Consider the following 57,671-nt stretch of genomic DNA (forward strand, 5'->3'; position numbering starts at 1 on the left):
AGCGGCACACCGTCCTCGAGGAACTCGACTCCTCGCGCGGGGGCGGAGCATTCCGCGACGACGACGGCACCCTGCGCTCGCCGTCCACCGGCTCGCGCAACGACCGGTACCGCGAACTCGCCCCGCCGCTGTTCGTCGCCGCCGCCCGCGACGCCGTCGAACGTGCCGGCCTCGAACCCAGCGCCGTCACGCACCTGGTGACCGTGTCGTGCACCGGGTTCACGCAGCCCGGACCCGACATCGACGTCGTCGAGCAGCTCGGACTCCCCGGTGGCGTCTTCCGGCACCACATCGGCTTCATGGGGTGCTGCGCCGCGTTCCCCGCGCTCCGGATCGCCGCGGCGTTCGTCGACCAGGACCCGGACGCCGTCGTGCTCGTGGTCTGCGGCGAACTCTGCACCCTGCACGTCCGCGCCTCGAACGACCCCGACCAGATCGTCGCGAACAGCGTGTTCGGCGACGGTGCGGCCGCCGCGGTCGTCGCCCGTGACGGAGCCGGTCTGCGCTTCGACGACTTCACGACTGCCGTGGTGCCCGAGGGTGCGTCCGAGATGGCGTGGAACATCGGGGACGAGGGCTTCGAGATGGTCCTGTCGACCGCCGTGCCGAAGCTCGTCGGGCTGCACGTCCCGAGCGCCGTGCAACCGCTGCTGGCGGGCGGCGCAGCCTCGGACGTGCCGGTGTGGGCGGTGCACCCGGGCGGCCGGGCCATCCTCGACCGCACGCAGGAGTCGCTCGGCCTGCCCGACAGCGCGATGGAGTCGAGCCGGCGGGTGCTGCGCGAACACGGCAACATGTCGAGCGCCACCGTGCTCTTCGTGCTCCGCGACGCCGTCGACGCCGGCCTCGAGGACGGCAGCCCCGTCGTCGCGCTGGCCTTCGGCCCCGGCCTCACGGTGGAGAGCGCCCGGCTCACCGCCGTCCGGACCGAGGCGTCGCCGGCCGTCGAACCCGCGCGCGTGCCGGTCGCGACCACGGGCGTGGCGTGAGCCGTCGCACGGGAGACGACCCGGGCCTCCCGGCCGTCGACCTGCGCACCCGCGCGCTCGACCTGACCGAACTGATGGACGACCCGGACTGCGACCCGCGCGCGCTCGCCCGCACGTTCCGGCGTTTCGCGGTCGTGAACGCGCTCGTGAGCGGCTGGCGTGCAGCCTGGCGCTCGCACGTCGTGCCCGCGTTGCCCGCGAACGGCCGCGGCCGGGTGCTGGACCTGGGATGCGGCGGAGGCGACCTGGCCCGCTCGCTGGTGCGGTGGGCGGCGGGCGACGGCTTCGACCTCGAGGTCGTCGGGGTCGACCCCGACGAGCGCGCCATCTCCGCGGCACGGCGATCGTCCCCGGCGGGCGTGACGTTCCGGCAGCAGTCGAGCGGTGATCTGGTCTCGGCGGGCGAGCGGTTCGACGTCGTCGTGTCGAACCACGTGCTCCACCACCTCGGCGACGACGAGCGGCGGGGGTTCCTGGCCGACTCGGAGCAGCTCGCGAGCGGACGCAGCCTGCACTCCGACATCCGGCGGTCGCCGGCGGCCTACCGGGCGTACGCGGCGGCGTCACCGCTGGTGGCACCGGGGACGTTCATCCGCGTCGACGGTCTGCGGTCGATCCGCCGGAGCTTCACCGTGCCGGAGCTCCGCGACGTGCTGCCCGACGGGTGGCGGGCCGAGGCGGCTGCGCCGCACCGCGTGCTGGCGATCCACGACGCCTGAGCGGGCGACGGCTGACCGACACGACCAGACGACGGACGGGAGGCCCGTGGCGACGCCGCCACGGGCCTCCCGTCCGTCTGTCGGTGCGTCCACGACGCGCGCCGCTACGGGCGCAGCAGCACCTTGATGGCCCGACGCTCGTCCATCGCGCGGTAGGCCTCGGCGGCCTGGTCAAGCGGCAGCTCCAGGTCGAAGACGCGACCGGGGTCGATCGCGCCGGACAGCACGTCGGGCAGCAGCTCGGGGATGTACTTCCGGGCCGGGGCCATGCCGCCCGCGATCGCGATGTTCGTGTCGAACAGGTAGCGGGTGCCGATCGTCGGCACCCCGTGCGGGACCCCGACGAAGCCGACGTTGCCGCCGGGGCGGACGGAGTGCAGCGCCTGGTCCATGCTCTCCTCGGTGCCGACGGCCTCGACGGCGCAGTCGGCCAGGTCACCGTCCATGAGCTCCCGTACGGCGGCGACGCCCTCGGCGCCACGGGCGGCCACGATGTCGGTCGCGCCGAACTCGCGGGCGAGCGCCTGGCGGTCGGCGTGCCGGCTCATCGCGATGATGCGGTCCGCGCCGAGCCGCTTCGAGGCGAGCACGGCGGACAGGCCGACCGCGCCGTCGCCCACCACGACCACGGTCTTGCCTGGGCCGACCGCTGCCGACACGGCGGCGTGGTGCCCGGTCGAGAAGACGTCGGACAGGGTGAGCAGCGACGGCACCAGGGCCGGGTCGACCGGGCCGGGCACCGCGACGAGCGTGGCGTCGGCGTCCGGGATCCGGACGTACTCGGCCTGTGCACCGCCGACGGGGTCGCCGTAGGCGTCCGTGCTGCCGAAGCCGGACAGGTGGTCGCAGCCGGTGGTCATGCCGTTGCGGCAGGCCTGGCAGGTGCCGTCGTTCATGGTGAAGGGGGAGATGACGAAGTCACCCTCGTGCAGGCCGGTGACGTCGTCACCGACGGCGACGACCTCGCCGACGAGCTCGTGGCCGATCGGCCGCGGCTGCTTCGTCTCGGTCACACCGCGGTAGGGCCAGAGGTCCGACCCGCACACACAGGCCGCGAGGACCTTGACGACGACGTCCTTGCCGGAGACGAGTCCGGGACGGTCGCGCTCCTCGACGCGGATGTCGTTCGGGGCGTGGATGATCGCTGCGCGCACGGGCGGGGCCTTCCGTCGAGATGATGGGGAACCGGCGCGGTCGACGTCGTCCGGGCCGTCGTCGACAGTACCCTCGTGCGGGTGGACGACGACCGGTACGGCGGCGATGTGCTCTCGGGGGACTGGCGCTCGCGCGGGGTGAAGAAGGTGCGGCAGGTGCCGCTCGAACGCGACATGGTGCTCGAGGACCCGGACTCCGGGTGGGCCGGTGCCGTGGTGGGGCTCGAGGCGGGCAACATCGCGCTCGAGGACTGGAAGGGCCGCACGCGCTCCTTCCCCTTCACCGGGCAGTTCCTGCTCGAGGGTGAGCTGGTGACGCTGGGGCGGCCGTCGGCGCCGGTCGGGCGGTCGGCCGGGGGCGCTGCTGGGGCTGGTGCTGCTGGTTCCGCTGGCCGTGCTGGCGCTGCTGGTTCCGTCGGTGCCGTGCACGCTGGCTGGAGGCCCGGGGGTGCGCCCGCCGTGCGGCAGGCGTCCGACGGTGGTCGCCTCCGCACCGCGTCCGGATCGTTCGCCGTCGAGTCGCAGCGTGCTCGGGTCGCGCTCCCCAGCCGCATCATGGTCGAGGGCAAGCACGACGCGGAACTCGTCGAGAAGGTCTGGGGCGCCGACCTGCGCGTCGAGGGCGTCGTGGTCGAGGAACTCTCCGGCGTCGACAACCTGGCTGCGGTGCTCGACGAGTTCCAGCCGACGCGGGAGCGCCGGGTCGGGGTGCTCGTCGACCACCTGGTGCCCGGGTCGAAGGAGTCCCGCTTCGCCGACGCCGTGATGCGTGGCAAGTGGGGAGCGCACGTACTCGTCGTCGGGCACCCGTTCGTCGACGTCTGGCAGTCGGTCAAGCCGGCGCGCGTCGGGCTGCAGGCGTGGCCGACGATCCCGCGCTCGATCGAGTGGAAGGCGGGCATCTGCCAGGCACTCGGCTGGCCGCACGCCGAGCAGGCCGACATCGCCCGGGCGTGGCAGCGGATCCTCGGGCAGGTGCGCACGTTCGCCGACCTCGAGCCGGAGCTGCTCGGCCGTGTCGAGGAGCTGATCGACTTCGTGACGGAACCACAGGCCTGAGAACCGGCGGATTACCGGACCGGCGCGGTGTGCCGGGGGTGATCCGCGCCTCCAGGCCTACTGTTGAGGGATGGACGGCATCGACGGTCGCGTGCGGGGCGCGGTCGACCTGTGGCTGCGCTGGCTGCCGCGCTGGCAGATCGGGACCGCCCGCCCGCGCACGCGGATCTGCCGGAAGTGCACCGGGTCCCCGATCGCCGCGGCCGCGGAGTTCGGACCGGATGTGCCGCACGCCGTCCAGCACGCGCTGATCGGGCGGATCTCGACCATCGTCGAGGACGCCGTCGACGACTACACGGCGAAGAACCTGCCGCTGCTGCAGCGTGAGCTCGAGCGGGCGGCGGCCCGGAAGCGGCACGCGGGGTACCAGCCGGCCGAGGGGTTGTCGCCGGAGTTCCAGGGCCTCGACGTGGACCCCGAGCCGTCGCCGGGGTCGCCGTTCCTGTTCACGCTCGGCGAGCTGGCCGGCACCGGCGCGGGGGAGCAGACGCCGCGCGAGCCGTTGTCCGACGAGGCGAAGGCTGCGCTCCGGCACGAGATCGCGCTGTCCGACGAGTGTGCGCGGTCGACCGGTACCGCGGTGTGCCTGGCCCTCATCGACCACCGGCCGCGGATCGCCGAGGCCGTCGAACGGCTCGTGGAGCCGCAGATCGAGGCGCTGGTGTCGGACATGTTCCGCGGGTTCGACGGGCCGGACGAAGGCCCGCGCAGCGGGTTGTTCTAGGCGCGGGCGGTGCGCGGGTGCGGTGCGCGGGCGCGGCTGCCGTGGGTCGAAGCCGCACGGTGCTGTCTGTGCCGGCCCGTGCGAGGTTGTCCGCTCGGTGCACGCTTGTAGCGCCGCACAGAGCCGCCAGGGTGGCACCGCTTGACGAACCTCGCACCGTGCGTGCTTCTCGAGCCTCGCACCGCACCTCGAATCGTGCGCGGTCTGAGCGACCTCGCACCGTGCGCGAGGCCCGGAGCCTGCACGGGTTGAGTCGACTCGCACCGTGCGAGGTCAGCTGGACGTCCTCAGTGGCGGAGCAGGGTGCGGCCGGGGATCACGGTGCCGCGCAGTGAGCGGTGCTCGACCGGGCGCGTGGGGTCGTCGATGCGGCCGATGACGAGGTCGATCGCCTCGCGGCCGATGCGTTCGATCGGTTGCTCGAGCGTCGTGAAGCCGATCCAGTCGCTCGCCAGCGGGTAGACGCCGTCGAACCCGGTGACGGAGAGGTCGCGCGGGACCTCCACACCGCGGCGGGCCAGCGCCTCGCACACGTCGAGCATCAGCCGGTCGGTCGGACACATCACCGCGGTCACGCCCGACTCCTGCACGGCGTCCACCAGGTCGGCGGCGAGGTCGTCGGGTGGCCGCACGAAGCTCGCGTCGATGTCGATCACCCGGACGCCACGTGCTCGGAGCCGCTCGAGCATCGCCGACGATCGCGCGTGCTGCGTGATCGCGTTGTCGAGCGGGACGGTGAGGACAACGGCGGTGGTGTGGCCGGCATCGGCGACGGCGTCCGCGATGGAAGCGCCGCCGTCTGCCTCGTCGCAGTAGACGCTCGAGAGCGCCGGGTGCAGCTCCGGCCGACCGGCGACGACGGTGGCGATGCGGGGCGCGAACTCGGCGATGTCGGCGGACGGCATCAGGCCACTGCACACGACGAGCCCGTCGACGCGCATCGACACGAGCGCGGCGAGGGCGGACTTCTCGTCCTCGACCCGGCCCACGCCCGTCGTGGTGACGACGCGGTAGCCGAGCTCCGATGCGCGGCGCTCCATCACGGCGTGCAGTGCGGTGTAGACCATCGACGATGCATCACGGACGAGCATCCCGATCGTGTTCGTGCGCCCGCTGACCAGCCCGCGAGCCATCGCGTTCGCGACGTACCCGAGCTCGGCTGCCGCTCGTTCGACGCGCTCGCGGGTCTCGTCCGAGAACCGTCCGGTCCCGGAGAGCACACGGCTCACCGCCGACTTCGAGACCCCCGCACGTGCGGCGACGTCGAGGATCGTCGGCTGGGAACCGCGGCTGCCGTTCACGCGTCGGACGCTGCGGCGTCCTGCCGCGACCGCGCCCCGGTGAACCGGATCACCCCGCGGGCGATCGCGCGCCAGCCGAGCAGGAACACCCCGAGCACGATCGTCGCGACGATGACGAACGAGATCGGCAGCGGGTTGCCGTCGACGTCACCCTGGCCGGTGGCGACGCGGATGGCCAGACCGACGAAGACCGTGAGGACCCAGACCACGACGCCGGTCGGCCAGAAGCGCAGCGGTCGAGCCCAGGCGCCGCTCGTCACGTACCCGATCGCCCAACCGGCCAGGAACGGGTACGCGGTGGTCCAGAGCGCCAGGGCCGTGTTGGCCTCACCGTGCGACGAGCGCCCGATGAGCGCGAAGACGACGATGAGGACGACGTCGATGACGGCTGCGAGCCAACCCCAGGTGCGTGCGTTCACCCGCTCATTCTCGCAGGCTCCGGGCTGCTCGCTCATTCCTCCACAAGGTGCTCGGCGCGGCTGGTCCTCCACAGCACTCCCACGCGGTGCTGCTTCGAAGGCGGAGGATCCGGAGCATCGCGAGTATGTCGATGAACCTCAAGCTCGCACCGGTCCCCGAAGTCCTCACGTTCCGAACCTCCGCCCAGCGCCCCGACGAGTCCGACGTCATCAGACGTCGGGCCGCAGCGGGGGAGCTCACACGGGTAGCACGCGGACTGTACGCGGAGTCTGCGGGATGGGCCGCACTCCGCCCCACTGAGCAGCACAACGTCCGGCTGCGCTCGTTCGCCGACCGGGTCCGGGCCGGAGACCTGATCTCACACGTCTCTGCCGCCGTCGTCTTCGGTGTGCCCCTGCTCACCCCACCCCCGACACGGATCCACGTGACCTCACGCGGTGCCGACCGGCGCACCACGAACGCGACCTTCGTGGTGCACGCCGACCTCGACGCTCAACGGAACGAGCGTCCGGTCGCCACGCCCGACGGGTTGCTGTTGTGCGGACTCGATCGGCTGGCGACCGACCTCGCACTCACACTGCCGTTCACCGACGCAGTCGTGTCCCTCGATGCGCTCCTCCGTCGCGAGGTCGAGCGCGAAGACGTCCGGTCGGCGATCGAGCGGCGCGGGCAGAAAGGACGACGTCGCGCCCTCCGGGCGATCCGGTTCGCCGATGCCGCATCGGACTCACCGGGGGAGTCGTACGCACGAGCGCGGTTCGAGCAGTTCGGGACACCACCACCGGTCCTCCAGCACCGCTTCCGAGCGCTCGGCGAGCCGGACATCGTCGTGGACTTCTGGTTCCCGGATGCCGGGGTCGTGGTCGAGTTCGACGGAGCCGTGAAGTACCGGAGCAGTGCGTACCTGCGGGGACGGACGCCGGAGGAAGCGCTGTTCGACGAGAAGATCCGGGAAGACCGGCTCCGCGCGTTCCCCGAGGTGCGAACCGTGGTGCGGCTCACCTGGTCGGACCTGCGCAACGAGTGGGTCCTCCGCGCGAAGCTCCGCCAGGCCGGAGTCCGCATGTCGCGCTGAGAGGTATCAGTAGTGCACCGTGCGAGATTGTTCGGCCTCTTGCCAATGCGCACGGTGCGCGGTTCGTCGCCCAGCGCGGACCCGGCTGCTCGGTGCGGGGTCGTCGGCAGCGAACGGTGACGCGCACCGTGCATCCTTCGCCGGTCGGGGGCGAGCGGCCCGCTCGGTGCAGGGTTGTAGCCGGACACGAAGCCGTCAACCTCGCACGGGTCGGCGGAACTCGCACCGTGCGCCGTCACTGCATCAGACGCGCAGCACCGCGCCAGCGCCCGCGCACGCCGCCCGCGCACCGCATCGCATCGCACCCGGAGTTCACCCGGCGGCGACGCCGGAGGCACCCGGAGTTCACCCGGCAGCGCCACACTCGACCCCGACGCGGGAACGTTCCCACACGGCCCGTCCGCACGACGTCCGCACGCCCGCAAGCGTGCACGACCCCGCAAGCCACCACCCCACGCACCACGGAACAGGGAGAACCCACGTGAAGACCCGAGTCCTCGCCGGCCTCGCCATCGCGGCAGCCGCGACCGTCGCACTCTCCGGCTGCGTCCAGAGCGCCAACGCCTCGAACGCCTCCGACACCGACGGCACCACCGACCTCACCGTGTTCATCAGCGGCGACACCAACGTCCAGGACCTCTGGGACAAGTCGCTCATCCCCGCCTTCGAGAAGGCGAACCCGAAGATCCACGTCAGCACGAGCATCGACCTGCACGGCGAGCACGACGCCCAGACCCAGGCAAACCTCGCCACCGCGGTCAAGGCCGGCAAGTCCGTCGCGTACGACCTCGTCGACGCCGGCTTCGTCACCACCGCCGGCAAGGCCGGGCTGATGGCACCGGTCAGCGACAGCACGATCCCGAACCTGAAGGACGTCCCGGACGCCACGAAGCAGCAGGGCGGCGACAGCGCCATCCCGTACCGCGCCTCGAGCGTGCTGCTGGCGTACGACGCGAAGAAGGTCACGGACCCGCCGAAGACCCTCGACGACCTGCTCGCCTGGATCAAGGCCAACCCGGGCGAGTTCGCCTACAACTCCCCGTCGTCCGGCGGTTCGGGTGGCTCGTTCGTGGCCACGGTGCTCGCGAAGTACCTGACGCCCGCCGAGCAGGAGACGATGCAGACGAAGTACGACAAGTCCCTCGAGTCGAAGTGGGACAAGGGCTTCGCGGCCCTGAAGGACCTCGGCCCGTCGACGTACCAGAAGGGCGTCTACCCGAACGGCAACGACCAGGTCGTGCAGCTGCTCGGCAGTGGCCAGATCGCGATGGCCCCGGTCTGGAGCGACCAGTTCATCACCTCGCAGAAGACCGGCATCATCCCGAAGACCGTCAAGGCCGTGCAGATCGACGACCCGTCGTTCACCGGCAGCGCGAGCTTCCTCGGCATCCCCAAGACCGAGCCGAAGGCCAAGAAGGCGGCAGCCGAGAAGCTCGCCGACTTCGTGCTGAGCTCGAAGGGGCAGCAGCTCGTCGCGAGCGCCGTCTCCGGCTACCCGGTGATCCCGCTCGACAGCCTGCCGGCGTCGGTCGCCGAGCAGTTCGCCGACGCGAACCCCTCGCAGCTCCGCCTCGGGTTCCAGAGCGACTTCGCCGCCGACATGAACGCGGCGTGGGACGCGAAGGTCCCGCAGTGACCCAGACCGTCCAGGACGGCCCGGCAACCGGCCGGGAGGCCCGTGGCGACTCCGCCACGGGCCTCCCGCCCGTCCCGCCCCACGCCCAGGGCCCGGCGCACCCCGCCAGCGGGCGCACGGTGCAGGAGCGGCTGGCCCGCCGCCGGCGGTGGCAGGGCCTCGCCCTCGTCGCCGCCCCGGTGCTGGTCGTCGTCCTGTTCGTCGGCGTCCCGGTGGTGAACGCCGCCCTGTTCAGCCTCGGGTTCACGGGCGGCCTGAACCAGGCGCTCGCCGACATCGGCGGCGACACCGTGCGCGGCTTCTCGTTCGCGGTCTACGCGACCCTGCTCGGCAACCCCACGTTCCTGCGCGACCTGGTCGCGACGCTCGGGGTGACTGCACTGTCGACCGGCCTGACGGTGGGGCTCGCCGTCGTCGTCGCGGTGATCCTGCGGCTCCGCGGAGGCTTTCTCGGCAAGACCCTCAGCGTCCTCGCCGTGGTGCCGATCTTCGTGCCGGTGGTCATCGCGAGCTGGTCGATCCTGACCTTCACCGACGCGCAGGGGTTCCTCCGCAGCCTCGGTGCGCAGTTCGGCCTCGACGTCCCGGTGTGGGGCTACACCCTCGTCGCCGTGGTGTTCGGCAGCGTCTGGACCAGCCTGCCGTTCGCGGTGCTCATGATCGCCGGGGCGCTGCAGGGCACCCCGGACGCCCTGGTCGAGGCCGCGAAGGACGCCGGGGCGAGCACCTGGCGCGTCGTCTGGCAGGTGCTCCTGCCGATGGCCGCGACCCCGCTCGTCATCGCGACGACGTTCACCGTGATCGGGGTGCTCGGTTCGTTCACCGTGCCGTACTTCACCGGTCCGAACGCGCCGACGATGCTCGGCGTCGACATCTCGAAGTACTTCCAGGCCTACAACCGTCCGCAGCAGTCGACGGCGATGGCGTTCATCGTGTTCGCGTTCGCTGCGGCCGCGAGCGTCTTCTACCTCCGCTCGACGGTCCGCTCGAACGCGGGCGAGCTCGACGAGAAGCGTCAGGAGCAGCAGTGATCAAGCGTCTGACCGGCAACGCCCTCGTCTGGGCGACGGCGATCGTGCTGGCCGTGTTCATCCTCGGGCCGCTCGTCTGGCTGGCGGCCCGGGCCTTCGCCACGACGTGGACCTACCCGAACCTGCTGCCCGACGGCTGGACCCTGCAGTGGTGGGGCACCGTGTTCGAGGACCGCAGCCTGGCCGTCGCGGTGCAGAACTCGCTCGTCCTCGCCCCGCTCACGGTCCTCATCGCCGCGGTGGTCTGCTTGCCCGCCGCGTGGGCGATCAGCCGCATCGAGTTCCCGGGGCGGCGGCTCGTGCTCGTCGGACTGTTCGCCACGAACGCGTTCCCGAAGATGGGCCTCTTCGTCACGATGTCGGCGATGTTCACCGCGCTGAACCTCATGAACACGGTCACCGGCATCCTGATCGTCCACGTCCTGGGCTGCGTCGTGTTCATGACGTGGCTGCCCGCCGCTGCCTTCTCGGCCGTGCCGCGGTCCCTCGAGGAAGCCGCCCGCGACGCCGGGGCCAGCCGCTGGCGCACTTTCTGGAAGGTGACGTTCCCGATCGCCTGGCCCGGGATCCTCGTCGCGATGGTGATGTCGTTCCTGGCGTCCTTCGACGAGGCGCAGGGCACGTACCTGGTCGGCGCCCCGACGTACATGACGATGCCGACGGCGATGTACTCGCTCGTCCTGAACTCCCCACGCCAGGTCTCGGCGGTGTTCGCGATCGCGCTGAGCATCCCGTCCGTGGTCCTGCTGCTGCTCGCCCGGAAGCACATCATGGGCGGCCGCCTGGCGGACGGCTTCCAGATCCGATGACCCGGCTGCCACCGACCGGGCCGACACCCGGACCGACACCCGGACCGACACCCGGGCCGACACCGATGACCCACACCAGCACGAAAGGCGACCAGATGACGGACAAGGCGCTCGTCGCGGAACGCGCACCGGGCCTCCAGGCCGACGGCAGCACGACGGACCGGACCCGATCCGGCGGCCTCACCATCCGCGGACTGCGCAAGACGCTCGGCGGGCGCGACGTCGTCGCCGGCATCGACCTCGACGTCGCGAAGGGCGAGCTCGTCTCGCTCCTGGGGCCGTCCGGCTGCGGCAAGACCACGACGCTCCGCATGGTGGCGGGGTTCCTGCCCGCCGACGGCGGCGTCGTGACCATGGGGGACCGCGACGTCACGTCGCTCGGCCCGGAGCGCCGGCCGAGCGCGATGGTGTTCCAGAACTACGCGCTCTGGCCGCACATGACGGTGACGCAGAACGTCGCGTTCCCGCTGCGGACCCGACGGGTGCCGAAGCAGCGGGTCGCCGAGCGGGTGCGCGACGCGCTCGAGCTCGTCGGCCTCAGCCACCACGCCGGCTCGAAGCCGACCGCGATCTCGGGCGGTGAGCAGCAGCGCGTGGCCCTGGCCCGCGCCATCGTGCAGGAGCCGGACGTCCTGCTCCTCGACGAGCCGCTGTCGAACCTCGACGCGAAGCTCCGCGTGAGCGTCCGCGACGAGATCCGCCGCATCCAGCAGCGGCTCGGCATCACGACCGTGATCGTGACCCACGACCAGGACGAAGCGCTCAGCATCTCCGACCGGATCGCCGTGATGCACGACGGCCGCATCGAGCAGATCGCGACCCCGACCGAGCTCTACGCCCGCCCCGCCACGAGCTTCGTCGCGTCGTTCATCGGGTCGACGAGCGTCGTCACCGGCCGGTTCCTCGCCGGCACCTCGGTCAGCCCGACGGCGGCCGACACGGTGCTGGTCCGCCCCGAGCAGGTCGCGCTCACCGACGACTCGCCGATCCGCGCGACGGTCGCGCGGGTGCTCATGCGCGGGCACTTCGCCGAGGTCGTGCTCAGCACCGACGGCGCGGAGCTCCGCGCCTACGTCACCGGGCCACCACCGGCGGTCGGCACCGAGACCGGGGTGCGCCTGGGCGAGGTGCTCGTCCACCGCGACGGCGTGCTGCTCGAGGTCGCCCGATGAGCGCCGGGGTCCCGACGTCGACGGTCTCCGCTGCGGCTGCGGTCGACCGTGTGGTCTCGACCAGCGCGGACGCCAGGCCCGGCGTGCGTCCGCCACGCCTCGTCGCCCACCGCGGTGCGCCGCGCGTCCGGCGTGAGAACACCCTGCCCGCCATCGCGGTCGCCGAGGCGCTCGGCGCCGAGGTGATCGAGGTCGACGTCCGTCGCACCGCCGACGGCGTCGCCGTCCTGCTGCACGACGAGACCCTCGGCCGGATGTGGGGCGACGCCCGCCGGGTGTCCGACGTCGACTGGTGCGACGTCGCCCGGCTCGGCAACGGCCTCGACCGGATCCCGCGGCTCGATGGTGTGCTCGAACGGCTCGACGGCTGCCGATCGACCCTGCTCGTCGACCTGACCGAGGCCGAGGACGCCCTGGTCGCCGCCCGCACCGTCGCGGGCTTCACCGGCTCCACCGCGGTGGCCTGGTGCGGGGCGCCGGCGGCGATGGCGGCCGTCCGCTCCGTGCTGCCCGATGCCGACGTCTGGCTGGCGTGGGAGTCGCTCGATCAGCCCGTCGCCGCGGACCTCGAGGCGCTCGAGCCGTCGACGCTCAACCTCGACGTCGCGTTCCTCACCCCGCGCACCGTCGAGGTCGCGCACGCCCTGGGCCTGCGCGTCGCCGTCTGGACCATCGACGACGTCGAGCCCGCCATTTGGGCAGCCCGGCTCGGTGTCGACTCGATCACCACGAACGACGTCGGGTCCATCGGGGCAGCCCTGTCGGCGGCCGAGCGCGACGGCTGGCCCGAGCGCGACCGCGAGCCCACCGAGACCGAGGTCGCCTCGCGCGCCCAGGCCCTGGCGCACCGGATCGCCCACGAGGTCATCGCCTACACGCGCGAACACCCGGTCAGCGAGGTCCACACCAAGGCGAACCCCGCCGACCTGGTCACCGACGTCGACCGCCTGGTGGAGCAGCACGTCCGCTCCCGTGTGCGGATGGTGTTCCCGACGCACGGGTTCACCGGCGAGGAGTACGGCGAGGCCCCCGGCGACCGGCACCGCTGGTTCCTCGACCCCGTCGACGGCACCACCAACCTGGCCAACGGCGTGCCCTGGACCTCGATGTCGCTCTGCCTGACCCGTGGCGGTCGGCCGCTCGTCGGGGTCGTCGCGGACCCCTGGCGCGGCGAGGTGCTCGAGGCCCGACGTGGCCGCGGCGCCACCCTGCGCGACCGCCAGCTCCGGCTCGACGACACACCCCGGCCGCTCGCCGGTGCCGTCGTCGGCACCGAGCTCGACGGACACCGCCCGTGGCCGGGGTTCGGGGCGTTCCTCGACGCCCTGGCCGACCGGTCGTGCACGCTCCGGGTGCAGGGATCGGGCACGTTGACGATCGCCCAGGTCGCGGCCGGACGGGGGATCGGCGGCTGCGTCTCGGCGTTCAACCCGGTCGACCACGGTGCCGCGGTGCTGCTCGTGCACGAAGCCGGCGGCGTCGTGCTGACGCGGTCCGGCCCCGTCGAGGGCTTCCCGCCCGTGGGGGAGCCGTTCCTCGTGGCGCACCCGGGGGCCGCGGACGAGCTGCAGGCGGTGTGGACGGCGGCGCTCGCCGCGGGGTGAGCACGGTGCGGTGGGTGGCGTGCACGGTGCGGGGTCTGCGATCCGGTGCGGGGTTGGCTGCCGCGTGCGGTGTTGCAAGCGCGCACGGGGCTGGGAACCGTGCACGGGGTGCGCAGGTGCGCACGGTGCGGACTGGAGGCACGGTGCCAGGCCGGCACGCGCCTCCCGGCCGGTGGGTGGCGCGCACGGTGCGGGGTCTGCGATTCCGTGCGGGTCTGGCTGCCGGGTGTGATGCTGCAAGTGCGCACGGGGCTGTAAACCGCGCACGGGGTGTGCAGGTGCGCACGGTGCGGACGGGAGGCGCGGTGCCAGCCCGGCACGCGCCTCCCGGCCGACTCTGAGCGGGCGCTCAGTCATCCGACGCCGGGGGTTCGTAGTGTTGCAGTCCACGACGGGTCCGACCGGACCCACCGTGCACCCGAAGGAGCATCGACCATGGGATTCCTCGACCGCCTGCTCGGACGTCCGGAGCGTGACCGATCCGCTGACGCACAGCAGAACCAGTGGGGGCAGCCGCCGCAGCAGCAGGGCTACCGGTACGGCCAGCAGTCCTACCAGCAGCCGGCACCGTCCGCACCGCAGGGCGGCCAGTACGGCGTCCCCCGGTGGGGCGGTGCACCGACGCAGCAGCAGGGTGCGACGACCGACGACGAGCGTGCGGTCGAGCGCTACCGCTACCTGCTCCGCACGGCACCCCCGGAGCGCATCGAAGAGGTACACGCCGAGGCCTTCGCGAAGCTGACCGACGAGCAGCGCCGGATGGTCTACGACGAGTTCACCCGGACGGCGCCTCCCGGTGAGGCGCCCCGGGGTGACGACCCACGCTCGCTCGCCCAGTCGGCGACCCGCTCCGAGATCCGGCAGCCGGGCTTCATGGAGCGCTCGCTCGGCGGTGTCGGTGGTGGCGGCGGACGCTTCGGCGGTCAGCGCGGTGGGCCGTCGTTCGGCAGCATGATCGGCGCCTCGATCCTCGGGACGGTGGCCGGCTACGTCATCGGTTCGGCGATCATGAGCGCCTTCCTGCCCGACCCCGGATCGTTCGATGGCGGTACCGACGCTGCGGGTGACGGTGGTTCGGAGGACACTGGTGCTGATTCCGGTGATGCCGGTGCGTCCGACGGTGGCGCATCCGACGGCGGCGGGTTCGACAGTGCGGGCTGGGGCGACAGCGGATCCGACTTCGGCGGTGGCTTCAGCGACTTCGGTGGTGGTGACTTCGACGTCTGAGTGACGGCCGTCCCTCCACCGACCTACTGATATTCTCCGTGGTCGACAAAGGAGCGACATGGCCATCATCGAAGCCTCCGGGCTGACCAAGACCTACAAGTCGAAGTCCGGGCCGGTGCACGCACTGGCCGGACTCGACCTGTCGGTGCCGCAGGGCACCGTGAAGGCGCTGCTCGGGCCGAACGGTGCGGGCAAGACCACGGTGGTGAAGGTGTTGACCACCCTCATCACCCCCGACTCCGGCACCGCGACGATCGACGGCATCGACGTGATCGCCGACCCGCAGGCCACCCGGCGGTCCATCGGGGTGTCCGGGCAGTACGCGGCGGTCGACGAGAACCTGACCGGGTTCGAGAACCTCGAGATGATCGGGCGGCTCTACCACCTGGGCCGCAGGACAGCGCGTGATCGTGCCCGGGAGCTCATCGACGTCTTCGACCTGTCCGAGGCGGGGGACCGTCCGGTGAAGGGGTTCTCCGGCGGCATGCGGCGGCGCATCGACCTCGCCGGGGCACTGGTGATGAACCCGCGCGTGCTGTTCCTCGACGAGCCGACGACGGGCCTCGACCCCCGCAGCCGGCTGGCGCTCTGGGGCATCATCGAGGACCTCGTGGCCGAGGGCGCGACGGTCCTGCTCACCACCCAGTACCTGGAAGAGGCCGACCGACTCGCCGACGACATCGCGGTCATCGACGACGGGGCGGTCATCGCCGAGGGAACCGCGGACCAGCTCAAGGCGCAGGTCGGCGGGCACCGGGTGGTCGTGACCCTGGTCGACGAGGCCGACGGCGACGCGGCGACCACGGTGCTGCGCCGCTACGGGGTGGGCGAGGTCGAGACCTCGGGCGACGGCCGCACCCGTGCCATCGCGGTGGAGGCCGGTCCGGCAGCCCTGCAGCGCGTCCTCGCCGACCTCGGCGAGGCCGGCATCGAACTCCACGACGCCGGCATGCGCCGCCCGACCCTCGACGACGTCTTCCTCCGCCTGACCGGGCACGCCGCCACGGACGACGATGCCGACGAACCCGCGGCCACCAAGCAGAAGGAGACGGCACGATGACCGCCACGACCCTGGCACCGGGCCGCCAGCTGCCCGTCGTCGTCACCTCGCCGCTCGCCGTCTGGGTCGAGGACGGCTGGACCGTCACCAAACGGAACCTCATCAAGCTCAAGCGGTCCCCGGACATGCTCGTCTTCGCGGTGCTGCAGCCGATCATGTTCGTGCTGCTGTTCAGCCAGGTCTACGGCGGTGCCATCCAGGTGCAGGGGACCGACTACACGCAGTTCCTGATGGCGGGGATCTTCGCGCAGACCGTGGTATTCGGGGCGACGTTCTCCGGATCGGCGATGGCGCAGGACCTGAAGGAAGGGCTCATCGACCGCTTCCGCACGCTGCCGATGTCGGCGTCCGCGGTGCTCGTCGGACGCACCAACTCCGACCTCGTCCTGAACTCGATCTCGATGGCGATCATGATGCTCACCGGCCTGGCGGTCGGGTGGCGGGTGAACTCGTCACCACTCGAGTTCCTGGCCGGCATCGCCCTGCTGCTGCTGTTCAGCTACGCGTTCAGCTGGGTGATGGCGTTGCTCGGCATGAGCGTCAAGACACCCGAGGTCATCAACAACGCGTCGTTCATGATCCTGTTCCCGCTGACGTTCATCTCGAACGCGTTCGTGCCGAGCGACACCCTGCCGCTGGTGCTGCGCGTGTTCGCGGAGTGGAACCCGGTGTCGTCGCTCGTGCAGGCCGCGCGCGAGCTGTTCGGCAACGTCGGGTCCGCGCCGGTGCCGGACATCTGGACGATGCAGCACCCCGTGCTGACGGTGCTGATCGGGATCGCCGTGATGCTCGTGGTGTTCGTGCCGTGGGCGGTGAACAAGTACACCCGCATCAGCGCGAAGTGAGACAGACCGGATCCATGTGGGCGCTCAGAGCAGCTTGCGCTGCAGCGCCCAGGCGGTCAGCTCGTGCCGGTTCGACAGCTGGAGCTTCCGCAGGACCTTCGACACGTGCGTCTCGACGGTCTTCACCGAGATGAACAGCTCCGTCGCGACCTCCTTGTAGGCGTACCCGCGTGCGATGAGTCGCATGACCTCCTGCTCGCGGGCGGACAGGCGGTCCAGCTCCGCGTCGTGCTGGGCCGTCTCGCCGCTGACCGCCCCGAACGCGTCGAGCACGAAACCGGCGAGGCGCGGCGAGAACACCGCGTCCCCGTCCGCCACACGCGCCACGGCCTCGGCGACCTCGGCGCTCGACGAGCTCTTCGTGATGTAGCCGCGGGCCCCGGCCCGGATGACCCGCACGACGTCGTCGGCGGCGTCCGACACGCTCAACGCGAGGAACCGGGTGTCCGGGTTGCCGGGTCCGGACCGCGTGATCACCTCGGCCCCGCCGCCGCCGGTGCCGCCCGGCAGGTGCACGTCGAGCAGGACGACGCGCGGGCGCGTGGCGGCGACGAGCGTCACGGCCTCGTCGACGGTCGCCGCCTCACCCACGACCTGGAGGCCCGGTGGCAGCCCGGCGCGCACGCCGGCTCGGAAGATGGAGTGGTCGTCGACGATCGCGACCGTCAACGGGTCGGGCTCGGTCATGCGTGCTCCTCGTCGTGGCTGTCGGGTGCGAGCGGCAGGGTCAGTCGGACCTCGGTGCCGGTGCGGCCCGGCCCCGGCGCGATGGTCGCCTGGCCGCCGAGGCGCTGCATCCGGCCGATGATCGACTCGCGGACGCCGTACCGGCCCTCGGGCACCGTGTCGACGTCGAACCCCGGGCCGCGGTCGCGGATGCTGAGCTCGACCCGGTCCACGGCGGTCTCGGCGTACACGCTCACGGTCCCACCGGCGTGCCGGGCGGCGTTGAGCATCGCCTCGCGAGCGGCGGCGACGAGCCCGTCCGGCAGGTCGGTACGGGCGGGTCCGACCGCGATGACCTCGATGCGGGCGGGGTACTCGGACTCGATGTCGACGGCGGCGTCCCGCAGCTGCACGCCCAGGTCGCGCGCCGGATCCGCTTGCTCTGCGAAGAGCCAGGACCGCAGCTCGCGTTCCTGCGCCCGCGCCAGCCGCGCCGCGTCCGAACCCGGCTCGGCCTTCTGCTGGATGAGGGCGAGGGTCTGCAGCACCGAGTCGTGCAGGTGCGCCGCGAACTCGGCCCGCTCGAGGTCGCGGACGCGGGCGGCGCGTTCCTCGGCGAGGTCGCGGACGAGCCGGACCACCCACGGGGCGACGACGACGGCGACCCCGACCAGGACGGCCACCGCGGCGGTGAGGACGGTCCAGACGTTCGGGCGACTGCTCGTCGTGAAGAACAGCAGGATGCCCAGCACGACGAGCACCAGGGCTCCGAGCGCCCGGACGACCAGGGCGGAGGAACCGGCGGTGCGGACGTTGCGGAGCGCATCGAACTGCCGCCAGGCGAGTGCGGTGCCGGTGACGACCACGACACCGGGCACGACGATCTCGAGGGGGACCGCCGCGCCCATCCGTGCCGCGACGACGGCGCCGGCGGCCGCGAGCAGGGCCACGCCGAGCAGGATCTCGACGACCGGGGCGCGTCGGGAGGACACGGGGTCCTCGTCCTGGCCGACGTCGGCGGCGGGAGTCAGCACGGACTTGAGCGGCGTGCTCCCGGCGGCTGCCCCGGCGGCCGCGCTCGGGACGGTCGCCCAGAGCCAGGCGTAGAGCAGCAGCCCCGCGCCGCCGCAGACCACGAGGACGGCGGTGGCGAACCGGACGGCCCCGACCGGCAGACCCGTGCGCGCCGCGAACCCGCTGCAGACCCCGCCGACGACCCTGGGGGTCGGGCGCGTCATCGTCGCGGTGGCCATGGGGCAATCCTGGCACCCGGACGGCGGTCGCAGCAGGGTCCGGGGCCGGGATCAGGGACCGGTCAGGGGGAACCCCGATGGTGTCGGCGCAGCACTGCCGGGATGCTGGTGGCCATGACCGATCACCAGCACGACTCCGCTCCCGGCACCGCCGCCGGCAGCGCCGACTCGACGACCCGGTTCTTCGACTGGGTCCGCGGCCTCGGCATCGCGCGCACCGACGACCGCTGGCTCGCCGGCGTGTGCGGTGCCGTCGCCCGCCGCACCGGGCTCGACCCCCTCGTGGTCCGCGGCGTGACGATCGTCGTCGCGCTGCTGGGCGGGCCGGTCTTCATCGCCTACGCCGTCGGCTGGGCGCTGCTGCCCGACACCGCCGGGCGCATCCACGTCGAACGGATGATCCGCGGGGTCCTCGACCCGGCGCTCATCGCGATCGGCGCGCTCGTGGCACTGACCTTCGTGCCCGCGGCCCGGGGTCTCTGGTGGCAGGGGGTCCCGGACGCCTGGGGGATGCCCGGGTGGCTCGAGGTGACCCTGGCCACGGCTTGGAGCATCGTGCTCGTCGGCGGGATCGTGTGGCTCATCGTGGTCCTGGCCCGCCGCGGGGTGGACGGTGATCGGACAGCGGGCTCGGGTACGGGCACCGGCACCGACCCGACCGCCGCACCGCGGGGCGACTTCTGGACCAGCCCCGACCAGCCGCGCCCGGCCCGGAACGCGTGGACCGCGGAGGCGACCGGCGCGCCGGACGCCGGTCGGGCCTCCTGGCAGTGGGGTGCACCCGTGAGTCCCGAGGACCGGCGACGGCAGCACGAGGAGCGGCTGCGCGCGGAACGCGAGCGGACCGCCGAACGGCGGGCGGAGCGGGCCGAGCGGCGCCCCGGGGCGGCGTACGTCGCCGTGTCCCTCGGACTCGCGCTCGTCGCCGGAGCCGGGGTCGCGTTCTGGGCGCAGCAGGCCGGGTGGTCCGTCCCGGTCCTCGGGATCGCTGCCGCGCTCGCGGTGCTGGCCATCGCCACGATCGTCGCCGGGGTCCGCGGCCGTGACGACGACGTGCTCGGACTGTTCTCGACGGTCGCCGCGGTGGCCCTCGTGGTCACCGGGGTCCTGCCCGCCGGCACCCAGGTCTCGCTCATCGGCGGCACCACGTGGCAGGTCGAACGCGCCGCCTCGGGGACCGAACGGGACTTCGCGATGCTCGCCGGCGGCCCCACCCTGGACCTCCGCGGACTCGAGTCGTCGGCGGTCGGGGGTGACGTGCACCTGTGGCTGGGCGCCGGCGGGGCCGAGGTGCTGCTGCCGACCGACCTGCCTGTGCGGGTCGAGGTGAGCGGTGTCGGCTACGGGATCGACACCGGCGGGGGCGACGACGACGGCACCGGTGGGGTGCTCCGGACCACCACGCTCGAGAACCGCGCGGCACGCACGGCCGACGCGGACGAGACGACGACGGTGCACCTGTGGATCCTCGGCGGTGGCGTCGAGGTGCCGCGGGCGATCACGGTCGGCGAGTGAGGAACGGGACGATGACGAACGACGGCACGACGAACGACGACACGACGAACGACGACACGACTGCGCCGGTGACCTCGCCGGCTGCTCCGGAGGGTCGCGCCTGTCGGCCCCGACGCGGTGGCGCGCGGTTCGGCACGATCCTCTGGGGCGTCCTGCTCCTGGTCTTCGCCGGAGCGATGGCCGTGAGTGCGCTGCCGATGTTCTCAGTGGACACCACAACCTTGCTGTTGGCGGCCTGCATCGCAGCAGGAGTGCTGCTGGTCGTGGCGGGGATCGTGGCGGCCCTGTCCCGCACACGGCGCTAGTCGGACCGCCCCGTCCACAGGGCTGTCCGGGTGTGCACGGGGGGCACCCGGACGGCTTAGCATCATCCACGTGACCGCGACAGACGCCGAGCGGGCCGCCCAGCGCGACGCCACCGAGCAGCCCCTCGACCGCAGCACCCGCCTGCGCCGGTGGATGCTGCACGGTGCCGACCAGGGTGCCTCCCACCAGGGCCCGCACCAGGTCGAGGTCGAGAAGACCCACCCGTGGTGGCGGGTCATGTGCCTGACCGGCGTCGACTACTTCTCCACCCTCGGGTACCAGCCCGCCATCGCCGCGCTCGCCGCGGGCCTGCTGTCGCCGATCGCGACGATCGTCCTCGTGCTCGTCACGCTGTTCGGGGCGCTGCCGGTCTACCGCCGGATCGCCCACGACAGCTTCCGGGGCGCCGGATCGATCATGATGCTCGAGAAGCTCCTGCCGTGGTGGGCGGGCAAGCTCCTGGTGCTAGTGCTGCTCGGGTTCGCCGTGACGGACTTCATGATCACGATGACCCTTTCGGCGGCCGACGCCACGGCGCACATCGCCGAGAACCCGTACACGCCGCACTGGTTCACCGAGATCCCGGTGCCGCTCACCCTGGCGCTGCTGCTCCTGCTCGGCCTCGTGTTCCTGCGCGGGTTCAAGGAAGCCATCGGCATCGCGGTCGGGCTCGTCGCCGTGTTCCTCGCCCTGAACGCGGTCGTCATCATCGTCTCGCTCTGGCACGTGTTCGAGAACCCGATGGTGGCGAGCGACTGGTGGTCCGGGCTGACGGCACAGCACAGCAACCCGCTCGTGATGGTCGGCATCGCCCTGATCGTCTTCCCGAAGCTCGCGCTCGGGCTCTCCGGCTTCGAGACCGGCGTCGCGGTGATGCCGCAGGTCCACGGTGACGCCGCCGACGACACCAGCGACCGACCCGAAGGCCGGATCCGCGGAACCAAGCGGCTGCTCACCGTCGCGGCGCTCATCATGAGCTCGTTCCTCATCACCTCGTCGATCGTGACGACGTTCCTCATCCCGCAGCACGAGTTCCAGCCGGGCGGCGGTGCGAACGGGCGCGCCCTGGCGTACCTGGCGCACGAGTACATGGGCGGGGTGTTCGGGTCGGTCTACGATTTCTCGACGGTCGCCATCCTGTGGTTCGCCGGTGCGAGCGCGATGGCCGGGCTCCTCAACCTGGTGCCGCGGTTCCTGCCCCGCTACGGCATGGCACCCCAGTGGGCGCGCGCGGTGCGTCCCCTCGTGATCATCTTCACGCTCATCGCGTTCGTGATCACGATCATCTTCCAGGCTGACGTCGACGCCCAGGGCGGCGCCTACGCCACCGGCGTGCTGGTGCTCATCACGAGTGCCGCCGTCGCGGTGACGCTGTCCGCGCGCCGCAAGCAGCAGCGCAAGCGCACCGTCGCCTTCGGTGTGATCTCGGTCGTGTTCGTCTACACCACGGTCGCCAACGTCATCGAGCGGCCCGACGGCGTCCGGATCGCCGCGATCTTCATCATCGCGATCGTCGTGGTGTCGCTCGTCTCGCGCGTGCGCCGGTCGTTCGAACTCCGGGCGTCGTCGATCGAGCTCGACGCGACCGCCCGGCAGTTCGTCGAGGCCGATGCCGACCAGTTCAGCTCGGTCTGCATCATCGCGAACGAGCCCGGTGCCGGCACGGCCGAGGCGTACCGGGCGAAGGGGCGCGAGGAACGCCGCGACTCCGGCATCCCGGCCCGCGTGCCGACGATGTTCCTCGAGGTCCTGCCAGCCGACTCCTCCGACTTCGAAGAGGACCTGGTGGTCGAAGGCCACGTCATCCACGGGTTCCGCGTGCTCAAGGTCCGTTCCGGCAACGTCCCGAACACCATCGCGTCGACGCTCCTCGCCATCCGCGACCTCGCCGGGGTGGTGCCGAGCATCTACTTCGAGTGGAACGAGGGCAGTCCGATCCGGAACGCCCTGCGCTTCGTGTTCACCGGCGCCGGCGACGTCGCCCCCGTGACGCGCGAGGTCCTGCGCGAAGCGGAACCCGAGGTCAACCGACGGCCGAGCGTCCACGTCTCGTGAGCCGCACACCGGAGGCGGGGCGTGCCTCCAGGCCCGTCGGCGGCCTGGCGGCGATCGCGGTCGCCGCGGCGGTGTGGGGCACCACCGGGACCGCGACGCACTTCGCACCCGGCGTGCCGGCGTTCGTGTTCGGTGCGGTCACGTTCGGACTCGGCGGCCTCGTGCTCGCCGTGACCGCTGGCCGGGGCACCCTGCGTGCCGTCGCCCAGCGCCGGACCCGCGGCTGGGCCCTGCTCGGCGCCGCGTCGCTCGTGGTCTACGCGGTCGCGTTCTACGCGGCCCTGGCCGATGCCGGGGTCGCGCTCGGCACGACCCTGGCCATCGGGTCGTCGCCCGTCTTCGCCGGACTGGTCGAGTGGCTCGCCGACCGAAGGCGCGTCACACGCCGGTGGGTCGTCGCCACCCTGGTGAGCGTGGTCGGCATGGTCGTCGTCACCCTCGCGCGTTCCGAGCACGACGGCGGCGGGCGGTCACTCGCGGTCGGCGTCGGCAGCTCCCTGGTCGCCGGTCTGACGTACGCGCTGTACTCGTGGGCGGTGGCGCGGGGGATGCACGCCGCGACGAGCCGGATGCCGATCGCCGTCGGTCGCGCGGAGACCGACGGCATGCGCGTCGGCGGGGACGTCGGGGTGGCAGCCGCTCGGGCTGCCCGTGGGCCGAACGAACGAGGACTCGTCGGCGCGGTGTTCGGGCTGGCCGCGGTTCCGCTCGTCGTGCTCGCCGTGGTGGCCGGCAGCCCGTACCTGGCCGATCCCGGCAACTGGCCGGTGTTCCTGTACCTGGCGCTGGTGCCGACGGTGATCGGCCACTCGCTGTACGCAGCCGGGCTCCGGACGGTCACGGCATCGGTCGCGACGCTGCTGTCCCTGCTCGAGCCCGTCGTCGCGGCGGTGCTGGCCGTCCTCGTGGTGGGGGAACGCCTCGGGCTCGGTGGGTGGGCCGGCATCGTGCTGGTGGTGGTCGGGCTGTCCGTGCTGGCGCTGCCCGCTCGCCGCGGTCGCTGAGCGGGGCCCCACGTCAGGCGGACCGGCGCCGGACCGGCACCGGAGCGGCGCCGCTCGTCAGCCGTCCAGGATCTGGTCCCGCACCTTCCGCCGCAGCACCTTGCCGATCATCGAACGCGGCAGGTCCTCGACCACGACGACCCGGCGCGGCACCTTGTACGCCGCCAGGTGCTCGCGCGACCAGGCCCGGAGCGCCGCCCCGTCGAACGTCGCGGGGTCCTTGGGCACGACCGCGGCGACGACCTGCTCGTTGCCGCCCTGCGTGATGCCGACGACCGCGACCTCCTTGACGCTGGGGTGCTTCAGCAGCGTGTCCTCGACCTCGGACGGCGACACGTTGAAGCCGCCGGTGATGATGAGTTCCTTGAGGCGGTCGACGATCCGGACGTACCCGTCGGCACCGATGGCCACGATGTCGCCGGTGCGGAACCAGCCGTCGGGCGTGAAGACCTCGTCGGTGGCCTCGGCCTTGCCCCAGTACCCGCGGAACACCTGCGGACCACGGACCTGCAGTTCGCCGGGCTCGTCGATGCCGAGCACCTTCGTGTCGTCGTCGGGGTCGACCACGCGTGCCTCGGTGGAGGACAGCGGCAGGCCGATCGACCCGAGTCGACGCTCGGGGGAGACCGGGTTGGCCATCAGGACCGGGGAGCACTCGGACAGGCCGTACCCCTCGACCAGGTAGCCGTCGGTCCGGGCCTCCCACGGCTCGACGATGTCCTGCGACAGCGGCATGGCGCCGGAGATGCCGATCTCGATGCCCTTGAGCGACACCTTCGCCGAGTCGGCCGCGTGCTGCAGCCGGGCGTAGATCGGCGGCACGGCCGGCAGGAACGTCGGCGGGTGGCGCTTGATGGCGGTCAGGACGAGGGCCGGGTCGAACGCGGGGAAGAGCACGAGCCGCGAGGCCATGCTCATCGCGAAGGTCAGGCAGAGCGTCAGACCGTAGGCGTGGAACATCGGCAGCACCGCGTACACGACGTTGTCGCCGCGGCGGATCTGCGGCACCCACGCGCGAGCCTGGGCGGCGTTCGCCAGCAGGTTCCGGTGGCTCAGGACCGCACCCTTGGGCGTCCCGGTGGTGCCGGACGTGTACTGGATCAGCGCGATGTCGTCGGTGGCCGGGCGCGGGTGACGCTTCGACAGCTTGCGGGTGTCGGCGAGGTCGTCCCACTTGACCGTGCCACGCACCTTCGCCGTCAGCTTCGCGCGGGACTCGCGGGCCTTCGCGACCGGCAGGGCCAGGGCGAGCCGGGTGCTCCGGGGCATGGCGCGGGTGATGTCCACCGAGACGATCGCGTCGAGGTGCACGTCGGCCGGGAAGTCCTGCAGCGTCGCGACGGACTTGTCCCACGCGATGGCGACCTTGGCCCCGTGGTCCTCGAACTGGTGACGGAGCTCGCGCGGCGTGTACAGCGGGTTGTGCTCGACCACGATCGCGCCGAGCCGCAGCACCGCGTAGAACGCCACGATGTGCTGCGGGCAGTTCGGCAGGACGATGGCGACGCGGTCACCCGCGCCCACGCCGAGCTTCCGCAGGCCGTTCGCCGCACGGAGGATCTGCTCCTCGAGGTCGGCGTAGCTCGTGGTGCGCTTGAAGAACTCGAGGGCGACCTGCCTGGGGAACTTCCGGGCCGACTGCTCGACCAGGTCGTACAGGGAACCACTCTGTTCCTCGATGTCGTGCGGGACCCCCGGGGCGTACGAGGCAAGCCAGGGACGAGGCGTGTCGATGCTCACCCGACCCAACCTAGTGGGCGACCCCCGTGCGTGCTGGGAGGGCCACTTTGCGCGATGTCACCTCGTACTCAGGCGACGGACGGACCATGACGACATGTCCGCTGTCTCCGACGTCTTCCGGTCCCGCCTCAACCAGACGTTCACGGGCGGTTCGACCGGGACGGAAGCCTGGATGGAGGACCTGGAACACGGCACCGACGCGGGCTTCTTCGGCCCGGGTTCGGCCACGTGGGCGGTGCACGGCGGCAGCCACGGCATCGTCGCCGGCGTGCGGGCGCTGCTCGTCCAGGCACTGCACCCGGGCGCGCTCGCCGGCGTCGCCGACCACTCCCGCTACCGCGAGGACCCGTTCGGACGCCTGGCGGGGACCAGCCGGTGGATCGCCACGGTCACGTACGGCGACCGGCAGACCGCCCGCAGCGGCAGCGACTGGGTGCTCCGTCTGCACGAGCGGGTCCGTGGGCAGTACGTCGACGCGCACGGCGCGACCCGCCCCTACGCGGCGAACGACCCGGACCTGGCGCGCTGGGTGCACCTCGCCTTCACCGACGCGTTCCTCCGCGCCGCCCAGCGCTGGGGAGGCCCGATCCCCGGGGGCGCCGACGCCTACGTCCGCGAGTGGGCCGAGGCCGGGCGGCTCATGCGCATCGTCGACCCGCCCGAGTCCGAGGCGGAGCTCCGTGCCCAGATGAACGGGTACCTCGACCGCGGCGAACTCCTGGTGGACTCGCGCACCCGTGACGTCGTCCGGTTCATCAAGGACCCGCCGCTGTCCCGCCTGCTGCGACCCGGCTACCGGGCGGTGTTCCAGGGCGCGGTGTCCACGCTCGACCCGCGGCACCGGTCGCTGCTCGGACTCCGAGCGCCGGTCGTCGGCCCGGTGGAGCTGCCGGTCGTGCGGACCACGAGGCTCGTGCTCGACGGGATCGGCGCGGTGCTCGACGACCAGACCGGTTCCGAACGGGCCGCGCGGCGGCGCATCGCGCGCCTGCAGCGCGCTGACGGCAGCGCGGTCGCCTGACCACGGCGGTCACCGCGACCAGATGACGGACGGGAGGCACGGTGCCAGCTGACACCGTGCCTCCCGTCCGTCATGTGGGGGCGTCAGAAACCCGACGGCACCCGGGGCGTGTAGGCGGACTCGAGTCGCGTGACCTCGTCGTCGGTGAGCGTCAGCGACGCGGCCGCCACCGCGTCGTCGATGTGGTGCTCCTTCGTCGCGCCGACGATGGGCGCGGAGACCGCGGACTTGCCGGCGACCCAGGCCAGGGCGACCTGCGCCATCGGGACGCCGCGTTCGGTGGCGACGGCCTCGACCGCGTCGACGATCGCACGGTTCGCGTCCTCGTCCTGCTTGTAGAGCGTCTTGCCGAACTCGTCGGTCTGCGCACGGGAACCCGACCCGGAGGCGTCCCAGGGGCGGGTGACGCGGCCGCGGGCGAGGGGACTCCACGGGATCATGCCGACGCCGGTGTGCTCGCAGAAGGGGAGCATCTCGCGCTCCTCCTCGCGTTCGAGCAGGTTGTACTGGTCCTGCATGCTGACGAACTTCGTCCAGCCGTGGCGTTCCGCGGTGTGCTGCATCTCGGCGAACTGCCACGCCCACATGCTGCTCGCGCCGATGTAGCGCGCTTTGCCGGCCTTCACGACGTCGTGCAGGGCCTCCATGGTCTCCTCGATCGGCGTCACCGGGTCGAAGCGGTGGATCTGGTACAGGTCGACGTAGTCCGTGCCCAGCCGGGTCAGGGAGGCGTCGATCTCGTGCATGATCGCCGCGCGGGACAGCCCGGCGCCGTTCCGGCCGGGACGCATCCGGTTGAAGACCTTCGTGAAGACCTGGACGTCCTCGCGCGGAGCCAGCTCGGCGAGGAGCGTGCCGGTGATCTCCTCGCTGCTGCCGTCCGAGTAGACGTTCGCGGTGTCGAAGGTCGTGATGCCGGCCTCGAAAGCGCGGCGGACGAACGGGCGGGCCTCGTCGATGCCGACGCTCCAGGCGTGCGAACCCCGGTCCGGGTCGCCGTACGACATCATGCCGAGGACGACGCTGCTGATCTCGAGCCCCGAGTTGCCGAGGCGCTTCGTGTCGGTGGTCATGCAGTCACTCTGGCATCACGGCCTGTGACGGCGAGCAGGCGGACCTGGAGCGGGGAGTCCTCGGTGACGTCGACCGGGGGCGCGTAGAGGCCGGTGGCCGCGAGGTCCTCGATCTGCGGCTCGAAGTACTCCCACACGGCGCGGACGAGTTCGTCGGGCAGGGACTCCTCGGTGCCGGTCGCCCGAGCGAGGTCCCACGTGTGGATCGTGATGTCGCTCGTCTGCTCGGTGAGGTACTGCGCGGCGGGCACGACGTCGGTGCTGAGGTGCACGGGGGTGTCCTGCGGGGCGTTCCGCCAGGCGTCGGTCGCGGCGGTGGCGAACCGGTGCCACTCGGCCACCAAGTCGTCGCCGATCGGCTCGAGGTCGGCCTGGGCCTGGGCGTAGTCGCACCCGGTCAGGAGCTTCGGGATCCAGCGCTGCTCGTCGACGACGTGGGCGACGAGGTCGCGGGTGGTCCACTCGGAGTCGGGGGTGGGGGCGTCCCAGTCGGCGACGGCGGCGACGCGGCGGCCGAACTCGGCTGCCGCGAGGGCCTGCATCGCGATCCAGTCGGTGGCCATGGTGGTGCTCCTGTTCGTCGTGCGGGCGTGTGCTCTTGGTGCGTGGTGCGTGGTGCGTGGTGCTTGGTGCTTGGTGCTTGTCGTGCAACTCGGGGTGCGGAGTGGGGATTCCCCTCGCTGCCGTCGTACATGCCAACGTTACGCGGGGGAGGCGCGTGGCCGTCGCTCGTCCGCTCGTTCCCGCTGTCTCCCATTCCGTGCCTCGCCTTCGCGCTGCTCCTTGCGCCACCCCCCCCGTGTGCCTCCGTGCGCCCGGTGCGCCCCCGTGCGCCCGGTGCGCCCCGTGCGCCGCGTGCGTGCGCCTCGTTGCGGCTCGTTGCGCTCGTTGCGCCTCGTTGCGCGAGCGGGCGAAATTCCGCACTTTGTCCCCGCCGTTTCCCGGGCATTCCGCCCGCTCGACCACGCTTCCGATCTCGGCCGGGGTCGCTCACACCCTCCGCTCGAGTCCTTGCACGAGCGGGCGAAATGTCCGGCGTGCCACGGGGATCGGCGTGGTGTTTCGCCCGCTCGTCGGCGTGAACGTGGGCCTGGGCCTGGGCCTGGGCCTGTGGTGTCGGCGTGGGCCTGGGCGTCGGCGTGATCGCGGGGATCCGCGTCGACTTCGGTGCCGGCATCGGCGAGCGGGCGGAATGCCTGACGAGCCAGGACGAAGCTCCGGGCTGTTTCGCCCGCTCGTGGTCGGGGGACCGGCGCGGGCAACGAAGAACGCCCCGACTCCGTGCGGAGTCGGGGCGTTCTTCTCGGGTTCGGGGGAGTGCCGCTCGATGCCCTCAGTCAGGCGTTGAGCCAGAGGTGGCTCAGGCCGCCTGGAGGACGAACTGGACGTCGAGGTTGATCGTGACGTCGTTGCCGAGCGTGAAGCCGCCGGCCTCGAGCGCCGCGTTCCAGTTCACACCGAACTCGGTGCGGTCGATCTTCGTGGTCGCCTCGGCGCCGAACTTGACCTGGCCGTAGCCGTCGGTCGTGAAGCCTCCGAGCTCTGCCTTGAGGACAACCGGCTTGGTGACGCCGCGCAGGGTCAAGTCGCCCGCGATGTGCAGGTCGTCGCCCTTCGCCTCGATGCTCGTGGAACGGAAGGTCAGCTGCGGGTGCTCTTCAGTGAGGAAGAAGTCGCTCGTCTTGAGGTGCTGGTCGCGCTGCTCCTGGCCGGTGTTGATCGACGCGACGTCGATGTTGGCCTCGACGGTCGACTCGAGCGGGTTCTCGGCGGTGACGACGGTGGCATCGAACGTCTCGAACTTGCCCTTGACCTTGCTGATGGCGAGGTGGCGGACCGAGAAGGTGACCTCGGAGTGGGTCGGGTCGATCTTCCAGGTACCGGTCTTGTAGCCGGGAACGGTGTCAGCGGTGAGCGTCATGGTGGTCCTTCTTCCGAACGAGAGCCTGCGGTGCGACGCGTTCCATGCGCCTGCATCGAGTTGATACTACGACAGTGTGCACCGTTTTGGTTAAAGCGTCAACCATTGTTCACCCGAGTGTCGCAAACCGCGTGTCGTGGGCTCCTCTGGTGCCGACTTCGAGCAGGCGACGGATGCGGTGCACGAAACGCTCGACCCCGTGATCGAGGTCGTCTGCTGTTGCTCTGACGAGCCACCAGTCGACGTCCTTGAGGTGCTCGCCGCGCGTGAGGTCCTTCCGGAAGCTGGCTGGATCGGAGCGGTGCAGATCGCTCTCGTACTCGATCGCGACCCTGGCATGGGGGTATGCGAGGTCCACACATGCGATCCAGCGCCCGTCGACGACGACATCGTGGTTGAGCGCCGGTTCCTGGAGTCCGCGGCGGACGAGTGCGAGCCGAGTCCGGGTCTCTCCGGGAGACCGTGATCCCCTCCGGATCTCGTCGAGCGCGAGGCGGAGCTTCACGATGCCGCGGATACCGCGTCGTCGTCGGACAGCCTGGGCGAGTTCGTCGAGGGTGGCCCAGCCGAGCCACCCCACGAGCGCGTCCCCGGCGACGATGAGTTCGTCGAGCGTCAACATCGAGCCGAGTGCGACGAACGTGTCGGCCGGAGTGGTCAGCGGCACTCCTCGTGCGACCGTCGCGCTGGCCGACCCGTAGCGGGCCCGATGGCCGACCGTGCCCCGAACCCGGAGGGCCTGATCGGTCCCGATCGTCGTGACGTGCAACCGCCGATCACGTTCGAGACGGCGGGGGAGTGGGACGCCGATGATCGCTGCTGCGGTGACGTGACTGAACACCTGATCGGGGCGGAGTCGAGGAGCGAGCGCCCTTGCGCGTTCGTCCACGGACTCCGGTGGGAACGCTGATCGGATGCCGTGGAACGGGCGGACGAGATCGCGAGCGTCGAGTCGGCCACGCGACACGCCTCGGTGCAGCGCATCCCGGACCCGGAACGAAGCGTCGCGGAGTGCCATCGGGAGTCGGCGTCTTGCGGTCATCTCAACAGCGTGACGGCGAGCCGACGTTGCGAACGGGAATCGTGCCTCGTTTGTGGACGATGGCCGCGCTTGCGCCGCTGTGGAGGGACTTCGGCATCCTCGAGCGGGCGAAACACCGTGCCTGCCGCTTGGCCGCACGGCGGTGTTTCGCCCGTTCGCGGGGCTCGAACGCAAGCAGCTCGGAGACCGCAGTCCAGGGTGGACTCCGAGGCGGGCGGGCGAGTGGGCGAGATGTCCGGGTGTGGCGTCGACACACCCTGACATTTCGCCCGCTCGCGGATCCCCGGACCCGCACGTCGCACCCGGACCCGGCGCCGAACCCAGCACGCCGCTCCCGAACCCAGCACGCCGCTCTCGGACCCGGCGCCGAACCCAGCACGCGGACCCCGGACCCCCGCACCCGGCGCTCGTACACACCCGCGCCGTACCCGCGCCGCGCCGACAGGCACTCGCGGGACCCCTCACGTGCGCGCTCACTCCAGTAGCGTCGGGACCATGGAATTCAGGTACCTGGGCAACTCCGGACTCAAGATCTCCGAGATCACCTACGGCAACTGGCTGACGCACGGCTCGCAGGTCGAGAACGACGTCGCCACCCAGTGCGTACGGGCAGCGCTCGACGCCGGCATCACCACGTTCGACACCGCGGACACGTACGCCAACACCGCCGCCGAGACCGTCCTCGGCGAGGCGCTGAAGGGCGAGCGTCGCCAGTCCCTCGAGGTCTTCACCAAGGTCTACTGGCCGACCGGACCGATGGGGCACAACGACGTCGGCCTCAGCCGCAAGCACATCATGGAGTCGATCGACGGCTCGCTCCAGCGACTGCAGACCGACTACGTCGACCTCTACCAGGCGCACCGCTACGACTACGAGACCCCGCTCGAAGAGACGATGCAGGCCTTCGCCGACGTCGTGCGCCAGGGCAAGGCGCTCTACATCGGCGTCAGCGAGTGGTCCGCCGAGCAGATCCGCGCCGGTGCCGCACTCGCCAAGGAGCTCGGCTTCCAGCTCATCTCGAACCAGCCGCAGTACTCGATGCTGTGGCGTGTCATCGAGGGCGAGGTCGTCCCCGCCTCGAAGCAGCTCGGCCTGTCGCAGATCGTCTGGTCGCCCATCGCGCAGGGCGTGCTCACCGGCAAGTACAAGCCGGGTCAGCCCCTGCCCGAGGGCTCGCGTGCCACGGACGAGAAGGGCGGCGCGGACATGATCAAGCGGTTCATGCGCGACGAGGTCCTCGAAGCCGTCCAGCGCCTGCAGCCGGTCGCCGACCAGGCCGGCCTCACGCTCGCGCAGCTCGCGATCGCGTGGACCCTGCAGAACGAGAACGTCGCCTCGGCGATCGTCGGCGCCTCGCGTCCGCAGCAGGTCACCGACAACGTCAAGGCTGCCGGCGTGAAGCTCGACACGGACGCCCTCGCGGCGATCGACGAGGCACTCGGCGACATCCCGGAACGCGACGCGTCCAAGAACGTGTCCCCGTCGTCGCGCCCCGCGTAGACGCAACCGATCGACGAACGGGAGGCCCGGTACCAGCTGGTACCGGGCCTCCCGTCCGTCGTCCCCGCGCCTCTGGCCACCGCAGCTGACGGATGGTCAACATGAACGGCATGTGTCGCGCCTCTGGCAGGCGCCTGGCAAAGTGCGTACCCCACCCAAACCACCGCGGGAAGCCCCCCGAATCGGGGGCATGACCCGAACCGATACCCCCGTTCTGGTGTCACCCGACACCGGTGCGGTGCGGACCGTGCGCCCCGGCACGATCCCGCGCCTGCTCGCCACCGCGAGGCAACTCGCGTCGTTCGGCACCATCGGTGCCGTCTGCTTCGTCATCGACCTGGGCGTCTACAACCTGCTCCGCGCCACCGTCATGCCGGACGGTCCCATCGCCGCGAAGATCGTGTCGGCCGTCGTTGCGACCTCGGTCGCGTGGATCGGCAACCGCTTCATCACCTTCCGTGCCCAGCGCCAGACCGGCCGCCGCGAGACCGTCCGCGAGGGCCTGCTCTTCGCTGCCACGAACTTCCTCGGCCTCGGCATCGCCGCCGCGTGCCTGTTCGTCTCGCACTACGTCCTCGGCTTCACTTCCACCCTCGCCGACAACGTCGCCGGCAACGGCGTCGGCCTCGTCCTCGGTACCGCGTTCCGGTTCGCCGCGTACAAGGCCTTCGTCTTCCGTCCCACCGACGCACGTCCGAAGGGGTTCCCCGAATGACCATCTCAGCCGTGCTGCTGACGGCCGCAGGGCCGCTGCTCCGACCCGACGAACGCCCCGGCACCACAGGGGACGTCCCGAACCGCGGGACCACGGACGTGCCGACGGGAGGATCGGGGCAGCTCCCGCAGGCCCCCTGGTCGCTGGGCGAGTGGCTCGGCTACTCGACCCTCATCGCGCTGTCCGTGCTGCTCACGATCATCGCGTTGACCACGCTCTGGTGGATGCTGCACGCGTGGCGCTCCCGGGACGCGCTGAAGTCCACCAGCTTCAGCCAGACCCCGCGCCCGGCGGCGCACCGGTTCACGCTCCTGGTCCCCGGGCGGCACGAGCAGGACGTGATGGGGCAGACGCTCGACATGCTCGCGACGCAGGACCACCCCGACTTCGAGATCATCGCGATCGTCGGGGAGGACGACCCGGAGACCGACGCCGTCGTGCGCGCTGCGGCGGCCCGACACCCCTCGTTGATCAAGGTCGTCGTGGACGACACCCTGCCGAAGAACAAACCGAAGGCGATGAACCTGGCGCTCCAGCACGCGACCGGCGACATCGTCGGGGTGTTCGACGCCGAGGACGAGGTCTACCCGAGGCTGCTCTCGCTCGTCGACTCGCGGTTCCAGGAGACCGACGCCGACGTGGTGCAGGGCGGTGTCCAGCTGATGAACTTCAAGTCGAGCTGGTGGTCGCTCCGGAACGTCCTGGAGTACTACTTCTGGTTCCGCTCGCGCCTGCACTTCCACGCGGGGTCGAAGTTCATCCCGCTCGGCGGCAACACCGTCTTCGTCACGCGCTCGCGCCTGGAGTGGTCGAACGGCTGGGACGCGCACTGCCTCGCGGAGGACTGTGAACTCGGGGTGCGGCTCTCCGCCGACGGCGCGAAGGTGGTCGTGGCCTACAGTCCCGAGGCCGTCACCCGCGAGGAGACCCCGCCGACCTTCGCCTCGCTGCTCAAGCAGCGCACGCGGTGGAACCAGGGCTTCCTCCAGGTGCTCGGCAAGGGGGAGTGGAAGAAGCTGCCGTCCTTCCGGCAGCGGTTCTTCGCCCGCTACATGCTCACGATGCCCTTCATCCAGGCCGCGACCGGGTTGCTCATCCCGCTGAGCGTCCTGATGATCCTGTTCGTCAAGGTGCCGACGGCGATCGCCCTCGTGTCGTTCGTGCCGGTGGCGCCGACGCTGATGCTGCTCGCCGTGGAGATCGTCGGGCTGAACGAGTTCGGCCGCCTGTACGGCGAGAAGGTCCGGCTCCGCGACTACGTGCGGCTCGTGCTCGGCCTGGTGCCGTACCAGGTGTTCCTCGCCGCCGCGGCGGTCCGGGCAGTCGTCCGGCACGCCAAGGGCCAGAACGGGTGGGAGAAGACCGAGCACACCGGCCAGCACCGCAGCGGACAGGTGATCGGCTTCGCCTCGGACCTGGACGGATCAGGCGCAGCGTCGTCCGACCGTGAGCTCGCCGGCACCACCACGGGAGGCACCCGATGACCGCCAGCATCACCGACACCACGGGCATCCCGATCCGTGGTGGCACCACCGCACACCGCGCCGGTGTCGGGGCGTGGTTCCGCCGGCACGCAGCCAGCCTGACGTGGTTGCTGCCTGTCGTCGCGGTGACCGTGCTCGTCCAGGCCTGGAACATGTCGGGCACACCGCAGCGCATCGACGACGAGGGGACCTACACCGCACAGGCGTGGGCGATCACGAACCTCGGCGAGCTCACCCACTACACGTACTGGTACGACCACCCGCCGCTCGGATGGATCCAGATCGCCGGGTACACGGGGCTGACCGGGGCGTTCGCGCGGTACCCCTTCGCGGTGGAGGCCGGGCGCGAGGCCATGGTCTTCTTCTCCGCCGTCTCGAGCATCCTGCTGTTCGTCCTGGCCCGACGTCTCGGCGCCGGACGGATCACGGCGGCCGCGGCCGGACTCGTCTTCGCGCTGTCACCGCTCGCGCTGCAGTACCACCGCACGGTGTACATCGACAACGTCGCGACGCCGTGGCTGCTCGCCGCGTTCGTCCTCGTGCTGAGCCGTCGCCAGCAACTCGCCGGGTTCGCCGGTGCCGCTGCCTGTCTCGGCATCGCGGTGTTGTCCAAGGAGACCTACCTGCTCGCGCTGCCGTTCCTCATCTGGATGGCCGTGCGTCGCGCCGACAAGAGCACCCGCCGGTACACGCTCAGCGTCGCCGGGGCCGTGCTCGTGCTGATCGGCGGCGGGTACCTGCTGCTCGCCGCGGTGAAGGGCGAACTCGCGCCGGGCGCCGGGCGAGTCAGTCTGTGGGAGGGCGTCACCTACCAGCTCGGGTCGCGGACCGCTTCCGGATCGGTGTTCGACGGGGGCAGCTTGGCGAACGAGGCCGCCGCGCAGTGGTGGGCACTCGATCCGGTGTTCATCGTGCTCGGTTCGGTCGCAGCCCTCGTCGGGCTGTTCCTGCGACGGGTCCGACCGATCGCCGCGATGCTCGTGTTCCTGCTCGCGGTGATGTTCCGGCCGAACGGGTACCTGCCGGTGCCCTACGTCATCATGCTCATCCCGTTCGCAGCGCTCCTCGTCGCGTACACCGTCGAGCGTGCCGTCCTGACGATCGCCGGTCGGGTCCACACCCGGGGCCGGTTCGGCCCGAGGACCCGCCGCGGCCTCGGCATCACCTGGGCCGTCGTCACGGCTGCGGCGCTCGTCGTCGCGGTGCCGCTGTGGGGGACGCAGCTGCGCGGGTTCCTGCTCGGCAACCTCGACCTGCCCATGCAGCAGGCCGAGCAGTGGGTGGGCGACAACGTGCCGAAGTCCTCGCGTCTGCTGGTCGACGACGCCATGTGGGTCGACCTCGTGGACGACGGCTTCGCCCGGAACAACGTCGTCTGGTACTACAAGCTCGACACCGACGGAGCGGTGGAACGGCAGTCCCCGAACGGCTGGAAGGACTCGGACTACGTCATCACGACGGACTCCATGCGCACCGGCGGCAACTCGTCCACCGACGTGCGGCAGGCGATCGAGAACTCCACGGCCGTCGCGACCTTCGGCACCGGTGACCAGCAGGTCGAGGTCCGCCGGATCCACGCCGAGGGAGCCAGTGCCGCCGAGACCGCGATCACCCGGGCCACCGACATACGGAAGACCCTGGGGACCGAGCTCGCCTCGAACCCGGCCCTGCGTGCGGACGACGGCACGAAGTCGCAGTTCCGCGCCGGACAGGTCGACTCGCGGGCGATGATCGCGCTCGGACAGGTGCTCGCCGACCAGGACGTGCGGGTCGACCGGTTCACCCCGCGCACCGGGGAGGCCGGCCAGCCGTTCCGCACCGTCGTCCTGCACACGAGCGACGACGCCTCGGCCACCCGGGTCGCTCGGACCTTCGACGCGATGTCCCCGGCGTTCCGACCGGACACGGTCGAGCGCGAGGGAGCACGGCTCACGGTGACGTACGCCCCGGCCGACCCGACGACGACCGCGACGGGCGCCTCGTGACCCCCGATCGCTCGGCCGAGCTGGCCGAGCTGGCGTTGGGCGAGCGGGCGTTGGGCGAGCGGGCGTTGGGCGAGCGGGCGTTCCGCGAGCGGGCGAAATGCCCGGAGAGCTCCGGCGCTGACCCCGGTATTCCGCCCGCTCGCCGGATCGGCCGCGGAACTGTTCACCGCGAACGAGTCGGGGCGGAACGCCTGCTCCGCGAGCGGGCGAAATGCCCGGAGGGCTCCGGCGCTGACCCCGGTATTCCGCCCGCTCACCCGGCGGTCTCCGCAGGCCCGGCGGCCACACGACCCGCACGACCCGCACGAACCACACGACCCGCACGGCCCACACGAACCGCACCTCGACACGACAACTGCACGCCAACCGCACCTCGACCCGAAGGAGCACCATCATGACCGCACGCACCACGAACCGCCGCCGAACCGTCGTCGTCGGAGCGCTCGCCGCCGCACTCATCGCCTCGACGGTCGGTCTCGCCGCCCCACAGACCGCCTCCGCCGCGACCGCTGACCAGGGCTGGCTCCGTGTCGGGCACCTGTCGCCGGACACCAAGGGCGTCGACGTCGAGCTGTCCAGCCTCGCCGGGGGCAAGACCGTCTTCGAGCTCGACGACGTCACGTACGGCCAGGTCAGTCCGTACGAGAAGCTGCCGGTCGGCACCTACGTCCTGTCGATGCGCGCCGCCGACGCCCCCGACTCCACCCCGGTCATCTCCACCGACGTCACCGTGCAGGAGGGCGACGCCAGCACCGTCGTCGCCTACGGCAAGAACGACGGTCTGAAGACGACCGCGTTCACCGACGACCTGCAGCAGCCCGGCGACGGCAAGGCGAAGCTCCGGCTCGTGCAGGCCGCCACCACCGCGAAGCGTGTCGACGTGCAGACCTCCGAGGGGACCCCGATCGCCGAGGACGCCACCTTCGGCACCGCCACGAAGTACGCCACGGTCGACGCCGGCAAGTGGTCGCTCGACGTCTCCGGCAGCGGCCAGCGGGGCACCGCGAAGGTGGACCTCGCCGGCAACACCGTCTCGACCCTGTTCGTCCTCGACGACAGCGACGGCAACCTGACCGTCGTGCCCGTGACGGACGCCGCGGCGACCGCAGCCACCCCGTCCGGCGGCGTGCAGACCGGCGGTGGCGGCGCAGCCGCTGACCGACCGGTGACCGAGGCGGTCCACGCGGCCGTCGCGATGCTCCGCTCGCTGTTCCGCTGACGCCCCGGACTGGAGGCGCGGATCACGTGCGCCGCACGGCCCACGTGATCCGCGCCTCCCCTTCGACCCCCACCACCATCCCCGGAGAGGCAGGCCAGCATGACCCGCAGGACCTGGATACCGGTCGCCGCCGCGGCGGCGGTCATCGTCGCCGTCGTGGTCGCGATCGTCGCGGTCCGCCCCTGGTCGTCGAACACGGTGACCGCCGACCGCGGCACGGCGACCCCGACCTCGACCACCGCGCCCGACGCGGCGCGCTCGCCGCAGCAGCTGCGGTCGGCGTTCCTCGACCGCTACGTCGAGGGCGGGCGCGTCGTCCGGACCGACCAGGGCGGTGACACCGTCAGCGAGGGGCAGGCGTACGGCTTGCTCATCGCCTACGCGAACGACGACCGTGCGCGCTTCGACGCGATCTGGGAGTGGACGGAAGCGCACCTGCTCACCGACGACGACCTGTTGGCGTGGCGGTGGACGTCCGGTGAGGGCGTCGCCGACGAGCAGTCCGCGAGCGACGCCGACCTCGACGCAGCCCGGGCCCTGGTGCTCGCGGGGAAGGCCTGGGACGACGACCGGTACACCGCCGCGGGCAAGCGCATCGCAGCGGCGATCCTCCAGCACGAGACGGCCCGGACCGACCTCGGCACCATCCTGCTGCCCGGACCGTGGGCGGATCAGGAGCCCTACCGGTACAACGCCTCGTACGCCTCGCCCGCGGCCTTCTCGGTGCTGGCGGACGCCACCGGGGACGACCGCTGGAACGCGCTGAACCGGGGTTCGCGCGCCGTGACCGCGGCCGTACTGGACGCCTCCGACCTGCCCAGCGACTGGTCCCAGGTGCACGCCGACGGATCGGTGGACCCGATGCCGGCGGTCGGTGCGGACGGGCGCGTGCTCTACGGGTACGACGCGATGCGGACCCCGCTCCGCTACGCCGAGGCGTGTTCGGCGCCGGACCGGGAGCTCGCGGCGGCACTCGCGCCCACACTCGGACGGACGACCCAGCTCGCCTCGCAGCTCGACCTCGGTGGTGCCCCGGTGACGCGGGACACGAACGCGCTGGCCTACACCGCGCGGGCCGCGGCCGAGCAGGCCGCCGGATCCTCCGGTGCGGCTGCCGCCGACCTCGAGCGGGCCGACCGGACGGCGGCGACCACGCCGACGTACTACGGGGACGCCTGGCTGGCCATCGGCTCGACCATGCTGACCTCCGACGTGCTCGGGGGTTGTGCCGACGACGTGGGAGGCGGCTCGTGAGCGGCCGTCGGAGCGCCGGGCGCGTCTCGGCCATCCGGCGCCGAGGCGTGGTGATCGGTGCCGTGGTCGCCGCAGTCGTGGTGGTCGGGGGTGTGGCCGGAGTGGCGGTCGCGTCGAGCGTCGGCGGTGGCGCGTCATCGGCGCCGTCCGCGCCGCAGTCCTCGTCGTCGTCTTCGTCGTCGTCTTCGTCTCGTTCTTCTTCGTCGTCCTCGGGTACGGGAACCGAGGGGTTCCAGGATCCGGCCGCACCGGAGGCCCGCTCGACGGCCACCCCGGTCAGCGTGTCGATCCCGGCCATCGGGGTGCGGTCCTCACTCGAGGACCTGCACCGCGGCGCGGCCGGGGAACTCGACCCGCCCGTCGACTGGGACAGCGCGGGCTGGTTCAGCGACGGCATCGTCCCCGGCGAGGTCGGCCCCGCCGTCATCGCCGGTCACGTCGACAGCCCCACGAGCGCCGCGGTCTTCTTCCGGCTCGACGAACTGGTCGCCGGCGACGAGGTCCGTGTCCGGATGTCCGACGGCAGCACCCGCACCTTCACCGTCGACCGCTCCGAACGGGCCGCGAAGGCGGCGTTCCCGACGAGCGACGTCTACGGGCCCACCCCCACGCCCCAACTCCGACTCATCACCTGCGACGGCACGTTCGACACCGCCACCGGGCACTACACGGACAATCTGATCGTGTTCGCAGACCTCTCGTCGGATTGACCCACCATGCCAGCGATACATTCGACCTGGAGCACGAGGAGCACCATGAGCGAGACCCTGGTCATCATCCCGACCTACGACGAAGCCGAGAACGTCCGGCCCATCGTCGAGCGCACGTTGGCCGCGACCGACGACACCGTGCACGTGCTCGTCGTCGACGACGACTCACCCGACGGCACCGGCGACATCGCCGACACCATCGCCCGCGAGACCGACCGGGTGCACGTCATGCACCGCACCGTGAAGGACGGCCTGGGCGGGGCGTACCTGTCCGGCTTCGCGTGGGGCCTGGAGCACGGCTACGCCAAGCTCGTCGAGATGGACGCCGACGGCTCCCACCACCCCGAGTACCTGCCCTGGATGCTCGAGCTCGCCGACTCGAACGACCTGGTGCTCGGCTCCCGGTGGATCAAGGGCGGCAAGGTCGAGAACTGGCCCTGGTACCGCCTCCTGCTCTCCCGTGGCGGGAACCTGTACACGCGGCTCGCCCTGGGCATCGCGGTGCGGGACGCCACCGGCGGGTTCCGGGTGTTCACCTCGAAGGCGTTCGAGCGGATCGACCTGGCGGGTGTGGCGTCGAAGGGGTACTGCTTCCAGGTGGACCTGTGCTGGCGTGCGCTCGAGGCGGGCCTGCGGGTCGTGGAGACCCCGATCACGTTCACCGAGCGGGAGTTCGGCGTCTCGAAGATGAGCGGGAACATCGTGCGCGAGAGCCTGGCGCTCGTGACGAAGTGGGGCATCGACCGCCGCATCCGCGAGACCCGTTCGCTCGTGAAGGACCACCGCAAGCTGCCCTCCGTGCGGAAGAACGCGCACGCGGTTCCCGACCACGCTGCCTGAGCACGAGCGCACGAACGGCGACGGACCCAGGGGGTTCGTCGCCGCTCCTGTGCGAGGGGTCTCCGGCCAGCGCAGCGCGAGGCCCTTTGGTCAGCGCAGCACGACCACGCCGCGGCCGCGGAAGCGGACGACGCCGGCATCGACCTCGGTCGCGCCGAAGCCGTAGAGCTCTTCGCCGACGGCGTCGGGCACGGGGACCTCGGCCGCGTCGTCGGCGAAGTTCACCACGACGTGGACCGGCGCCACGTCGGGGCCGAGCAGACCGCGGGTGAGCACCAGCCAACGGCGGTCCTCGCTGAAGCGGACGGCGTTCGCCTCGTAGCGGTGGTCGACGAACGCCTGGTCGGTGCGTCGCAGGGCGATGAGCACCCGGTAGGCACGAAGGATCGCAGCCCCGCGCTCCGAGCTGACGTCGGCCCAGTCGAGCTTGGAGTTGGTGAACGTCGTCGGGTCCTGCGGGTCCGGCACGGCGGACTCGTCCCACCCGTGCTCGGCGAACTCGGCGATGCGCCCTTCGGCGGTGGCCTTGCCGAGCTCGGGCTCCGGGTGCGAGGTGAAGAACTGCCACGGCGTCGAGGCCGCGAACTCCTCGCCCATGAACAGCATCGGCGTGAACGGTCCGAGCAGCGTCAGGGCCGCGGCGATCACGAGCCCTTCGTCGTCGAGCGTCGCGGCCAGCCGGTCGCCGGCAGCGCGGTTGCCGATCTGGTCGTGGTTCTGGTTCGCGACGACCAGGGCCGTCGCGGGGGAGGTCCCGCGGTCGATCGGCCGTCCGTGGCGCTTGCCGCGGAACGACGACCAGGTGCCGTCGTGGAAGAAGCCGTCCTCGAGCACCTTCGCGAGCGCCGACAGCGGGGCGAAGTCGGCGTAGTAGCCGTTCGTCTCGCCGGTGAGCGCCACGTGCACGGCGTGGTGGAAGTCGTCCGACCACTGCCCGGCGAGGCCGTACCCGGCGGCTTCACGCGGCCGGAACATCACCGGGTCGTTGAGGTCGGACTCCGCGATGAGCGACAGCGGACGACCGATGAACGACGAGTAGGCGTCGGTCTCGTCGGCCATCGATGCCAGCACGTGCGGCCGTGTGGTGTCGCGGATCGCGTGCACGGCGTCGAGCCGGAGCCCGTCGACGTGGTGGTCGCGGAACCACATGCGCACGTTGTCGAGGACGTACCGACGGACCTCGGGGTGCTCGACGTTCACCGAGTCGCCCCAGGTGTTGCCGAGTCCGGCCAGCAGGTACGGGCCGTACAGCGGCAGGTAGTTGCCGCTCGGTCCGAGGTGGTTGTAGACGACGTCCTGGATGACCCCGAGCCCCAGCGCGTGCGCGGTGTCGACGAACCGGTCGTAGGCGTCCGGGCCGCCGTACGGAGCGTGCACGGAGAACCAGCCGACCCCGTCGTAGCCCCAGTTCCACTCGCCGTTCACGGCGTTGACGGGGAGCAGCTCGACGAACTCGACCCCGAGCTCGACCAGGTGGTCCAGCTTCTGGGCGGCGGCGTCGAGCGTGCCCTCGGGCGTGTAGGTCCCGATGTGCATCTCGTAGATCACGGCACCGCGGGCGGGGCGACCGGTCCACGACTCGTCGGTCCACGCGAACCGCGCGGGGTCGACGACTTCGGACGGGCCGTGCACGCCCTCGGGCTGGTACCGGCTGCGCGGGTCCGGTCGGACCGCGTCGTCGTCGCCGATGCGGAACCCGTACCGGGCGCCGACGACCGGCATCACGGCGTCGGTGGACCACCAGTCGTCGTCGCCCTTGGCGAGCGGGTACTCGACGTCGTCGACGACGAGCCGGACGCTGTCCGGCTCGGGCGCCCAGACGGCGTAACGGTCGGGTGCGGTCATGCGTGACCCTCCAGGATGTCGATCTCGGCCTGCGCGTCGGACCCGTTGGCGTCCGTCGTGCTGTCGGCGGCGGGCCGGGAGGCACCGCTCGCGTCGGACACGGCGGTGACCGCGTCGGCGTGGCCGGCTGCACCGACCGCGTCGGCGGGCACGAGCAGCGCGACCGGGTAGGTGGTGAGCAGGTCGGCCAGCGCGATCCCGCGGCTGGCCGGGATGCGTCGACCGGTGAGCAGGTCGACGCGGTCGACGGGGACGGCGTGCACCAGCGTGTCGCCCCAACCGCCGACCCGGCCGAGGCCGACCGGCAGACGCGTCGCGATCGTCACCGCACCCCCGCGGTCGAACGCGATGACGTGGTCCGCCGCGCTGCCCGTGGCCTCGAGCTCGAGGTACCGGGTGAACAGCTCCGGGTGGTCCCGACGGATCCGCAGTGCACGGGCCGTGACCAGGAGTTTCGCGGCACCGTCGATGCCGATCGCAGGAAGGTCCTCGGGGCCGTCGTCGTCGGGGCCGTCGAGTTCAGCGAGCACGTGGCGGCGCTCGGCGTAGTCGACGGGGCGGCGGTTGTCGGGGTCGACGAGCGATCGGTCCCAGAACTCCGTGCCCTGGTAGACGTCGGGGACGCCGGGTGCGGTGAGCTGGACGAGCTTCTGGGCCAGACCGTTCGACCAGCCGGCTGCGTCGATCTGCGCATCGATCGCGTCGAGCACGGCGACCACGTCCGGGTTGTCGAACGCGGCGTCGACGATCGCGTGCATCTGCTGCTCGAACGCCTCGTCGGGCTCTGTCCAGGTGGTGCTGTCACCGGCTTCGCGAGAGGCCTTCTCGGCGTACGCGTGCAGACGCTCACGGCTGGCTGGCCGGGCGCCGACGATCGCCTGCCAGAGCAGGTCGGCGAACACGCGGTCCTGCAACGGTACGAGCGACTGCAGACGCTCGAGCGTGGCGGCCCACTCGTCACCGAGCTCGGCCAGCACCGCGATGCGGGCGCGGGTGTCCTCGCTGCGCTTCGTGTCGTGCGTGGTGAGCGTCGTCATGGTGTGCGGCCAGCTGCCGAGCCGTTCGCGCTGGGCCCGGTGGAAGTCCGCCACCGAGACCGCGAAGACGCTCGGGTCGCCGCCGACCTCGCTCAGGGACGACAGGCGCGAGGTGCGGTAGAACGCCGTGTCCTCGACGCCCTTCGCCATCACCATGCCGCTGGTCTGCTGCAGTCGGACCGCCGCGGCGTTCGTCGGGTCGACGAGTGCCGGTGCGATCCGGTCGATCACGTCGTCGAGGTCCGGGCGGGCTTCGGCGGCGCGCTCGAGCGCGGTGATGAGGTGGTGGGCACCCTCGGGCAGGTACGTGCGGTACACGTCGAACGACGCCACGATCTCGGCAACGGCGTCGACGATCCGCTCGTGCGTGATCGTCTCCGTCACGGCGCTCGGTGCGAGCAGGCGTGCGAGCCGCTCGACCTCGCTGCCGAGGATGCCGTCCGCGATGCCCCGTCGGGTGTCGTGCGTGAGCTCCTGCCAGTCGGTCGGTTCGGCGCCCGACGCCGCGGTCAGCGCCTGCTCGCCCGCGGGGTCGACGAACACGCGGTCGAGCACTCCGAGGGCGTCGTACCCGGTGGTGCCGTCGACCGGCCACGAGCTCGGCAGCTGCTCACCAGGCTCGAGGATCTTCTCGACGAGGGTGTAGGCCCCGCCGGTCAGCTCCGCCAGGTCCTGCAGGTAGCCCGCCGGGTCGTACAGCCCGTCCGGGTGGTCGATGCGCAGGCCGTCGACGAGTCCGTCGCGGAACCAGCCGCCGATGACCCCGTGCGAGGCCGCGAAGACCTCGGGCTCCTCGACGCGGATCGCCGCGAGGGTGTTCACCGCGAAGAACCGGCGGTAGTTCAGGTCGTGGTCGGCGCGCTTCCAGTGCACGAACGCGTAGTGCTGGCGGCCGTGCACGGTCTCGACGGTGTCGCCGTCGTGCACCGTTCCGGGGGCGGTGGGGTAGGCGGTCTCGCCGACGCGGAGCACCGGACGCTCGCCGTCGGAGGTGTCGAGCGTGACCGCGTCGAGCAGCCGGTCGTCGAGCACGGGGACCCGGAGCTTGCCGTCGCCGGCTTCCCAGTCCACGTCGAACGCCCAGGCCACGGGCGAGCCCTGCCCGAGTTCGAGCAGGGACCACCACCACGGGTTCGACTCGGGGGTCGCGACGCCGACGTGGTTCGGCACCACGTCGACGATGACCCCGAGACCGACGGCGTGCGCGGCCTCGGCCAACGCACGCATGGCCTGGTCGCCACCGCGGTCGGTGTCGACCCGCGTGTGGTCGACCACGTCGTAGCCGTGGTTCGACCCGGACTCGGCCTGCAGCACCGGCGACAGGTACAGCCAGTCGGCGCCGAGGTCGTGCACGTAGTCGACCAGGTCGCGCGCGGCGTCGAGGTCGAAGTCGGCGGAGACCTGCAGGCGGTAGGTCGAGGCGGGGACGCGGTGCGCTGCGCCGGGCGTTCCGGCGGTCATCGTGCGGCTCCGCTCGGTGCGGTGGACCCGGCCGGGTTGGCCGGGGTCACGGCGTCCTGCGGGGCGGACGGTGCGGGAGCGCCGTCCTGCTCGGCGTCGACCGGGGTGACCGTGACCTCGTGGTCGGGCTCGGCACGCAGCACGATCATCGAGCGCGCGGGGACGTCGAGCGGGGTGCCCGCATCGAGCACCTCGTCGCGGGCGCCGGGGTCGGCGGTGTCGATCCGGACGGTCCAGCCGGGGGAGTACTCCTCGGGTGGGAGTGTGAAGGTCACGACGTCGTCGTGGGCGTTGAAGTACGTGATGAAGCCGACGTCGGTGACGCGCTCACCACGGGCGTCGCGTCCGCGGATGCCCTCGCCGTTCAGGTACATGCCGACGCTCTTGCCGAAGCCGGAGTCCCAGTCCTCGGGGTCCATCGCGTCGCCCGAGGGGGTCAGCCACACCACGTCGGGCAGCGGCTCGCCCTCGCCACGTCGGACCGGACGGCCGTTGAAGTACCGGGTCCGGCGGAACGTGGGGTGGTCGTGCCGCAGCTTCACCACGTCGGCGGTGAACTGGATGAGGTCCTCGTCCGCGCTGTCCCAGTCGATCCAGCTGAGCTCGGAGTCCTGCGCGTAGACGTTGTTGTTGCCGGACTGCGACCGGCCCAGCTCGTCGCCGTGCGCGATCATCGGCACACCCTGGCTCAGGAGCAGGGTCGCCAGGAAGTTCCGGCGACGCTGCAGCCGCAGGGCGTTCACGGCCTCGTCGTCGGTCGGGCCCTCGGCCCCGGAGTTCCACGACCGGTTGTGGCTCTCGCCGTCGTTGTTGTCCTCGCCGTTGGCCTCGTTGTGCTTCTCGTTGTAGGCCACCAGGTCGTACAGCGTGAAGCCGTCGTGCGCGGTGATGAAGTTGATGCTCGCCTTGGGCGTGCGGCCGTCGTGCTCGTAGAGGTCGGCCGAGCCGGAGATGCGGGAGGCGAACTCGCCGAGCGTCGACGATTCACCGCGCCAGAAGTCACGGACGGTGTCGCGGTACTTGCCGTTCCACTCGGACCACTGGGGCGGGAAGTTGCCGACCTGGTAGCCGCCGGGGCCGACGTCCCACGGCTCGGCGATGAGCTTGACCTGCGACACGATCGGGTCCTGCTGCACCAGTTCGAAGAACGCCGACAGTCGGTCCACCTCGTAGAACTCCCGGGCGAGCGCCGAGGCGAGGTCGAAGCGGAACCCGTCGACGTGCATCTCGGTCACCCAGTAGCGGAGCGAGTCGAGGATGAGCTGCAGCGAGTGCGGGTGCCCGACGTTGAGCGAGTTCCCCGTGCCCGTGTAGTCCATGTAGAACTTCTTGTCGTCGTCGACCAGGCGGTAGTAGGCCGCGTTGTCGATGCCGCGGAACGACAGCGTCGGGCCGAGGTGGTTGCCCTCGGCGGTGTGGTTGTAGACGACGTCGAGGACGACCTCGATACCGGCGCGGTGCAGCTCGCGCACCATCGTCTTGAACTCCTGGACCTGCTGGCCCTGGTCGCCCGACGACGAGTACGCCGAGTGCGGCGCGAAGAAGCCGATGGTGTTGTAGCCCCAGTAGTTCGACAGCCCCTTGTCCTGCAGGGTCGAGTCGTTCACGAACTGGTGCACCGGCATGAGCTCGAGCGTGGTGACGCCGAGGCGCTGCAGGTGCTCGATGACGGCGGGGTGGGCGACGCCGGCGTAGGTGCCGCGCTGCTCTTCCGGCACGTCCGGGTGCGTCTCGGTGAGCCCCTTGACGTGCGCTTCGTAGATGACGGTCTCGCCGTACGGCGTGCGCGGCGGACGATCCCCCTGCCAGTCGAAGAAGGGGTTGATCACGACGCCCTTCATCATGTGCGACGCGGAGTCCTCGTCGTTGGTCGAGTCCGGGTCGCCGAACGTGTACGAGAAGAGGGACTGATCCCAGTCGATCTCGCCGCTCGTCGCCTTGGCGTACGGGTCGAGCAGGAGCTTCGACGGGTTGCAGCGCGCGCCGTTCTCGGGGTCGTACGGGCCGTGCACGCGGAAGCCGTACTCCTGCCCGGGGCCGATGTTGGGGAGGTACGCGTGCCAGACGTAGGCGTCGACCTCGAGCAGGCGGACGCATTCTTCGTTGCCGTCGGAATCGAACAGACAGAGTTCGACGCGCTCGGCGACCTCGGAGAACAGCGCGAAGTTCGTGCCGCTCCCGTCGTAGGTCGCCCCGAGCGGGTACCGGTTTCCGGGCCAGGTGTGCAAACGGTCCTCCAGGTGTGGGTGCGGCCAACATATCGGCGGCGCTCGTCCGCGTCCGCAGACAAGCCCCAGCTGTGGATGCCCACTGCGCCCCGCGGCCTGTGGAGGAAGGGACGAGTAGCGTCGCGCGCATGGCCAACATCGTCTCGAAGATCGCAGACCAGGTCCGCCCGCTCGGGGTCTCCACGAACTACGGAGAACCCGTCGAGGTCGGCGACCAGACCCTCATCCCCGTGTCCGTCAGCTGGTTCGGCTTCGGAGGCGGCGGGGACGACGAGAACGGTGGCGGCGGTGGCGGCGGCCTGTCGGCCCCCGTCGGCGCCTACGTCCGCCGCCCGGGCAAGGACCTCGCGTTCGAGCCGAACCCGATCTCGTTGATCGTCGTCGGCATCCCGTTCGTGTGGGTGGCCGGGCGTGTCCTCCGCAAGCTGGTGCGCGCGCTCAAGAAGTGACCCCCTGACGGACGGGAGGCCCGTGGCGACGCCGCCACGGGCCTCCCGTCCGTCACGCGGTCGCGACCGCGTCTAGACTGCTGGCACACACACGGGAGTCCGGGACCGCCGGGCTGAGAGGGAGCGATCGGCGCTCCGACCGTCGAACCTGATCCGGATCATGCCGGCGCAGGGAGGAGTCAGCAGCATGCCTTCAGGCACGTCCACAACCGTCACCACCGCTCCGCGGCGATCGCTGCGTTGGCGGGTCGTCGACATCGTCGTCGCGAGTGTCCTCGCGGTGGCCCTCGGAGTCGTCTTCCGGCTCTGGGAGTTCGGCTACGAACCCATCAGCGCCGTCATGGACCTCGTGCTCCCCGGCACCAAGGCCCTGTTCGGCGGGGTCTGGCTGCTCGCCGGCCCGATCGTCGCGATCGTCGTCCGCAAGCCCGGCGCCGCGCTCTACGGCGAGATGGTCGCCGCCTCGGTCGAGGCGTTGTTCGGCACCCAGTGGGGATGGCTCACGCTCGAGGCCGGGCTCGTCCAGGGCCTCGGCGCGGAGATCGTCCTCGCGCTCTTCCTGTACCGCGTCTACCGCCTGCCGGTCGTCGTGCTCGCCGGTGCCGCGGCCGGACTCGCGCTCGGCATCAACGACACCGTCCTCTGGTACCCGGGGCTCGACGTCGCCTTCAAGGTCGTCTACGTGATCTGTGCGGTGATCTCCGGCTCCGTGATCGCGGGGGCGGGTTCGTGGCTCATCGTCCGGGCACTCGCCCGCACCGGGGTGCTGTCGTCCTTCGCGGCCGGCCGCGAGCACAGCCGTCGCGAACCCCGCGCCCTGGTGTGACCGTGCCCGCTCCGTCGGTGACGTCCCCTTCCGCCGGCGGCGACGCCGGCGCAGGTGTCGGCGTCCGCGGGGCACGCATCGTGTTCCGCGGCTGGGGATGGCGGTACCCGGAGCGGGACGCCTGGGCTGTCCGCGACGTCGACCTGACCGTCGAGCCGGGGGAGCGGGTCGCCGTCGTCGGGCCGTCCGGTGCCGGCAAGTCGACGCTCCTGCGAGCCGTCGCCGGCGTGCTGCCCGACGAACCCGACGCCACCGACGACACGGCTGCTTCGGTGCAGGGAACGCTCCTGGTCGACGAGGCCGACCCCCGCGCGGTCCGCGGGCGTGTCGGTCTCGTCATGCAGGACCCCGAGGCCCACACCGTGATGTCCCGCGTCGGCGACGACGTGGCCTTCGGCTGCGAGAACGCCGGCGTCCCCCGGGACGAGACCTGGGACCGGGTGGGGACGGCGCTCGACGTCGTCCGCCTCGACCTGCCGCTCGACCGCTCCACCGCGCAGCTGTCCGGAGGGCAGCGGCAGCGGTTGGCGCTCGCGGGCGTGCTCGCGATGCGGCCGGGTGCGCTCGTGCTCGACGAACCCTGCGCGAACCTCGACCCGGACGGCGTGGCGCAGGTGCACGATGCCGTCCGGGCACTGCTCGACGAGACCGGGGCGACGCTGCTCGTGGTGGAGCACCGGATCGGCACCTGGCTGGACCTGGTCGACCGGCTCGTGCTGCTCGAACCAGCCGGCGGCGTGGTCGCGGACGGTCCGCCGGCCCAGGTGCTGGCGGACCACGGCGAGGCGCTGACGGCCGCCGGGGTGTGGGTGCCCGGAGTCGAGCCGGAGCGCGGTTCGGCCCGGCAGCGGCGTGCGCGGCGCCGAGCGGGCGAAATGCCCGGGGCGTCGGACGGGGCGACCGCGGCATTCCGCCCGCTCGGCGAAGGGACGCGTGGCGAGGGGGTGCCCGGTCAGGGGGAGCGTGGCGCGGGGGAGTTCGGCGCGGGGGCAGAGGTGCTGCTCGAGGCTCGGGGGCTCGGCACGGCCAGGGGGAAGCAGACGGTCGGGAACGGCATCGACCTCGGACTCCGGACCGGGCAGGTCCTCGCCGTCACCGGACCGAACGGCGTCGGCAAGTCGACGCTCGGGCTGACCCTCGCGGGCCTGCTCCCACCGGCTGCCGGCGACCTCCGTGCCACGGATGCCCTCGCCGACGGCATCGGCGCAGCGCCCCACGCCTGGACGAGCCGCGAACTCGCCGCCCGGATCGGCACCGTGTTCCAGGACCCGGAGCACCAGTTCGTCGCCCGCTCCGTCCGCGAGGAGGTCGAAGCGGGCCCCCGGGCGCTCGGTGCGCCTGACGCCACAGAACGGGCTGCAGCGCTCCTCGACGAGTTCGGGCTCGGACACCTGGCGGACGCCAACCCCTTCACCCTGTCCGGAGGCGAGCAGCGACGACTCGCGATCGCCTCGGTCATCGCTGCCCGGCCGCCGGTCGTCGTGCTCGACGAACCCACCTCCGGGCAGGACCGAGCCACGTGGCAGGCCGTCGTCGGGCGGCTCGGAGCACTCGCCGACGCCGGCACCGCGGTGGTCGCGGTCACCCACGATCGCGACCTCGTCCGGGCACTCGACGCCGACGAGGTCGTGCTCGGGCCGGACGGCGGCCGGACGGTCGGGCGCGACCAGGGGCCGTCGGTCGCGACCATCCCGGGGACGGGACCGACAGGCGGAAGCCGCCCCGGGCCTCCAGACCGGACCGACACGGACGACCGGACGGACGCGGCGGACGGAACCGACCGGACGAACCCGGCGCGACGACCGCTGCCGGCCCGCGCGACCGGCATCCCCGGCGTCCAGCCGGTCGCGTCGCTCGTCGGTGTGCTCGCCCTCGGCGTCTGCCTGGTGCTCAGTCTCGACGTCGTCTCCGCCACCGTCGCCCTGGCGCTCGAACTCGCGCTCCTGCCGCTCCTGCGCCTGCCCCTCCGGATCCTGCTGCTCCGACTCGCGCCGGTGCTCGTCGCGGTTCCGCTGACGGCGGTGAGCATCGCGCTGTACGGCAGGCCCTCGGGTCGGGAATGGTTCGACCTCGGGTTCGCGCACGTCACCGACGGGTCGCTGACGCTCGCGTTGGCGACCGCGCTCCGGGTCCTCGCGGTGGGGGTGCCTGCCATCGCGCTCTTCGTGCGGGTCGACCCGACCGACCTGGCCGACGGGCTCGCGCAGGTGCTGCGGCTGCCCGCACGCTTCGTGCTCGGGGCGCTCGCCGCCGTCCGGATGATGACCTTGCTCGTCGACGACTGGCGACAGCTCGCGATGGCGCGACGGGCCCGAGGGCTGGCCGACTCCGGACGGCTGCGTCGCGGAGCGACCATGGCGTTCGCGTTGCTCGTGCTCGCGCTCCGCCGAGCGACGACCCTGGCGGTGGCGATGGAGTCGCGGGGGTTCGGTGCTCCCGGACGGCGGACCTGGGCGCGCGTTGCGCGATTCGCCGGTCCGGAGTGGGCGATGGTGGCGGTGCTGGTGGGGATCGGCGTGGTGTCGATCGCGGTCGCGGTGAACACGGGGACGTGGCGTGCCTGACGCGGAGCGCCCAGCCGGCACGGCCGCCCGCGACCGGGTGCCCGGAACGGCTGCCGGCGACAGCCCGCCCGGCACGGCCGCCGGTGACCTCGCCCCCGGCCTCGCCGCTGCAGCCGCCGGTGTCGCCGCTGCCTCGGGCCGTCGCGCCGTCGTGCTCATCGACGGCCGGTCCGGCACGGGCAAGACCACCCTCGGCGCGCAGGTCGCAGAGCAGCTCGGTGCGCAGCTCGTGCACCTCGACGACCTCTACCCGGGGTGGGACGGCCTGCGCGCGGCTGCCGATGCCGTGGTGACGGACGTCCTCGGAGCGCCGAGCGGGTACCGACGCTGGGACTGGGAGGCCGATGGGCCCGCCGACTGGGCGTCGGTGGACCCCGACCTACCGATCGTGGTCGAGGGCTGCGGCGCGTTGTCGCGGGCATCGGCACCGCTGGCGTCGCTGCGGGTGTGGCTCGAATCCGACGACGCCGTGCGGTGGGACCGGGCGATCGGACGCGACGGCGAGGTCTTCGCGCGCGAGTGGGACCGGTGGGCAGCGCAGGAGCACGCCTTCATCGCCGCCGAGGACCCGGCAGCCCTGGCCGACGTGGTCCTGCGGACGTAGCCCGCGTGGGCGCCGCGGCGCCCCGCGGCGGCCCCGAGTCTCGCGTCCTCGGACAGTCCTCGGGCTACGGAAGGCGAGAACTGTCCGTCAAGCCGAGACTCGGCCCGCGCCCGCGCCCGCGCCCGCGCCCGCGCCCGCCCGCCGCGCCACCGCCCGCGGATCCACCGCGAACACCGCCGCCACGATCGTCAGCACCGCGTACACCCCGAGGTACCCGCACAGGATCCACGGCGACCCGCCACCGAGCTCCACGAACACCGCGGCCAGCAGTGGCGTCAGCCCGACCGAGAAGATCGACCCGATCTGGTACCCGAGCGACATCCCCGAGTACCGCCGCCCGGTCGGGAACTGCTCCGCGAACCACGCCGCCTGCGGCCCGTAGATGCTGTCGTGGAACACGCACATCCCGACCAGCGCCACGAGCGGCAGCAGCACGAGCGGCCCGGCGTCGAGGAACGCGAAGAACGGCCAGATGAGCACGGCGATGCCCACCGCCGACCAGATCGTCAGCACCCGCCGCCCGACCCGATCGGACAGCCAGCCCCAGAACGGCGTCGACACGAGCGACACCGCCGAGATCACGAGCACGGCCTGCAGCCCCGCATCAGAGCCCTCCGGTCCGCGCACGTTGCCGAGGTAGGTCAGCGAGTACGTCGTCAGGATCGAGTACAGCGCCGGTTGCACGAGGCGCAGGCCCGCCGTCACCAGGATCGACCGCGGGTGCTGCCGGATCGCCTGCCACACCGGGAACCGTTCGACCCCGCCCGAGGCGCGCAGCTCCTGGAACACCGGGGCGTCCTGCACCCCGAGCCGGATGACGAGCCCGACCGCCACGATCACCGCGGAGAACAGGAACGGCAGGCGCCAGCCCCAGGCCAGGAACGCCTCGGTGCCGAGCAGCGACCGCACCAGCGTGAAGACCCCGGTCGCCAGCAGCATCCCACCGGCCGACCCCATCTGCGTGAACGCCCCGAACAGCCCCCGGTGCCGTTCCGGTGCGTGCTCGACCGAGAGCAGCGCAGAACCGCCCCACTCGGCACCGGCCGCGACGCCCTGCAGCAGCCGCAAGAACACCAGCGCCACGACGGCACCGACCCCGATGGTCGCCGCGGACGGGACCACCCCGATCAACGTCGACGCGATGCCCATCAGCACCAGCGAGGCGACGAGCAGCTTCTTCCGCCCGATCCGGTCACCCAGGTGGCCGGCGATCACCCCGCCGAGCGGCCGCGCCACGAACCCGACGCCGTAGGTCGCGAACGACGCGATGACCCCGACGGCCGGCGTCACGGACGGGAAGAACGTCGGTGCGAACACCAGCGCCGAGGCCGTCGCGTAGAGGTAGAAGTCGTAGTACTCGACGGTCGTCCCGACGAACGACGCGAGGGCGACCCGACGACGGGTCGCGGTGGTCGACGGTGCGGCGGGACGGCCTGGAGGCGCGGTGACTGTGGTCTGGCTCGGCATGCCTCAGGAGCATGGTCGCGTGCAGGGCCGCGGGGAACACCGCGCGTAACGGGAGGTCACGTCGCTGTCGTCGGGCGGTGCCCGCCGACCACGATGGGACGCATGAGCGATGCACCGAACCGCCCGCTGCGCTTCGCGGCCTTCGTCATGAACACGACGTCGCACATCCAGCACGGCCTGTGGCGGCACCCCGACGCCCGGCAGGCGGACTTCGACGACGTGACGCTGTGGACCGACCTGGCGAAGACCCTCGAGCGCGGGAAGTTCGACGCGATGTTCTTCGCCGACGTGGTCGGGACCTACGGACCCGGCCGCGGCGACTACTCGACGAACCTGCGCGAGGGGCTGCAGATCCCCTCGAACGACCCCTCCGTGCTGCTCTCCGCGCTCGCCGTGTCGACCGAGCACCTCGGGCTGGCGTTCACCTCGAGCGTCATCCAGGCGCACCCGTTCGACTTCGCCCGCAGGGTGTCCACGCTCGACCACATCACCCGGGGCCGCATCGGCTGGAACGTCGTCACGAGTGCCCTCGACAGCGCCGCCCGGAACTTCGGCGCCGACCGGCTCGAGGAGCACGACGAGCGCTACGTCTGGGCCGAGGAGTACCTCGAGGTCTGCGCGAAGCTCTGGGAAGGCTCGTGGGAGGACGGCGCCGTGCTGAAGGACCCCGTCCGTGGCTACGCCGACCCCGACAAGGTGCACCGCATCGACCACCACGGCAAGCGCTACGACGTGCAGGGCCCGCACCTGTCGGCACCGTCGCCGCAGCGGACCCCGGTGCTGTTCCAGGCCGGGTCGTCGCCGGCCGGCCGTGCCTTCGCCGCCCGGAACGCCGAGGCCCAGTTCATCCTGACCTCGAACCGGGACGCCACCGAACAGCTCATCCGCGAGACCCGCGACCTGGCCGAGGCCGCCGGCCGGCAGCGGGACGACATCGCGTTCTTCCTCGGCCTGACCTTCGTCACCGGCTCCACCGAGGCCGAGGCGAAGGCCAAGGAGGCGGAGATCGACGAGTACCTGGCCGCCGACGGGTTCCTGGTGCACTCGAACCTCGGCTTCGACCCGGACACCGGCGAGCCCCTCGACCCGGACACCCCGCTGTCCGAGGTCCGCACGCAGGCCGGGCAGTCGCACCTGCAGTGGCTCCGCGAGGCCGCCGGCGATCGCGAACCGACCATCGCCGACCTCGCCCGGCTGTCCGCGAAGCTCCGGGCCCGGGTCGTCGGGACGCCGGAGCAGATCGCCGACGAGCTCGCCGACTGGCAGCAGGTGGGCGTCGACGGGGTCAACGTCATCAACTGGACGCTGCCCGGCTCGTACGAGGAGTTCGTCGACCACATCGCACCGACCCTGCAGGAGCGCGGGCTGATGCAGTCCGAGTACCGCGAGGGGACCCTGCGCGAGAAGCTCTTCGGCCACGCACAGCTGCCGGACTCGCACCCCGCCAGGCAGTGGCGCGGAGCGTTCGCGGGCGGTGCCGGCGCGACCGCGGCCCACCCGGACGACGCGACCCGTGCGGTGGAGGTGCCCGCATGACGGCCGCGACGACGACCGACGGACGCGTGACGGGCCTCCCGGCCGACCGTCTGGCAACCCTGCGCGAACGCTTCGCGCCCGTGTTCGCGACCATCCGCGACGGCGCGGTCGAGCGTGAGCTGGCGTCCGGGAGGCCCGGCGACCGGCCGCCAGCTCACGCCGAGGTCCGGGCGCTCGCCGACGCGGGGTTCGGGCGGTTGCGGGTGCCGGAGGACCGCGGCGGCTTCGGCGTGACGCTGGTCGAACTCGCGCACCTGGTGGCAGACCTGGCGGCGGCGGACTCGAACGTCGCGCACCTGTGGCGCGGGCACTTCGGGTACACGGAGCTGGTGCTGCTGCGGCCGCACTCCGCGTCGCGCGACGAGTGGCTCGACCGGATCGTCGGCGGAGCGGTCATCGGGAACGCGACCTCCGAGCGGACCGGCACGACCCTCGCCGACATCTCGACGACCGTCACGCCGGCTGCCGATTCCCTCCGTCTCGACGGGCGGAAGTTCTACTCGACCGGCACACTCTACGCGGACTGGATCTACCTGGCGGCGGACCGCGACGGGGAGCGCGTGACGTTCGCGGTCGACGCCTCCGCGCCGGGCGTGACGAGCATCGACGACTGGGACGGGTTCGGGCAGCGGTTGACCGCGTCCGGCACCACCGTGTTCGACGGGGTGTCGGTCGACCCGTCGGTGGTGTCGGCGTACCGGGACGCTCCGCTGTCGCACATCCAGGCCTTCTACCAGCTGTACCTGCTGGCGGTCCTCGCCGGGATCGGGCAGGCGGTGTCCGACGATGCCGTGGCCTTCGTGAGACCGCGGACCCGGACGTACATCCACGCCAACGCGGCCGTTCCGGGGGAGGACCCGCAGGTGCTCGCGGTGCTCGGGAGGCTGTCGGCCGGCGCGTTCACCGCCCGGTCACTCGTCGTCGCCGCCGCGGGGCAGCTCGACGGGGTCGTCGCGACCAACGAACCCGGGGTCGGCGTCGACCGCGGCCTGCTCGATGCCGCCGAGAACGCCGTGTACCAGGCGCAGATCGAGGTCGGGCCGCGGGTGCTGCTGTCGGCGTCGGAGCTGTTCGAGGTCGGCGGGGCGTCCGCGGCCGAGCGGACGCGTGCACTGGACCGGCACTGGCGGAACGCGCGGGTGGTGGCGTCGCACAACCCGGCGGTCTACAAGGAGCGGATGGTGGGGGAGTACGCGCTGCACGGGCGGGGGCCGGTGGCGGCGTGGGAGAAGTACCACGAGGTGGGGCCGACGCGGTTCTGAGGCGCGGTGGCTCGCCGTGGTGCCGAGTCTCGGCCCTGCGGACAGTTCCTGGGCGCCGATGCCCGCGTGCTGTCCGGCTGGCCGAGACTCGGTTCGCTACGCCCAGCCGAGCTCGTGCAGCCGCTCGTCGTCGATGCCGTAGAAGTGCCCGATCTCGTGCACGAGGGTGGTGTGCACCTCGTCCTTGAGCTCCTCGACGGTGTCGCACTCGGCCAGGTGCTGCTTCCGGAACACCACGATGCGATCGGGCAGCTCGCCGAAGCCGTACTGCCCGCGCTCGGTGGCCGCGATGCCGTCGTACACGCCGAAGAGCTCTTCGCCGTTCTCCGCTTCGTCCTCGACGACGAACACCACGTTGTCGAGCCCGTCGACCATCTCGTCAGGGAGCTGGTCGAGTTCGTCGGTCACGAGTTGCTCGAACGCTTCGGCGGACATCTCCATCACGCAGGGATCGTCCCACACTGCGCTGACCACTCGCGGCTGACCACTCGCGGCGAAGCCGCACGGTGCCGGAGGCGCCCAGACAAACACTGAGGGAGAGCCCCGGTTGCGTGACACGCAACAGGACTCTCCCTCGACCGGGGTGAATAACGGGTCTCGAACCCGCGACCTCCTAGACCACAACCAGGCGCTCTACCAACTGAGCTATATCCACCATGTTCGAACCGGCGGACCGGCGCGACCACTCAATAGTAGTACATGCGGGACGGGGTGCGGACCACCCGTGTCGCTACTCGGCCGAGGGCTGCGCCAGCCGTGACTCCCACTTCGCCACGACGTCGGCCTGCACGGCACGCACGTCGTCCGTGCTCGGGCCGGGCTCGGCGACGAAGCCGGCGCGACGGTAGTACTCGAGCTCGCGGATCGACTCGAGGATGTCCGCGAGGGCCCGGTGCCCACCGTGCTTCTCCGGCGCGTTGAAGTACACGCGCGGGAACCAGCGGCGGCAGAGCTCCTTGATGCTCGACACGTCGACGCTGCGGTAGTGCAGGTGCCCGTCGACCCGCGGCATGTACTTCGACAGGAACGCACGGTCGGTGCCGATGGTGTTGCCGGCCAGGGGCGCGGAGCCCTCGGCGGGGACGTGCTGGAGGATGTACTCGAGCACCTGGTACTCGGCGTCCGCCAGGCTCACGCCGTTCGGGATCTCCTCGATGAGCCCCGAGGTGACGTGCATGTTCGTCACGAACTCGTTCATGTTGTCGAGCGCCGACTGGTCCGGCTTGATGACGATGTCGAAGCCGGGGTGCACGGGCTCGAGGTCGAAGTCGGTGATGACCACGGCCACCTCGACGAGTTCGTCGACCTCGAGGTCGAGGCCGGTCATCTCGCAGTCGATCCAGACGAGGCGGTCATTCGCGGTTGCCATGTCCTCGATCCTATTCCCGCGCTGCGTGCCGCTCGTACGTGCCGCTGCCGTGCCCGCGCTCGCTCCCGCTCCCGCCTGCCCGTTCCGCGCTGCCGATCCGCGAGCGGGCGAAATGCCGTGGTCGCCCCGCGGACGCACCCGGATGTTCCGCCCGCTCGTTCGTCACGTGAGCCGCGTGCGGTGCAGGCGACCGCCTGGAGGCTCACCGCGACCCCGGCAGACTGCCCCGCGCCTCCAGGCGGTCGCTTCCACCCCGCCTGCCGCACCGATCCCGCCTGCCCTCGCACCTGGTCTCCCCGAGCGGGCGAAATGCCGCGGTCGCTCTGCGGACGCACCCAGACGTTTCGCCCGCTCGTCGACGACGTGAGCCTCACGCACTGCAGGTGACCGCCTGGAGGCCCGTGGCGACCCCGGCGGGCTGACCCGCGCCTCCAGGCGGTCGCTTCCACCCCGCCTGCCGCAGCGATCCCGCCTGCTGCTCGCCAGCCCCCGCGAGCGGGCGAAATGCCCGAGACGCTCTGCGGTCGAAGCCGGGCATTTCGCCCGCTCGCGGGTGAAGCGTGGAACAAGGGGCGAGCGCGCGAGCGGGCTGGGGGAGTGAGCGGGGCGAGAGCGCGGACGCACGAACGGGCGAGATGCCAGCGTGCCCGAGGAGGACACTCCGGCATTTCGCCCGTTCGCGGGGAAGCGCAGCGCGAGTCCGGCGCGAGTGGAGAGTGGGTGCGCGCCCGGCGGCTAGGCCATGTCGCCGGCGGTGATCGCCTCGGCCTCGACGCGCTCCGGCTCGGCACCGTCGTCGACGCGGCGCAGCACCTTGGTCGTGCAGAGGATGACCACGAAGGCGACCGCGACGGACGCGCCCGCGAAGACGTACGCCGCCGAGGGGGAGTACGCG

49 protein-coding genes, 1 tRNA gene and 1 riboswitch (2 of these 51 cut by a window edge) are annotated in these 57,671 nt (G+C 71.7%); of the genes, 32 read left to right on the plus strand and 18 right to left on the minus strand.

Annotation, left to right across the window (positions count from 1 at the left end; translation table 11 throughout):
- Together DEJ17_RS01680 and DEJ17_RS01685 are read left to right on the plus strand one after the other, a co-directional pair.
- On the plus strand, positions 1-989 hold the 3' portion of the coding sequence (locus DEJ17_RS01680) for a type III polyketide synthase (protein ID WP_110891780.1). Its footprint begins 151 nt before the window's first position; the window shows 989 of its 1,140 coding nt (coding positions 152-1,140); the start codon falls outside the window, past its left edge; the stop codon is at positions 987-989.
- The gene (locus DEJ17_RS01685; RefSeq protein ID WP_110891781.1) at positions 986-1,708 is read left to right on the plus strand and encodes a methyltransferase domain-containing protein; all 723 of its coding nucleotides are present in this window, start codon (positions 986-988) and stop codon (positions 1,706-1,708) included. Before DEJ17_RS01680 ends, DEJ17_RS01685 begins: the two co-directional genes overlap by 4 nt.
- 104 nt (positions 1,709-1,812) lie before the next feature.
- On the opposite strand, the gene DEJ17_RS01690 is transcribed toward DEJ17_RS01685, so the two are convergent.
- Entirely contained in the window at positions 1,813-2,862 is a 1,050-nt protein-coding gene (locus tag DEJ17_RS01690) for a zinc-dependent alcohol dehydrogenase family protein (protein WP_110891782.1), read from the minus strand.
- An 81-nt stretch (positions 2,863-2,943) separates the two neighbouring features.
- Between DEJ17_RS01690 and DEJ17_RS01695 the strand changes: the two genes are divergently transcribed.
- Entirely contained in the window at positions 2,944-3,921 is a 978-nt protein-coding gene (locus DEJ17_RS01695; RefSeq protein WP_110891783.1) for a DUF3097 domain-containing protein, read from the plus strand.
- 70 nt (positions 3,922-3,991) lie between these two features.
- The gene (locus DEJ17_RS01700; protein ID WP_110891784.1) at positions 3,992-4,645 is read left to right on the plus strand and encodes a spermidine/putrescine ABC transporter substrate-binding protein; all 654 of its coding nucleotides are present in this window, start codon (positions 3,992-3,994) and stop codon (positions 4,643-4,645) included.
- Between the two features lie 287 nt (positions 4,646-4,932).
- On the opposite strand, the gene DEJ17_RS01705 is transcribed toward DEJ17_RS01700, so the two are convergent.
- Both DEJ17_RS01705 and DEJ17_RS01710 read right to left on the minus strand, forming a co-directional pair.
- Positions 4,933-5,946 carry a LacI family DNA-binding transcriptional regulator gene (locus tag DEJ17_RS01705; protein ID WP_110891785.1) on the minus strand — a complete coding sequence of 338 codons (1,014 nt, stop codon included), beginning with the start codon at positions 5,944-5,946 and terminating at the stop codon, positions 4,933-4,935.
- Positions 5,943-6,365, minus strand: coding sequence for a DUF3054 domain-containing protein (locus DEJ17_RS01710; RefSeq protein ID WP_258366607.1), 423 nt, complete (start codon positions 6,363-6,365; stop codon positions 5,943-5,945). The genes DEJ17_RS01705 and DEJ17_RS01710 overlap by 4 nt, the downstream gene beginning before the upstream one ends.
- 125 nt (positions 6,366-6,490) lie before the next feature.
- On the opposite strand from DEJ17_RS01710, the gene DEJ17_RS01715 reads away from it, so the two are divergent.
- The 9 genes from DEJ17_RS01715 (at position 6,491) to DEJ17_RS01755 (ending at position 16,825) form a co-directional block, all read left to right on the plus strand.
- Positions 6,491-7,441, plus strand: a complete 951-nt coding sequence (locus DEJ17_RS01715; protein WP_110891787.1) for a hypothetical protein — start codon at positions 6,491-6,493, stop codon at positions 7,439-7,441.
- A 481-nt stretch (positions 7,442-7,922) separates the two neighbouring features.
- A complete protein-coding gene (locus DEJ17_RS01720; RefSeq protein WP_110891788.1) occupies positions 7,923-9,077 on the plus strand; it encodes an extracellular solute-binding protein in 1,155 nt (384 codons plus the stop codon).
- Positions 9,074-10,108 carry an ABC transporter permease gene (locus DEJ17_RS01725; RefSeq protein WP_110891789.1) on the plus strand — a complete coding sequence of 345 codons (1,035 nt, stop codon included), beginning with the start codon at positions 9,074-9,076 and terminating at the stop codon, positions 10,106-10,108. Before DEJ17_RS01720 ends, DEJ17_RS01725 begins: the two co-directional genes overlap by 4 nt.
- Complete coding sequence (locus DEJ17_RS01730) at positions 10,105-10,917, plus strand: ABC transporter permease (RefSeq protein WP_017886992.1); 813 nt, start codon at positions 10,105-10,107, stop codon at positions 10,915-10,917. Before DEJ17_RS01725 ends, DEJ17_RS01730 begins: the two co-directional genes overlap by 4 nt.
- 95 nt (positions 10,918-11,012) lie before the next feature.
- A complete protein-coding gene (locus DEJ17_RS01735) occupies positions 11,013-12,089 on the plus strand; it encodes an ABC transporter ATP-binding protein (protein ID WP_258366608.1) in 1,077 nt (358 codons plus the stop codon).
- A complete protein-coding gene (locus tag DEJ17_RS01740; RefSeq protein ID WP_110891791.1) occupies positions 12,086-13,693 on the plus strand; it encodes an inositol monophosphatase family protein in 1,608 nt (535 codons plus the stop codon). The genes DEJ17_RS01735 and DEJ17_RS01740 overlap by 4 nt, the downstream gene beginning before the upstream one ends.
- A 435-nt stretch (positions 13,694-14,128) precedes the next feature.
- A complete protein-coding gene (locus tag DEJ17_RS01745; RefSeq protein WP_110891792.1) occupies positions 14,129-14,920 on the plus strand; it encodes a hypothetical protein in 792 nt (263 codons plus the stop codon).
- Between the two features lie 58 nt (positions 14,921-14,978).
- A complete protein-coding gene (locus DEJ17_RS01750; protein ID WP_110864485.1) occupies positions 14,979-15,980 on the plus strand; it encodes an ATP-binding cassette domain-containing protein in 1,002 nt (333 codons plus the stop codon).
- A complete protein-coding gene (locus DEJ17_RS01755; protein ID WP_110891793.1) occupies positions 15,977-16,825 on the plus strand; it encodes an ABC transporter permease in 849 nt (282 codons plus the stop codon). The genes DEJ17_RS01750 and DEJ17_RS01755 overlap by 4 nt, the downstream gene beginning before the upstream one ends.
- Positions 16,826-16,849: 24 nt before the next feature.
- Here DEJ17_RS01755 and DEJ17_RS01760 read toward each other — a convergent pair whose 3' ends face one another.
- Together DEJ17_RS01760 and DEJ17_RS01765 are read right to left on the minus strand one after the other, a co-directional pair.
- A complete protein-coding gene (locus tag DEJ17_RS01760; protein WP_110891794.1) occupies positions 16,850-17,512 on the minus strand; it encodes a response regulator transcription factor in 663 nt (220 codons plus the stop codon).
- The gene (locus DEJ17_RS01765; protein ID WP_110891795.1) at positions 17,509-18,744 is read right to left on the minus strand and encodes an ATP-binding protein; all 1,236 of its coding nucleotides are present in this window, start codon (positions 18,742-18,744) and stop codon (positions 17,509-17,511) included. Before DEJ17_RS01765 ends, DEJ17_RS01760 begins: the two co-directional genes overlap by 4 nt.
- A gap of 114 nt (positions 18,745-18,858) precedes the next feature.
- Here DEJ17_RS01765 and DEJ17_RS01770 point away from each other — a divergent pair, with 114 nt between their 5' ends.
- The 4 genes from DEJ17_RS01770 (at position 18,859) to DEJ17_RS01785 (ending at position 23,624) form a co-directional block, all read left to right on the plus strand.
- Positions 18,859-20,259, plus strand: a complete 1,401-nt coding sequence (locus DEJ17_RS01770) for a PspC domain-containing protein (protein ID WP_181420990.1) — start codon at positions 18,859-18,861, stop codon at positions 20,257-20,259.
- Positions 20,260-20,270: 11 nt separating this feature from the next.
- On the plus strand, positions 20,271-20,564 hold the full coding sequence (locus DEJ17_RS01775; protein WP_110891797.1) for a hypothetical protein: 294 nt from the start codon (positions 20,271-20,273) through the stop codon (positions 20,562-20,564).
- A 154-nt stretch (positions 20,565-20,718) separates the two neighbouring features.
- Complete coding sequence (locus tag DEJ17_RS01780; protein WP_258366623.1) at positions 20,719-22,620, plus strand: amino acid transporter; 1,902 nt, start codon at positions 20,719-20,721, stop codon at positions 22,618-22,620.
- Positions 22,617-23,624, plus strand: coding sequence for an EamA family transporter (locus DEJ17_RS01785; protein ID WP_110891799.1), 1,008 nt, complete (start codon positions 22,617-22,619; stop codon positions 23,622-23,624). The genes DEJ17_RS01780 and DEJ17_RS01785 overlap by 4 nt, the downstream gene beginning before the upstream one ends.
- A gap of 57 nt (positions 23,625-23,681) precedes the next feature.
- Here DEJ17_RS01785 and DEJ17_RS01790 read toward each other — a convergent pair whose 3' ends face one another.
- Positions 23,682-25,364, minus strand: a complete 1,683-nt coding sequence (locus tag DEJ17_RS01790; protein WP_110891800.1) for a long-chain-fatty-acid--CoA ligase — start codon at positions 25,362-25,364, stop codon at positions 23,682-23,684.
- A gap of 94 nt (positions 25,365-25,458) precedes the next feature.
- Between DEJ17_RS01790 and DEJ17_RS01795 the strand changes: the two genes are divergently transcribed.
- A complete protein-coding gene (locus DEJ17_RS01795; RefSeq protein WP_110891801.1) occupies positions 25,459-26,385 on the plus strand; it encodes an oxygenase MpaB family protein in 927 nt (308 codons plus the stop codon).
- Between the two features lie 83 nt (positions 26,386-26,468).
- Here the strand turns inward: DEJ17_RS01795 and DEJ17_RS01800 are convergent, their stop codons facing one another.
- The 4 genes from DEJ17_RS01800 to DEJ17_RS01815 form a co-directional block, all read right to left on the minus strand.
- Complete coding sequence (locus tag DEJ17_RS01800) at positions 26,469-27,458, minus strand: aldo/keto reductase (RefSeq protein WP_110891802.1); 990 nt, start codon at positions 27,456-27,458, stop codon at positions 26,469-26,471.
- Positions 27,455-28,021, minus strand: coding sequence for a TIGR03086 family metal-binding protein (locus DEJ17_RS01805; protein WP_110864494.1), 567 nt, complete (start codon positions 28,019-28,021; stop codon positions 27,455-27,457). The genes DEJ17_RS01800 and DEJ17_RS01805 overlap by 4 nt, the downstream gene beginning before the upstream one ends.
- 797 nt (positions 28,022-28,818) lie before the next feature.
- Positions 28,819-29,379 carry a YceI family protein gene (locus DEJ17_RS01810; RefSeq protein WP_027464630.1) on the minus strand — a complete coding sequence of 187 codons (561 nt, stop codon included), beginning with the start codon at positions 29,377-29,379 and terminating at the stop codon, positions 28,819-28,821.
- A gap of 109 nt (positions 29,380-29,488) precedes the next feature.
- Positions 29,489-30,421, minus strand: coding sequence for a hypothetical protein (locus tag DEJ17_RS01815; protein ID WP_146239580.1), 933 nt, complete (start codon positions 30,419-30,421; stop codon positions 29,489-29,491).
- Positions 30,422-30,916: 495 nt separating this feature from the next.
- On the opposite strand from DEJ17_RS01815, the gene DEJ17_RS01820 reads away from it, so the two are divergent.
- From DEJ17_RS01820 to DEJ17_RS01855, 8 genes are all read left to right on the plus strand, one after another.
- Positions 30,917-31,921 (plus strand): aldo/keto reductase family protein, encoded by a 1,005-nt coding sequence (locus DEJ17_RS01820; protein ID WP_110891804.1) that lies wholly within the window; start codon positions 30,917-30,919, stop codon positions 31,919-31,921.
- Between the two features lie 190 nt (positions 31,922-32,111).
- A complete protein-coding gene (locus DEJ17_RS01825; protein WP_110891805.1) occupies positions 32,112-32,636 on the plus strand; it encodes a GtrA family protein in 525 nt (174 codons plus the stop codon).
- A complete protein-coding gene (locus DEJ17_RS01830; protein WP_110891806.1) occupies positions 32,633-34,120 on the plus strand; it encodes a glycosyltransferase in 1,488 nt (495 codons plus the stop codon). Before DEJ17_RS01825 ends, DEJ17_RS01830 begins: the two co-directional genes overlap by 4 nt.
- Positions 34,117-36,105 (plus strand): glycosyltransferase family 39 protein, encoded by a 1,989-nt coding sequence (locus tag DEJ17_RS01835; RefSeq protein ID WP_110891807.1) that lies wholly within the window; start codon positions 34,117-34,119, stop codon positions 36,103-36,105. The genes DEJ17_RS01830 and DEJ17_RS01835 overlap by 4 nt, the downstream gene beginning before the upstream one ends.
- A gap of 394 nt (positions 36,106-36,499) precedes the next feature.
- Complete coding sequence (locus DEJ17_RS01840) at positions 36,500-37,324, plus strand: DUF4397 domain-containing protein (protein ID WP_110891808.1); 825 nt, start codon at positions 36,500-36,502, stop codon at positions 37,322-37,324.
- Positions 37,325-37,423: 99 nt separating this feature from the next.
- Complete coding sequence (locus DEJ17_RS01845; protein ID WP_110891809.1) at positions 37,424-38,578, plus strand: glycosyl hydrolase family 8; 1,155 nt, start codon at positions 37,424-37,426, stop codon at positions 38,576-38,578.
- The gene (locus tag DEJ17_RS01850) at positions 38,575-39,288 is read left to right on the plus strand and encodes a class F sortase (protein ID WP_146239581.1); all 714 of its coding nucleotides are present in this window, start codon (positions 38,575-38,577) and stop codon (positions 39,286-39,288) included. Before DEJ17_RS01845 ends, DEJ17_RS01850 begins: the two co-directional genes overlap by 4 nt.
- Before the next feature lie 45 nt (positions 39,289-39,333).
- Entirely contained in the window at positions 39,334-40,128 is a 795-nt protein-coding gene (locus DEJ17_RS01855) for a polyprenol monophosphomannose synthase (protein WP_110891811.1), read from the plus strand.
- 90 nt (positions 40,129-40,218) lie between these two features.
- Here the strand turns inward: DEJ17_RS01855 and treZ are convergent, their stop codons facing one another.
- Genes treZ through glgX form a run of 3 tightly spaced genes read right to left on the minus strand, consistent with a single transcriptional unit; the run spans position 40,219 to position 46,699 of the window.
- Entirely contained in the window at positions 40,219-41,973 is a 1,755-nt protein-coding gene (treZ, locus tag DEJ17_RS01860; RefSeq protein ID WP_110891812.1) for a malto-oligosyltrehalose trehalohydrolase, read from the minus strand.
- A complete protein-coding gene (gene treY / locus DEJ17_RS01865; RefSeq protein ID WP_110891813.1) occupies positions 41,970-44,471 on the minus strand; it encodes a malto-oligosyltrehalose synthase in 2,502 nt (833 codons plus the stop codon). The genes treZ and treY overlap by 4 nt, the downstream gene beginning before the upstream one ends.
- A complete protein-coding gene (gene glgX / locus DEJ17_RS01870; protein ID WP_110891814.1) occupies positions 44,468-46,699 on the minus strand; it encodes a glycogen debranching protein GlgX in 2,232 nt (743 codons plus the stop codon). Before glgX ends, treY begins: the two co-directional genes overlap by 4 nt.
- A gap of 128 nt (positions 46,700-46,827) precedes the next feature.
- Here glgX and DEJ17_RS01875 point away from each other — a divergent pair, with 128 nt between their 5' ends.
- From DEJ17_RS01875 to DEJ17_RS01890, 4 genes are all read left to right on the plus strand, one after another.
- Positions 46,828-47,148, plus strand: coding sequence for a hypothetical protein (locus tag DEJ17_RS01875; RefSeq protein WP_110891815.1), 321 nt, complete (start codon positions 46,828-46,830; stop codon positions 47,146-47,148).
- A gap of 81 nt (positions 47,149-47,229) precedes the next feature.
- A riboswitch (TPP riboswitch) is annotated at positions 47,230-47,341 on the plus strand.
- The gene (locus tag DEJ17_RS01880) at positions 47,336-47,974 is read left to right on the plus strand and encodes an ECF transporter S component (protein ID WP_110891934.1); all 639 of its coding nucleotides are present in this window, start codon (positions 47,336-47,338) and stop codon (positions 47,972-47,974) included. It overlaps the preceding riboswitch by 6 nt.
- Before the next feature lie 17 nt (positions 47,975-47,991).
- Entirely contained in the window at positions 47,992-50,538 is a 2,547-nt protein-coding gene (locus tag DEJ17_RS01885; protein WP_181420992.1) for an ATP-binding cassette domain-containing protein, read from the plus strand.
- The gene (locus DEJ17_RS01890; protein ID WP_258366609.1) at positions 50,531-51,142 is read left to right on the plus strand and encodes an ATP-binding protein; all 612 of its coding nucleotides are present in this window, start codon (positions 50,531-50,533) and stop codon (positions 51,140-51,142) included. The genes DEJ17_RS01885 and DEJ17_RS01890 overlap by 8 nt, the downstream gene beginning before the upstream one ends.
- A gap of 87 nt (positions 51,143-51,229) precedes the next feature.
- On the opposite strand, the gene DEJ17_RS01895 is transcribed toward DEJ17_RS01890, so the two are convergent.
- Positions 51,230-52,609 carry an MFS transporter gene (locus tag DEJ17_RS01895; RefSeq protein WP_110891817.1) on the minus strand — a complete coding sequence of 460 codons (1,380 nt, stop codon included), beginning with the start codon at positions 52,607-52,609 and terminating at the stop codon, positions 51,230-51,232.
- A 102-nt stretch (positions 52,610-52,711) separates the two neighbouring features.
- On the opposite strand from DEJ17_RS01895, the gene DEJ17_RS01900 reads away from it, so the two are divergent.
- Both DEJ17_RS01900 and DEJ17_RS01905 read left to right on the plus strand, forming a co-directional pair.
- Positions 52,712-54,145 (plus strand): LLM class flavin-dependent oxidoreductase, encoded by a 1,434-nt coding sequence (locus DEJ17_RS01900; protein ID WP_110891818.1) that lies wholly within the window; start codon positions 52,712-52,714, stop codon positions 54,143-54,145.
- A complete protein-coding gene (locus DEJ17_RS01905) occupies positions 54,142-55,407 on the plus strand; it encodes an acyl-CoA dehydrogenase family protein (RefSeq protein ID WP_110891819.1) in 1,266 nt (421 codons plus the stop codon). The genes DEJ17_RS01900 and DEJ17_RS01905 overlap by 4 nt, the downstream gene beginning before the upstream one ends.
- A gap of 96 nt (positions 55,408-55,503) precedes the next feature.
- Here the strand turns inward: DEJ17_RS01905 and DEJ17_RS01910 are convergent, their stop codons facing one another.
- From DEJ17_RS01910 to DEJ17_RS01925, 4 genes are all read right to left on the minus strand, one after another.
- The gene (locus tag DEJ17_RS01910) at positions 55,504-55,848 is read right to left on the minus strand and encodes a metallopeptidase family protein (protein WP_110891820.1); all 345 of its coding nucleotides are present in this window, start codon (positions 55,846-55,848) and stop codon (positions 55,504-55,506) included.
- A 141-nt stretch (positions 55,849-55,989) separates the two neighbouring features.
- Positions 55,990-56,062 (minus strand) — tRNA-His (locus tag DEJ17_RS01915).
- A gap of 75 nt (positions 56,063-56,137) precedes the next feature.
- A complete protein-coding gene (gene orn, locus DEJ17_RS01920) occupies positions 56,138-56,776 on the minus strand; it encodes an oligoribonuclease (RefSeq protein WP_110891821.1) in 639 nt (212 codons plus the stop codon).
- Positions 56,777-57,511: 735 nt separating this feature from the next.
- Positions 57,512-57,671: the 3' portion of an MFS transporter gene (locus tag DEJ17_RS01925; RefSeq protein ID WP_110891822.1), read on the minus strand. It continues 1,082 nt past the right edge of the window; only the last 160 of its 1,242 coding nucleotides appear in the window; its start codon lies beyond the right edge, outside the window — the gene reads right to left on this strand; it ends in the stop codon at positions 57,512-57,514.

Origin of the sequence: Curtobacterium sp. MCSS17_011 (assembly GCF_003224275.1) — a bacterium.
Lineage (GTDB): Bacteria > Actinomycetota > Actinomycetes > Actinomycetales > Microbacteriaceae > Curtobacterium.

Coding starts and splice junctions, on each gene's coding strand:
- DEJ17_RS01700 (WP_110891784.1), top strand. CDS start 3,992: ATGGACGGCATCGACGGTCGCGTGCGGGGCGCGGTCGACCTGTGGCTG.
- DEJ17_RS01715 (WP_110891787.1), top strand. CDS start 6,491: ATGTCGATGAACCTCAAGCTCGCACCGGTCCCCGAAGTCCTCACGTTC.
- DEJ17_RS01735 (WP_258366608.1), top strand. CDS start 11,013: ATGACGGACAAGGCGCTCGTCGCGGAACGCGCACCGGGCCTCCAGGCC.
- DEJ17_RS01740 (WP_110891791.1), top strand. CDS start 12,086: ATGAGCGCCGGGGTCCCGACGTCGACGGTCTCCGCTGCGGCTGCGGTC.
- DEJ17_RS01745 (WP_110891792.1), top strand. CDS start 14,129: ATGGGATTCCTCGACCGCCTGCTCGGACGTCCGGAGCGTGACCGATCC.
- DEJ17_RS01750 (WP_110864485.1), top strand. CDS start 14,979: ATGGCCATCATCGAAGCCTCCGGGCTGACCAAGACCTACAAGTCGAAG.
- DEJ17_RS01755 (WP_110891793.1), top strand. CDS start 15,977: ATGACCGCCACGACCCTGGCACCGGGCCGCCAGCTGCCCGTCGTCGTC.
- DEJ17_RS01760 (WP_110891794.1), bottom strand. CDS start 17,512: ATGACCGAGCCCGACCCGTTGACGGTCGCGATCGTCGACGACCACTCC.
- DEJ17_RS01765 (WP_110891795.1), bottom strand. CDS start 18,744: ATGGCCACCGCGACGATGACGCGCCCGACCCCCAGGGTCGTCGGCGGG.
- DEJ17_RS01770 (WP_181420990.1), top strand. CDS start 18,859: ATGACCGATCACCAGCACGACTCCGCTCCCGGCACCGCCGCCGGCAGC.
- DEJ17_RS01775 (WP_110891797.1), top strand. CDS start 20,271: ATGACGAACGACGGCACGACGAACGACGACACGACGAACGACGACACG.
- DEJ17_RS01780 (WP_258366623.1), top strand. CDS start 20,719: ATGCTGCACGGTGCCGACCAGGGTGCCTCCCACCAGGGCCCGCACCAG.
- DEJ17_RS01795 (WP_110891801.1), top strand. CDS start 25,459: ATGTCCGCTGTCTCCGACGTCTTCCGGTCCCGCCTCAACCAGACGTTC.
- DEJ17_RS01800 (WP_110891802.1), bottom strand. CDS start 27,458: ATGACCACCGACACGAAGCGCCTCGGCAACTCGGGGCTCGAGATCAGC.
- DEJ17_RS01805 (WP_110864494.1), bottom strand. CDS start 28,021: ATGGCCACCGACTGGATCGCGATGCAGGCCCTCGCGGCAGCCGAGTTC.
- DEJ17_RS01810 (WP_027464630.1), bottom strand. CDS start 29,379: ATGACGCTCACCGCTGACACCGTTCCCGGCTACAAGACCGGTACCTGG.
- DEJ17_RS01815 (WP_146239580.1), bottom strand. CDS start 30,421: ATGACCGCAAGACGCCGACTCCCGATGGCACTCCGCGACGCTTCGTTC.
- DEJ17_RS01820 (WP_110891804.1), top strand. CDS start 30,917: ATGGAATTCAGGTACCTGGGCAACTCCGGACTCAAGATCTCCGAGATC.
- DEJ17_RS01825 (WP_110891805.1), top strand. CDS start 32,112: ATGACCCGAACCGATACCCCCGTTCTGGTGTCACCCGACACCGGTGCG.
- DEJ17_RS01830 (WP_110891806.1), top strand. CDS start 32,633: ATGACCATCTCAGCCGTGCTGCTGACGGCCGCAGGGCCGCTGCTCCGA.
- DEJ17_RS01835 (WP_110891807.1), top strand. CDS start 34,117: ATGACCGCCAGCATCACCGACACCACGGGCATCCCGATCCGTGGTGGC.
- DEJ17_RS01840 (WP_110891808.1), top strand. CDS start 36,500: ATGACCGCACGCACCACGAACCGCCGCCGAACCGTCGTCGTCGGAGCG.
- DEJ17_RS01845 (WP_110891809.1), top strand. CDS start 37,424: ATGACCCGCAGGACCTGGATACCGGTCGCCGCCGCGGCGGCGGTCATC.
- DEJ17_RS01855 (WP_110891811.1), top strand. CDS start 39,334: ATGAGCGAGACCCTGGTCATCATCCCGACCTACGACGAAGCCGAGAAC.
- treZ (WP_110891812.1), bottom strand. CDS start 41,973: ATGACCGCACCCGACCGTTACGCCGTCTGGGCGCCCGAGCCGGACAGC.
- treY (WP_110891813.1), bottom strand. CDS start 44,471: ATGACCGCCGGAACGCCCGGCGCAGCGCACCGCGTCCCCGCCTCGACC.
- DEJ17_RS01875 (WP_110891815.1), top strand. CDS start 46,828: ATGGCCAACATCGTCTCGAAGATCGCAGACCAGGTCCGCCCGCTCGGG.
- DEJ17_RS01880 (WP_110891934.1), top strand. CDS start 47,336: ATGCCTTCAGGCACGTCCACAACCGTCACCACCGCTCCGCGGCGATCG.
- DEJ17_RS01895 (WP_110891817.1), bottom strand. CDS start 52,609: ATGCCGAGCCAGACCACAGTCACCGCGCCTCCAGGCCGTCCCGCCGCA.
- DEJ17_RS01900 (WP_110891818.1), top strand. CDS start 52,712: ATGAGCGATGCACCGAACCGCCCGCTGCGCTTCGCGGCCTTCGTCATG.
- DEJ17_RS01905 (WP_110891819.1), top strand. CDS start 54,142: ATGACGGCCGCGACGACGACCGACGGACGCGTGACGGGCCTCCCGGCC.
- DEJ17_RS01910 (WP_110891820.1), bottom strand. CDS start 55,848: ATGGAGATGTCCGCCGAAGCGTTCGAGCAACTCGTGACCGACGAACTC.
- orn (WP_110891821.1), bottom strand. CDS start 56,776: ATGGCAACCGCGAATGACCGCCTCGTCTGGATCGACTGCGAGATGACC.